The organism is Corynebacterium sp., assembly GCF_030532715.1.
Classification (GTDB): Bacteria; Actinomycetota; Actinomycetes; order Mycobacteriales; family Mycobacteriaceae; genus Corynebacterium.
The window spans coordinates 170,408-228,078 of record NZ_JAUNKO010000003.1 but is presented as its reverse complement, the minus strand read 5'-3'; the positions used below and the strand labels follow the sequence as shown (position 1 = coordinate 228,078).

General features: G+C 60.9%; 50 protein-coding genes and 1 riboswitch (2 of these 51 running past the window's edge). Of the genes, 22 read left to right on the top strand and 28 right to left on the bottom strand.

All coding sequences use genetic code 11. From position 1 onward, the window contains the following. The 9 genes in view from Q4D83_RS06275 to ftsH are tightly spaced (at most 14 nt apart) and all read right to left on the bottom strand, a layout consistent with a single transcriptional unit that may run on beyond the window. On the bottom strand, window positions 1-185 hold the 5' portion of the coding sequence (locus tag Q4D83_RS06275) for a pantoate--beta-alanine ligase (RefSeq protein WP_303173950.1). It extends 604 nt beyond the left edge of the window; the window shows 185 of its 789 coding nt (coding positions 1-185); its start codon is at window positions 183-185; its stop codon lies beyond the left edge, outside the window. Next, window positions 182-658, bottom strand: coding sequence for a hypothetical protein (locus Q4D83_RS06270; protein ID WP_303173949.1), 477 nt, complete (start codon window positions 656-658; stop codon window positions 182-184). The genes Q4D83_RS06275 and Q4D83_RS06270 overlap by 4 nt, the downstream gene beginning before the upstream one ends. Continuing rightward, window positions 655-1,830: a DUF6779 domain-containing protein gene (locus Q4D83_RS06265; RefSeq protein ID WP_303173947.1), complete on the bottom strand. Its 1,176-nt coding sequence runs from the start codon at window positions 1,828-1,830 to the stop codon at window positions 655-657. The genes Q4D83_RS06270 and Q4D83_RS06265 overlap by 4 nt, the downstream gene beginning before the upstream one ends. 11 nt (window positions 1,831-1,841) lie before the next feature. Next, window positions 1,842-2,309, bottom strand: coding sequence for a DUF3180 domain-containing protein (locus tag Q4D83_RS06260; RefSeq protein WP_303173945.1), 468 nt, complete (start codon window positions 2,307-2,309; stop codon window positions 1,842-1,844). Continuing rightward, window positions 2,306-2,791, bottom strand: coding sequence for a 2-amino-4-hydroxy-6-hydroxymethyldihydropteridine diphosphokinase (gene folK, locus Q4D83_RS06255; RefSeq protein ID WP_303173943.1), 486 nt, complete (start codon window positions 2,789-2,791; stop codon window positions 2,306-2,308). Before folK ends, Q4D83_RS06260 begins: the two co-directional genes overlap by 4 nt. Continuing rightward, window positions 2,791-3,138 (bottom strand): dihydroneopterin aldolase, encoded by a 348-nt coding sequence (folB, locus tag Q4D83_RS06250; protein ID WP_303173941.1) that lies wholly within the window; start codon window positions 3,136-3,138, stop codon window positions 2,791-2,793. The genes folK and folB overlap by 1 nt, the downstream gene beginning before the upstream one ends. After that, the gene (folP, locus tag Q4D83_RS06245; protein ID WP_303173939.1) at window positions 3,131-3,889 is read right to left on the bottom strand and encodes a dihydropteroate synthase; all 759 of its coding nucleotides are present in this window, start codon (window positions 3,887-3,889) and stop codon (window positions 3,131-3,133) included. Before folP ends, folB begins: the two co-directional genes overlap by 8 nt. Before the next feature lie 14 nt (window positions 3,890-3,903). Then, complete coding sequence (gene folE / locus Q4D83_RS06240; RefSeq protein WP_303173937.1) at window positions 3,904-4,482, bottom strand: GTP cyclohydrolase I FolE; 579 nt, start codon at window positions 4,480-4,482, stop codon at window positions 3,904-3,906. Then, a complete protein-coding gene (ftsH, locus tag Q4D83_RS06235; protein ID WP_303173934.1) occupies window positions 4,483-6,864 on the bottom strand; it encodes an ATP-dependent zinc metalloprotease FtsH in 2,382 nt (793 codons plus the stop codon). A 225-nt stretch (window positions 6,865-7,089) separates the two neighbouring features. Here ftsH and Q4D83_RS06230 point away from each other — a divergent pair, with 225 nt between their 5' ends. Together Q4D83_RS06230 and Q4D83_RS06225 are read left to right on the top strand one after the other, a co-directional pair. After that, a complete protein-coding gene (locus Q4D83_RS06230; protein WP_303173931.1) occupies window positions 7,090-8,487 on the top strand; it encodes a DHA2 family efflux MFS transporter permease subunit in 1,398 nt (465 codons plus the stop codon). A 50-nt stretch (window positions 8,488-8,537) separates the two neighbouring features. Further along, window positions 8,538-9,443 carry a pirin family protein gene (locus Q4D83_RS06225; RefSeq protein WP_303173929.1) on the top strand — a complete coding sequence of 302 codons (906 nt, stop codon included), beginning with the start codon at window positions 8,538-8,540 and terminating at the stop codon, window positions 9,441-9,443. A gap of 17 nt (window positions 9,444-9,460) precedes the next feature. Here Q4D83_RS06225 and hpt read toward each other — a convergent pair whose 3' ends face one another. From hpt to dacB, 3 genes are read right to left on the bottom strand one after another with little or no spacing between them, the layout of a single operon-like run. After that, window positions 9,461-10,048, bottom strand: coding sequence for a hypoxanthine phosphoribosyltransferase (gene hpt / locus Q4D83_RS06220; RefSeq protein ID WP_303173927.1), 588 nt, complete (start codon window positions 10,046-10,048; stop codon window positions 9,461-9,463). A 26-nt stretch (window positions 10,049-10,074) separates the two neighbouring features. Then, window positions 10,075-10,995 carry a tRNA lysidine(34) synthetase TilS gene (gene tilS / locus Q4D83_RS06215; protein WP_303173924.1) on the bottom strand — a complete coding sequence of 307 codons (921 nt, stop codon included), beginning with the start codon at window positions 10,993-10,995 and terminating at the stop codon, window positions 10,075-10,077. After that, on the bottom strand, window positions 10,992-12,209 hold the full coding sequence (gene dacB, locus Q4D83_RS06210) for a D-alanyl-D-alanine carboxypeptidase/D-alanyl-D-alanine-endopeptidase (protein WP_303173921.1): 1,218 nt from the start codon (window positions 12,207-12,209) through the stop codon (window positions 10,992-10,994). Before dacB ends, tilS begins: the two co-directional genes overlap by 4 nt. A gap of 103 nt (window positions 12,210-12,312) precedes the next feature. On the opposite strand from dacB, the gene Q4D83_RS06205 reads away from it, so the two are divergent. From Q4D83_RS06205 to Q4D83_RS06190, 4 genes are all read left to right on the top strand, one after another. Continuing rightward, a complete protein-coding gene (locus Q4D83_RS06205) occupies window positions 12,313-12,789 on the top strand; it encodes an inorganic diphosphatase (protein ID WP_303173919.1) in 477 nt (158 codons plus the stop codon). Window positions 12,790-12,802: 13 nt separating this feature from the next. After that, window positions 12,803-13,090 carry a rhodanese-like domain-containing protein gene (locus Q4D83_RS06200; RefSeq protein WP_303173917.1) on the top strand — a complete coding sequence of 96 codons (288 nt, stop codon included), beginning with the start codon at window positions 12,803-12,805 and terminating at the stop codon, window positions 13,088-13,090. Window positions 13,091-13,255: 165 nt separating this feature from the next. Continuing rightward, window positions 13,256-13,705, top strand: a complete 450-nt coding sequence (locus tag Q4D83_RS06195; RefSeq protein ID WP_303173915.1) for a MarR family winged helix-turn-helix transcriptional regulator — start codon at window positions 13,256-13,258, stop codon at window positions 13,703-13,705. 7 nt (window positions 13,706-13,712) lie between these two features. After that, on the top strand, window positions 13,713-17,501 hold the full coding sequence (locus Q4D83_RS06190; protein ID WP_303173913.1) for a Pls/PosA family non-ribosomal peptide synthetase: 3,789 nt from the start codon (window positions 13,713-13,715) through the stop codon (window positions 17,499-17,501). A 909-nt stretch (window positions 17,502-18,410) separates the two neighbouring features. Here Q4D83_RS06190 and ppk2 read toward each other — a convergent pair. The 13 genes from ppk2 to Q4D83_RS06125 form a co-directional block, all read right to left on the bottom strand. Then, window positions 18,411-19,310: a polyphosphate kinase 2 gene (gene ppk2 / locus Q4D83_RS06185; protein WP_303173912.1), complete on the bottom strand. Its 900-nt coding sequence runs from the start codon at window positions 19,308-19,310 to the stop codon at window positions 18,411-18,413. A 143-nt stretch (window positions 19,311-19,453) separates the two neighbouring features. Then, window positions 19,454-19,576 (bottom strand): hypothetical protein, encoded by a 123-nt coding sequence (locus Q4D83_RS06180; protein ID WP_303173910.1) that lies wholly within the window; start codon window positions 19,574-19,576, stop codon window positions 19,454-19,456. Between the two features lie 49 nt (window positions 19,577-19,625). Continuing rightward, window positions 19,626-19,766 carry a hypothetical protein gene (locus Q4D83_RS06175; protein ID WP_303173909.1) on the bottom strand — a complete coding sequence of 47 codons (141 nt, stop codon included), beginning with the start codon at window positions 19,764-19,766 and terminating at the stop codon, window positions 19,626-19,628. A gap of 621 nt (window positions 19,767-20,387) precedes the next feature. Further along, the gene (groL, locus tag Q4D83_RS06170; protein WP_303173908.1) at window positions 20,388-22,028 is read right to left on the bottom strand and encodes a chaperonin GroEL; all 1,641 of its coding nucleotides are present in this window, start codon (window positions 22,026-22,028) and stop codon (window positions 20,388-20,390) included. A 177-nt stretch (window positions 22,029-22,205) separates the two neighbouring features. Further along, a complete protein-coding gene (locus Q4D83_RS06165; RefSeq protein ID WP_303173906.1) occupies window positions 22,206-22,496 on the bottom strand; it encodes a hypothetical protein in 291 nt (96 codons plus the stop codon). Window positions 22,497-22,566: 70 nt separating this feature from the next. Then, window positions 22,567-23,646, bottom strand: coding sequence for a hypothetical protein (locus Q4D83_RS06160; RefSeq protein ID WP_303173905.1), 1,080 nt, complete (start codon window positions 23,644-23,646; stop codon window positions 22,567-22,569). Further along, a complete protein-coding gene (locus Q4D83_RS06155; RefSeq protein ID WP_303173904.1) occupies window positions 23,647-24,579 on the bottom strand; it encodes a hypothetical protein in 933 nt (310 codons plus the stop codon). Beyond that, window positions 24,579-26,705, bottom strand: a complete 2,127-nt coding sequence (locus Q4D83_RS06150) for a hypothetical protein (protein ID WP_303173902.1) — start codon at window positions 26,703-26,705, stop codon at window positions 24,579-24,581. Before Q4D83_RS06150 ends, Q4D83_RS06155 begins: the two co-directional genes overlap by 1 nt. Further along, window positions 26,698-28,740 (bottom strand): hypothetical protein, encoded by a 2,043-nt coding sequence (locus Q4D83_RS06145; protein ID WP_303173901.1) that lies wholly within the window; start codon window positions 28,738-28,740, stop codon window positions 26,698-26,700. Before Q4D83_RS06145 ends, Q4D83_RS06150 begins: the two co-directional genes overlap by 8 nt. Further along, window positions 28,740-31,481: a hypothetical protein gene (locus tag Q4D83_RS06140; RefSeq protein WP_303173900.1), complete on the bottom strand. Its 2,742-nt coding sequence runs from the start codon at window positions 31,479-31,481 to the stop codon at window positions 28,740-28,742. Before Q4D83_RS06140 ends, Q4D83_RS06145 begins: the two co-directional genes overlap by 1 nt. Beyond that, a complete protein-coding gene (locus Q4D83_RS06135; protein ID WP_303173899.1) occupies window positions 31,481-35,077 on the bottom strand; it encodes a tubulin-like doman-containing protein in 3,597 nt (1,198 codons plus the stop codon). The genes Q4D83_RS06140 and Q4D83_RS06135 overlap by 1 nt, the downstream gene beginning before the upstream one ends. A gap of 27 nt (window positions 35,078-35,104) precedes the next feature. Continuing rightward, entirely contained in the window at window positions 35,105-37,708 is a 2,604-nt protein-coding gene (locus Q4D83_RS06130) for a vWA domain-containing protein (RefSeq protein WP_303173897.1), read from the bottom strand. Further along, a complete protein-coding gene (locus tag Q4D83_RS06125; RefSeq protein WP_303173895.1) occupies window positions 37,705-38,241 on the bottom strand; it encodes a hypothetical protein in 537 nt (178 codons plus the stop codon). Before Q4D83_RS06125 ends, Q4D83_RS06130 begins: the two co-directional genes overlap by 4 nt. Window positions 38,242-38,391: 150 nt before the next feature. Here Q4D83_RS06125 and Q4D83_RS06120 point away from each other — a divergent pair, with 150 nt between their 5' ends. The 8 genes from Q4D83_RS06120 (at window position 38,392) to mnhG (ending at window position 46,786) form a co-directional block, all read left to right on the top strand. Then, window positions 38,392-39,747, top strand: coding sequence for a M20/M25/M40 family metallo-hydrolase (locus Q4D83_RS06120; protein ID WP_303173893.1), 1,356 nt, complete (start codon window positions 38,392-38,394; stop codon window positions 39,745-39,747). A 259-nt stretch (window positions 39,748-40,006) separates the two neighbouring features. Then, window positions 40,007-40,582 carry an acetyl-CoA acetyltransferase gene (locus Q4D83_RS06115; protein ID WP_303173891.1) on the top strand — a complete coding sequence of 192 codons (576 nt, stop codon included), beginning with the start codon at window positions 40,007-40,009 and terminating at the stop codon, window positions 40,580-40,582. 122 nt (window positions 40,583-40,704) lie between these two features. Then, on the top strand, window positions 40,705-43,563 hold the full coding sequence (locus Q4D83_RS06110; protein WP_303173890.1) for a Na+/H+ antiporter subunit A: 2,859 nt from the start codon (window positions 40,705-40,707) through the stop codon (window positions 43,561-43,563). Window positions 43,564-43,569: 6 nt separating this feature from the next. Continuing rightward, window positions 43,570-44,052 (top strand): Na(+)/H(+) antiporter subunit C, encoded by a 483-nt coding sequence (locus Q4D83_RS06105; RefSeq protein WP_303173888.1) that lies wholly within the window; start codon window positions 43,570-43,572, stop codon window positions 44,050-44,052. Further along, window positions 44,049-45,656, top strand: coding sequence for a Na+/H+ antiporter subunit D (locus tag Q4D83_RS06100; protein ID WP_303173886.1), 1,608 nt, complete (start codon window positions 44,049-44,051; stop codon window positions 45,654-45,656). The genes Q4D83_RS06105 and Q4D83_RS06100 overlap by 4 nt, the downstream gene beginning before the upstream one ends. Further along, entirely contained in the window at window positions 45,653-46,147 is a 495-nt protein-coding gene (locus tag Q4D83_RS06095) for a Na+/H+ antiporter subunit E (RefSeq protein WP_303173884.1), read from the top strand. Before Q4D83_RS06100 ends, Q4D83_RS06095 begins: the two co-directional genes overlap by 4 nt. Window positions 46,148-46,151: 4 nt before the next feature. Next, complete coding sequence (locus tag Q4D83_RS06090) at window positions 46,152-46,424, top strand: monovalent cation/H+ antiporter complex subunit F (protein WP_303173881.1); 273 nt, start codon at window positions 46,152-46,154, stop codon at window positions 46,422-46,424. Further along, window positions 46,421-46,786: a monovalent cation/H(+) antiporter subunit G gene (gene mnhG, locus Q4D83_RS06085; protein WP_303173879.1), complete on the top strand. Its 366-nt coding sequence runs from the start codon at window positions 46,421-46,423 to the stop codon at window positions 46,784-46,786. The genes Q4D83_RS06090 and mnhG overlap by 4 nt, the downstream gene beginning before the upstream one ends. A 36-nt stretch (window positions 46,787-46,822) precedes the next feature. On the opposite strand, the gene Q4D83_RS06080 is transcribed toward mnhG, so the two are convergent. Continuing rightward, the gene (locus Q4D83_RS06080; protein ID WP_303173877.1) at window positions 46,823-47,944 is read right to left on the bottom strand and encodes a glutamate--cysteine ligase; all 1,122 of its coding nucleotides are present in this window, start codon (window positions 47,942-47,944) and stop codon (window positions 46,823-46,825) included. Beyond that, on the bottom strand, window positions 47,944-48,546 hold the full coding sequence (locus tag Q4D83_RS06075) for a LytR C-terminal domain-containing protein (RefSeq protein WP_303173875.1): 603 nt from the start codon (window positions 48,544-48,546) through the stop codon (window positions 47,944-47,946). The genes Q4D83_RS06080 and Q4D83_RS06075 overlap by 1 nt, the downstream gene beginning before the upstream one ends. Before the next feature lie 112 nt (window positions 48,547-48,658). Here Q4D83_RS06075 and Q4D83_RS06070 point away from each other — a divergent pair, with 112 nt between their 5' ends. The 5 genes from Q4D83_RS06070 (at window position 48,659) to Q4D83_RS06050 (ending at window position 53,050) form a co-directional block, all read left to right on the top strand. Further along, window positions 48,659-49,252 carry a peptide deformylase gene (locus Q4D83_RS06070; protein WP_303173873.1) on the top strand — a complete coding sequence of 198 codons (594 nt, stop codon included), beginning with the start codon at window positions 48,659-48,661 and terminating at the stop codon, window positions 49,250-49,252. Further along, window positions 49,245-50,213: a GNAT family N-acetyltransferase gene (locus Q4D83_RS06065; RefSeq protein ID WP_303173872.1), complete on the top strand. Its 969-nt coding sequence runs from the start codon at window positions 49,245-49,247 to the stop codon at window positions 50,211-50,213. Before Q4D83_RS06070 ends, Q4D83_RS06065 begins: the two co-directional genes overlap by 8 nt. Window positions 50,214-50,223: 10 nt before the next feature. Then, window positions 50,224-51,003: an exodeoxyribonuclease III gene (locus tag Q4D83_RS06060; RefSeq protein ID WP_303173870.1), complete on the top strand. Its 780-nt coding sequence runs from the start codon at window positions 50,224-50,226 to the stop codon at window positions 51,001-51,003. Next, a complete protein-coding gene (gene cls, locus Q4D83_RS06055) occupies window positions 51,000-52,466 on the top strand; it encodes a cardiolipin synthase (RefSeq protein WP_303173869.1) in 1,467 nt (488 codons plus the stop codon). Before Q4D83_RS06060 ends, cls begins: the two co-directional genes overlap by 4 nt. 107 nt (window positions 52,467-52,573) lie before the next feature. Further along, entirely contained in the window at window positions 52,574-53,050 is a 477-nt protein-coding gene (locus Q4D83_RS06050) for a MarR family winged helix-turn-helix transcriptional regulator (RefSeq protein ID WP_303173868.1), read from the top strand. Here Q4D83_RS06050 and Q4D83_RS06045 read toward each other — a convergent pair. Further along, window positions 53,047-54,306, bottom strand: a complete 1,260-nt coding sequence (locus Q4D83_RS06045) for a multidrug effflux MFS transporter (RefSeq protein ID WP_303173866.1) — start codon at window positions 54,304-54,306, stop codon at window positions 53,047-53,049. The two genes, Q4D83_RS06050 and Q4D83_RS06045, sit on opposite strands and share 4 nt — an antisense overlap. Before the next feature lie 42 nt (window positions 54,307-54,348). Beyond that, a riboswitch (TPP riboswitch) is annotated at window positions 54,349-54,470 on the top strand. Here Q4D83_RS06045 and thiC point away from each other — a divergent pair. From thiC to Q4D83_RS06030, 3 genes are all read left to right on the top strand, one after another. Beyond that, on the top strand, window positions 54,463-56,166 hold the full coding sequence (thiC, locus tag Q4D83_RS06040; protein WP_303173864.1) for a phosphomethylpyrimidine synthase ThiC: 1,704 nt from the start codon (window positions 54,463-54,465) through the stop codon (window positions 56,164-56,166). It overlaps the preceding riboswitch by 8 nt. A 129-nt stretch (window positions 56,167-56,295) precedes the next feature. After that, a complete protein-coding gene (locus tag Q4D83_RS06035) occupies window positions 56,296-57,492 on the top strand; it encodes a Na/Pi symporter (RefSeq protein ID WP_303173862.1) in 1,197 nt (398 codons plus the stop codon). Between the two features lie 12 nt (window positions 57,493-57,504). Then, window positions 57,505-57,671 carry the 5' portion of a hypothetical protein gene (locus Q4D83_RS06030; RefSeq protein WP_303173860.1) on the top strand. The gene runs 61 nt beyond the window's last position, so the window shows 167 of its 228 coding nt (coding positions 1-167); the start codon lies at window positions 57,505-57,507; its stop codon lies off the right edge, out of view.

Here is a 57,671-nt window from a genome sequence, read left to right as displayed (position 1 = left end):
GACACGACAGTGAGCGCACCGGGTACGCGTTGGGCTTGGCGCAAGCGGTACAAATCGGCGGCGTCGACACCCCCGTCGACGGGGACAAGGACCACGGGTTTGCCAAGCTTACGGAAGGCGCGCACCACGGGCCGCACAGAAGCGACCTCGCTGAAAACCGTTGCGCTGCGCGGGGTAAAAGTCATTGTTGGATACTCCGAACCAGGGACAACAAAACATCTTCGGGCAGCTCAGCGACCTGCAGCAACGCCTGATAGGCGGCAGCTAGGCGATCGCGGTATTCAGCGCCCACGAAAAGGTAGTGTAGTTCCCGGAACAAGAGTTCGCAGAGGGTGGCGCCCAGCTCATCGCTCACCGCGATTGCCCACACGTCCGCCCGGGGATGAATACGCGAAAACGCCACGCTGACCACGCCCGGAGCCGGCACCGGCGGCAGGCCCGGGCACGTATGAGCAAGTATTTTCCCGCGCAATTGAGGCAGCGTAGCCACCGCATCGAACACAGCAGTGTCGGTGGACTCGGCGATGAGCACCATGTCCACCTCGCGTGCATCCTCCCGAGCGTGCGTCACCCGGTGACCCGCCTCCCACAAGCGCGCCTCCAATTCACGGTCGGAACCAAGGACAAGGATGCGCATTCGCGGCGGGTGATGCGTCATTGTTTCAGGTTCTTCAACAAATCCGCCACGGACACGCCCTGCTGATGTTCATCACGCCGCCTGCGACCACCGCGAGCGCGGGGTTGCGCCGCCGCGTGCGACACCGGCTGCACCACCGGTTCCGGCGCGGGCCGCTTCGGTGGCTCTGGGGGTGCGCTGCGATGCGTGGCCGCCGCCGGGCGGGCCGGCTCGGGCTTCGGCTGCGGTTTCGGCGCGGCGGGAGCAGGGCGCGGGCTCGGCTTTTCCGGCTCCGGCCAAAAGGCCGAACGGCGCCTCGAACGCAACAATGAATCGTCTTCAGTGGGTACGGCAGCGGCAGCCGGTTGCGGCTGGGGCTTCGGCTTCGGTGCCTGCGGCGCCTGCGTGCGCATATCGGGGCGCACCTGCTGCACTCGCGGGGCCTGCGGTTGCGGGCGAGCCTGGGCCCCCGGCTCCGGACGGAACGGGGATTCCGTCGCGTGCCGCGCCTCCGGCTGCGGGGTGTTCTTTTCTATGCCACCCGCATCCCAACGGGTGGAAGAAAACGCCCCCGAGTTGAACCGCGGCGCTGCCGTAGCGCCCGAGGTGACTGTTGGGCCAGCGGCCGGCTTCGCAAAAGGTTGCGCCAAATATTCCGGCTTTTTGGCCAATGGTTCGCTAATAAACGAGTCCTCCACGTCCACTTCCACCGGTTCCGGAACCACCGGAATGAGCGCCTCGGCTTCTTTGGACAAACTCGCGCCACCCTGAGAACTCTCCAGCTCAATTGCAGACAACCTGCGCGCTTCCGCCTTTAACGCCGCTGGCTCGTACGCCAACATTGCGCCCGACAATTCCTCCAATTGATTACGCATTGCGTCCAATTGAGTGCGGATATTGTCGAGGGTTTCATCGCGCTGCTCATTGAGCTGACGCTGATAATCTTGCTGCGCTCTCAGCCGATCGGCATCGAGGCTGCGCTGGTTTTTTAATAGGTCTTCATCATATTGTTTGCGTTTGGTTGCAACAAGGAATCCTGCGACGACACAAGCCCACAATGCGATAAGCATGGCCAGTTTCAGGGCATTAGCGCTGCCCGAAAATAGCCCAATCACACCTGTGAGAAGGGCTAAGGCCACCATTGCGCCCATGAGTATTTGGCCGAGGTCGATTCCCCGCTTCGGCTTGGTCCCTGGTACGTCTCTGGTGCTCATGGGTACCAACTTTAGCCAATGGATTCCGCATCTGTGGGAGGTGGAAGAGTACAGGCGCGTTCCAAATACACGCCGGCTGCAGATAAACTTATGCCACCCAAAAGGCTAGCTAAGACGCCGGTGAGGTCCTCACTGGCCGCCAACAGCTGCCCCGCGTTCGGAACCACATAGCTAGCAAGACCGAAATAAGCGCCACCAACCACCGCGCCAGTCCACGCCGAGGCACGCCCAATGGCAAACCACATCGCCGCACGTAAAGGGTCCAATTGAGTGCTGCCAAAACCAATTGTGCCCCCCTGAATGTGGCCGCGAATCTTCCATGCCAACACCACGCAAAGAATCGTCATAAGCCAAAGGGTTATAGACACTGTGACGGGGATAGCAAACAGCTCATCGTAAAAGCGCCACGTTAAGATTCCGGCCACACCGGCCACAAAAAAACCGACGGCAAAAAGATGCGACACGCGTGTCTGTGTCATACCCACTCCTTAGCCACCATGGTGATCCCGGCGGTATCCACGGCGGCAACGAAGTCCGCCACTGAGTATCCACCCAACACGGCATCCGGCTCCACCGCAAGCCACGGCACTAACACAAACGCGCGCTCCGCGGCCCGCGGATGCGGCAGCATCAACTCCTCCGAATCCATACGCACCTCCGAACCATCCACCACGCAGGTGATCACGTCCACGTCGAGGGTGCGGGGACCCCAGCGGGTGTCGCGGCGTCGACAAGCGGCTGCCTCGAGCGCCTGGCCCGCGCGCAACAATTGCAAGGGTGTACGAGCGGTTTCCAACACGAGCACGGCGTTGAGGAAATCCTCCTGAACAACCCCACCCCACGGCGGCGTGGAATACAGCGGGGACACAGCCACCACCTCCTCGCCAAAACCGGCGACCACCCCGCGGAGATAGTCCGCGCGTTCGCCCAGGTTCGACCCTATAGAAAGCACAGCGCGCATTAGCTTCTCCTCGCGGTCACCGAGACGTCTGCAAACGTGTGCGGGATCGGCGCCTGCGGCTTATGCACCGTCACCTCCACGGCGAACACCGACCACCGCTCCCGCACCGTATCCGCGATTTCCGCGGCCACAGTTTCGATCAAATCACGCGGCGGGCCCGTCACCACGCCCACGGCGATATCCGCAATCTCGGCGTAATTCACCGTGCCAGCGAGGTCATCGGTCTCCGGAAACCGCACCCAGCACGTGACATCCACGACAAACAATTGTCCATCGCGCCGCTCGTGCGGCAACACCCCGTGGTAGCCGTACGCCTCGAGGCCCGTCAGCGTGATACGGTCAGCCACCGCCACCACCCCACTTCCACGCGACGTCCACGGCCGCACGGTTCGCGGGAATTTCATGCACGCGCACACCCCACGCTCCCGCTTGGGCCGCCAGCGCACTCACCGCGGCAGTTGCCGCATCCGAACCATCGAGAAAGCGTTTGCGCGACGCCCCCACCAACACCGGGTACCCCATCGCAACAATGTTCGGCAACGCCCGGAGTAGCGCCCAGTTATCCGCAGGTGTTTTCGCAAAACCCAGCCCCGGATCCAGCACCAGCTTATCGACGCCCGCCCCCACCGCGCGCCCCACCAACTCCGCCAGGTGGGCCATCACATCCGCCACCACATCACTGCCCTGGTGGGCGCTGCCGGCCGCATCCCCAAAACGCTCCGTAGACCAGTGCATCAAACACGCCGCAACCTGCGCATCCGCCATCACGCGCAGCATGTCCGGGTCGGCGAGGCCACCGGAAACGTCATTGATCATTTCGGCGCCGGCCGCCACTGCTGCCTCCGCCACGCTCGCCCGCATAGTATCCACGCTGGTAGGGATACCCTCCGCCGCCAACGCCCGAATCACCGGCACCACGCGCTGCTGCTCCAGCTCTGCCGGCACCCGGACCGCGCCCGGGCGGGTGGATTCCCCGCCCACATCAATCAAATCTGCGCCCTGGACCATCATCTCGCGGGCGTGCGCCACCGCAACTTCCGGATCTAGCCACCGGCCGCCATCCGAAAACGAATCGGCCGTGACATTGAGAATCCCCATCACCCGGCAGCGCATCATGCCCCCCGAATCAAACTCAACACCTCGGCGCGGGACGCGGCGTTCCGTTGAAACCCTCCACGCACCGCCGACGTGGTCGTGGTGGTGCCCGGTTTCCGAATGCCGCGCATCGCCATGCACAAGTGCTCGCACTCAATCACCACGATCACCGCTTGGGCACCGAGCTTATCCACCAGCGCGTCCGCAACCTGGGAAGTTAACCGCTCCTGCACCTGCGGACGTTTGGCAAACAAATCCACCAGACGGGCCAGCTTGGACAACCCAGTCACCTGGCCAGAAGGGCCCGGAATATAACCGATATGTGCCTTGCCGTAAAACGGCACGAGGTGGTGCTCACACGTGGAATAAATAGGTATATCGCGGACGAGGACAAGCTCCTGATGATTCTCCGAAAACGTCTTGTGGAGCACCTCGGCGGGGTCGCAACGCAAGCCCGCGAACATCTCTGCATAAGCCCGCGCCACCCGCGCCGGGGTTTCTTTCAACCCCTCCCGGTCCGGGTCCTCCCCGACCGCAAAGAGCAATTCCCGCACTGCGGCCTCGGCGCGTGCTTGGTCAAAACTAGCTTCGACCATTTACTTCTCGTCTTTCCGTTCGGGAGTCTCAGGGTGTTCCGGTTGCTCGTTTTCCGGCAGCCGGAACCCAATCTCCCCCTCCGGCTGCTGCGCCTGTGGAGGTTGCTGGGGATGCTGCGGAGCTGGCTGGTAGGACCCCAGAGAACCGGGGTGACGGCCCTCCGGTTGCTGTGGGTGCTGAGGTTGCTGCGGATGCGCGCCGTGAGCGGGTGGCCATCCGGGCACCACCCAATCCGACGGCGGCTGGCTGCCACCGTAGGTCCGCTGCTGTGGCGGCTGCTGTGGTTGACCGCCCTCGGCGTTGGGGTGCTGCGGCGGCAACGCCGGACCGATCGGAACGCGCGGATGCTGTTGAGTCTGATTTCGCTGCGCTAATTCCGCTTGGCGCTTTTCGCGGGCGGCCTTGCTGGCCTCCAAGATGCTGAACTTCTTGGGCGGTTCCTCACCGCGTTCAATGGCCAACTCCGTGGGAGTTTTCACCGGCTCGCGGTCCTTCTGGCCGGGGAACCATTCATTCTCACCAGGGAACACTTCCAAGCGTTCGCGCCGCTCGATGCCTTCAAACAGAGCCTCAAGGTCGGGGCGTCGTAAGGTTTCCTTTTCGAGCAACTTTTCGGCGAGTTTATCCAGCACGTCGCGGTTCGCGCGCAGGATGTCGTACGCCTCTTGGTGCGCGAGGGTGACCACGTGGCGGACCTGGTCATCGATCGATGCCGCGACCGTCTGGGAGTACTCGATGCGCTCGCCCATGCCCGGCATATGCCCAAACGGGCTACCTTGCTCCTCACCGTATTTCACGGTGCCGATGCTCGGCGACATACCGTATTCCGTCACCATGGCGCGGGCAATCTTGGTGGCCTGCTCAATGTCGTTGGAAGCACCGGTCGTCGGCTCGCCAAACACCAGTTCCTCCGCCGCGCGACCGCCCATGGCGAACACAATGCGAGCAAACAACTCCGCGCGGTTGTACATGCCCTTATCGTCTTCGTCCGCAGTCATGGCGAAACCACCGGTGCGGCCACGAGCAAGGATAGTCACCTTGTACACGCGCTCAATGTCTTTCATCGCCCACGCGGCAAGGGTATGCCCGCCCTCATGGTAGGCGGTAACCTTCTTTTCCTTCTCCGAAATTACCTTGCTGCTACGGCGCGGGCCGCCGATCACCCGGTCCGTCGCCTCTTCGAGCGCATCCGCCGTAATCACCGTGCCGCCAATACGTGCGGTAAGCAACGCGGCCTCATTCAGCACGTTCGCCAAATCTGCACCGGACATGCCCGCGGTGCGCTTCGCCAACGCGTGCAAATCAGCGTCCTTGGCAAACGGCTTACCCTTGGCGTGGACCTCCAGGATCTGCTCCCGCCCCTTCAAATCCGGGTTCGACACCGGAATCTGGCGGTCGAACCGGCCCGGGCGCAACAACGCCTGGTCGAGGATATCGGGACGGTTGGTGGCCGCAATCAAAATCACGCCTTGGCGGTCGCCGAAACCATCCATTTCCACAAGCAACTGGTTCAGGGTCTGCTCACGCTCATCGTGGCCGCCGCCCATCCCGGAGCCACGCTGGCGGCCGACCGCGTCAATCTCGTCCACGAAGATAATGCACGGGCTGTTTTCCTTCGCCTGTTTAAACAAATCACGCACACGGGAAGCGCCAACACCGACGAACATTTCCACGAAATCCGAACCGGAAATCGAATAGAACGGCACGCCCGCCTCGCCCGCGACAGCGCGCGCAAGCAACGTTTTACCGGTGCCAGGAGGTCCGTACAGCAACACGCCGCGCGGGATCTTCGCCCCGAGAGCTTCGTAGCGAGCTGGATCTTGCAAGAAATCCTTGATTTCGTGCAACTCATCGACGGCTTCGTCCGCGCCCGCGACATCCGCAAATGTATTCGTGGGCATGTCCTTGGTGAGTTCCTTGGCACGCGAACCTCCGAACCCAAACATGCTCATGCCGCCACCCTGAATACGGCTGAACACCCACATCATGAGCCCGAAAATAATAAGGATGGGCAGCATGGTGGTGATCAGCGTATAGAAGAACCCCTCCCGCGTCACCGAGGTGGTGTACTTGGTGGCGCCGGCAGCGGCGACCTTATCGAAAATAACGGGGGCGGTGCGCGCAGGATAATCCGCGATGATCTCTTTGACACCGTCGCGCTCATCGACCGTAATTTCCTTTTTCAGCTTTAATCGAAGCCGCTGTTCGCGATCCTCGATCTTAGCTTCCTCTACGTTTTTGATCTCCAGCTGCTGAATAGCAACGGAAGTATCCACGCGCAGGAAACTCCGCGAATCATCAGTAAGCACAGTAATTGCGAACAGGGTCATAAGGACCACGGCAGCGATACCGCCGTACTTCAGCAATTTCTTGTTATCCATAGGGCTGCCGCTCGGGGGCCTTTCTACTTAACACACGCATCATTTACTTTACGTAACGCGTTTCAAGCCTACTTCGTTCCTTCACACACCGTGCAGCACGGTACTTGCATTGTGGGCTGCATTGTGGGCTGCTGGTTTTAAGGCTGGAGGCTGTGGGACTAGACTCTGATCACTTCACTGTAACAACACGAGCCTAAAGAGAAAGCCGCCGCTACCTTGATTCCATTGACCCAAAAGCTCTTGTTGTGGATCCTCGTGGTCTCCACCATGATCATGATCCTCAACGAAACGCTGCTCGGTGTAGCACTACCGACGATTTCCGCGGATTTCGGGGTTCCCGCCGCCACCGTACAATGGCTTGCCACCGGTTTCCTGCTGGTGATGGCGATCGTGATCCCCATGACGGGATACTTGTTGCAGCGATTTTCCACCCGCGTGATTTTCGTAGCGGCGCTGGCGCTGTTTATGGTTGGCACCACCATCGCCGCACTCGCACCTACGTTCCTCGTGCTACTCATCGCACGTGCGATTCAAGCGATTGGCACGGCGATTATCATTCCGCTCCTAATGACAGTGGCGCTCACCATCGTTCCTCCGGAGCGGCGCGGCGCCACCATGGGCCTGATCGGCGTGGTGATTTCGGTGGCTCCTGCGCTCGGGCCGACGGTGTCCGGCATCATCCTCAGCCGGTTCAGCTGGCACTGGCTGTTTTGGTTTATCTTGCCAATCATTCTCGTGTGCCTCGTTGTTGGTGTGCGTTTTATCCGCAACGTGTCCAGCGGGGAAGCCACCAAATTGGATGTAGTGTCCATTCCACTTTCCGCACTGGGGTTCGGCGGGATTGTATACGGCCTGTCCCAGCTTGCCGACGCCGTGGAACACCACAACCCAGTTCCGCCCACCGTTCTTGCCCTCGGCATCATGTTCGTGGCGGCTTTTACCTACCGGCAAATCGTGTTGGGCAGGCAACATCGGGCGTTGTTAAATTTGCAGCCGTTTACCTTCCCCGCATTCCGCATATCCGTTCTGGTGTGTTTTCTGGGCATGGGTGTGTTGTTAGGCACTGCGGTGGTGTTGCCGTTCTTCGTGCAAAATGCCCTCGGTGCTTCCGCGCTCACCACCGGGTTGCTGCTACTCCCTGGGGGTTTGTTGCAAGGGCTGGCAAGCCCCTGGGTCGGCAGACTGTATGACCGTTTCGGACCGCGGCCGCTGGCCATCCCTGGCACGATCGGTTTGGTCACCGGACAAATCGGCCTATCGTTACTCGGCACGGGCACTCCACTGGCCGCGGTGTTGGGGTTACACATGCTGTCTACCCTGAGCTTTGCCTTCATTATGACTCCGCTCATGACTGACGGCCTCTCTACCCTCCCGCAGCCGCTGTATGGCCACGGCTCCGCGATCCTCAATACCCTGCAACAGCTTGGTGCCGCGGCAGGGACGGCTGCATTAGTGGCCACCATGACCATCGCCGGCAATATCGCAACAAGCGACGGGGCTGCTCACGATGTCGCCGCCGCTGCCGGCGCATCCACCGCGTTTATCCTTGGCGCTAGCCTCGCCGCGATCACTTTCGTGGCCACACTGTTTATCACACCGCGGAGCGCCAAGCCGGGAATGTAGGCATTTGGCGCGATGTTGTAGCTAGCAACGTACAGTACCTAGGAGCTACGATGCCCATCCTTGAAGCTCGCCCCGTGCCGCTTGGCGGTATTCGCGCGATTGAAGTTCGCCGCACGCTGCCCCATCGGGAGCGCACGACCGTAGGCCCGTGGATTTTTTGCGATCATTACGGTCCAACGAACACCCCAATGGATGTTCCTCCCCACCCACATACCGGCCTTGCTACTGTTTCCTGGTTATTTTCCGGGGAAATTCGCCACGATGATACGGCGGGGAATCATGCCCAAGTCTTACCGGGCGAACTCAACATGATGACTGCCGGCGACGGGATCGCCCACACCGAAGTATCACAATCGGAGTGGATCCATGGTGTCCAGCTTTGGCTGGCGTATCCGAAGGCGCAGCGCGGCCTCGCTCGTCGGCTGCAGCACTATGCCCCCGAGCCGGTGTGCATCGGTGCCGCGACCGTGCTGCTCTTTCTCGGATCATTGCATGGTGCGCCGTCCTCGCCGGTAGACGCCCCGAAACGCGCACTTGGTGCGGAGATCCGACTACCAAAGAGCGAAAATGTTGCGCTTCCACTGGATTCGACGCTTGAGTACGCGGTGTTAGCCGACACGGAGCCGCTTGAGGTAAACGGCGAGAGAGTGGAGCCGGGCAACCTGTGGTACGCAGATGCTGGCTTGGAGCACCTTCAGATAACGAACCTCGGGGCAGATACGCGCTGCATTATCCTTGGCGGCGAGCCCTTCGGCGAATCAGTGGTGATGTTCTGGAATTTCGTTGGAACGGATCACGCTGAGGTTGCCCAACAGCGCGCCGATTGGGAAGACCCCGCTGCCCGGGCTGTTCGCTTCGGCAACGTTGCGGGATACCCCGGCGCGGGGAAACGCATCCCGGCCCCGCCGCTGCCAGGAGTGTTACTGCGCCCGCGCGCTAACAGAAGGAAGCGTTAACGCGGGCGATCAACAGGTTATTCGCCAACGTATACCCGTGGGTGAAGTGTGCCCACGAACGGCAGGTCACGGTAGCGTTCGGCATAGTCGAGGCCATAGCCAATAACGAATTCGTTGGGAATGTCGAAGCCGATATCAAAGAGTTCCACTTTGGTTTTCACGGCTTCGGGTTTGCGCAGCAAGGCAACGACTTCGAGGGATTTCGGCCCGCGGTGGCGGAGGTTCTTCACCAACCACGACAGGGTTAAGCCGGAGTCAATGATGTCTTCCACGATCAGGATGTTTTTGCCACGGATGTCGCGGTCGAGGTCTTTGAGGATGCGCACCACGCCGGAGGAAGTGCAGGAGTTGCCGTAGGAGGACACTGCCATGAATTCCATCTGGCTGGGAATGCTCAACGCCCGCGCGAAGTCGGTGATAAAGAACACTGCGCCTTTGAGCACGCACACCAAAATGAGGTCGTCTGGTTCGTCGCGGTAGTGTTCGGATACTCGGTCTGCGAGTTCCTGGATGCGCTGCTTCAGTTCTTGCTCACTGATCAGCACTGATTCGATGTCGTTACCGTAACGCTCGGTGGGTACGTTGAAGTCTTTTGCGTCGTGCATGGTGTGGTGTGGCACCCTTCAGGAAATCAGCGGTCACGCGTTGAATGAGACACTGAAAGAATGCCACCTCTTCGCCGAACAGCCAAGCCTTGTGCACCAACTAACACCTCACCTTGACCATGCCAATGGGTGACCAAACGTTCGATAGCGGAGATGGTAGCACCGGTGACCTGCGCGTTATGGTGCTGCAACCACGTCGCGATGATTTGGCGGCGGCGCGCCGGATGGACTTCCAGCTCCGCTATGTCAAGGGTGTCCCCAACCTGAATTCCGTCGCGCAGGTAGGCGTGGGCGCCGGCAACGTCCGCGCCGGCCTGGGCGAGGGCGGGAACGCAATCACCGCCGAGGATATCGCTAAGCAACGGCAGGACCTGGGTACGCACGGCCACTCTGCGGAATCGGGTGTCTTCGTTGTGCGGATCACGCCAATAATCGAATCCGAGTTCGTCGCAAGCGGCGATGGTATCGGCACGCCGGACCTGCAATAACGGGCGGACAATAGCGCCGCGACGGGGCTGCATGCCGGTGGCCCGCCCGCGCAGCGCGCCAAGGAGCAGCGTTTCGGCTTGATCGTCCATGGTGTGCCCCACCCAGATGTCGCGCCCTGCGGCTGCCTGTTCCAACGCCTCGTAGCGAGCGCGGCGGGCGGCGGCTTCGATGGATTCGCCGGTAGTCGGGACGTCGATACGCACGATGGTGGCGGAGGCTCCGCAGCGGTGCACACATTCAGCGGCACGGGCAGCCACGTCGGCGCTGTGTGGTTGCAGGGCATGATCGACGATGACGGCGTGGGCGGCTACCCCCTCCGCGCGGGCGGCGGCGATAAGCGCGAGTGAATCGGGCCCGCCGGAGACACCAACGATGACGGGGCCTGCGGCGAATTCACGGACGGCGACGCGCACCCGCAAAAACGCGGGGCTGACGCGCGGCCAAAACGGGGCGGTCATCGCAGGGCGGTAGTCAGGGCGTCGAGCGCGGCGCGGGCGGCGAGGACGTCCGATTCGTTGGAGATCAGCGCAAACGTGTACACCACGCCTTCTTTGGAGGTAACGGTTCCGGCTAACGACGACGTGTCCGTCAACGTCCCCGTTTTCGCCCGCACCCAGCCCTCACCGTCCGTATCGTTGAAGCGGGTTTTCAACGTCCCGGTTCCGCCGGCAACCGGCAGCGTGTACAGCAGGTCCCGCAACTGGTCGCTAGTAACGGCCTTCACCATAATATTGTCGAGGATTTTGGCGGTGAGCAGGTTATCCGTGGACAACCCGGAGCAATCCTCCACCTTCGCCCCGCTTAAGTCGATGCCGTGCTCTTTGAGTACCTTGGTCACAGCCTCCGGCGGGGTGGTGCCGCCGGAACTATCCACGGCGAGGGCTACTTCGCGGCCGATTGCCTCGGCCACCACGTTGTCGCTTTCCAGCATCATGTGGTGCAGCCGGTCGAACAATGGTTTGGAATCGATGCTTGTGAGTTCCTTCCCGTCAGATTCGGTGGTGTACCCGAAGCTCGTCGCCCCGATCCGGTCCGCCACCGCCTTGGCCACGTCCAGCCCCGGCGTCGCCGAACGCGGGCTTTGCTCCAGCATCACCGGCTCCATGGGGGCGATAAACCCTTCCCCAATGTCCGCGGGGTCCCAGGAGGGGTGCATGGGTTCCCATTTCCACGCGCTGGTATCCACCAACACCTGGTCCGCCTTGCCCGCGGCTTCCGCGAGTTTGTCTAGGTCTTCCTCATCGAGCTGCACATCCCCGCCGCCCTGAATCACCACGGTCTGATCGTTTTGTTGCACGAGTTTGGTGGTCACTTTGTGGTCGTGCGGCAATTTCAGCAACGCGGCCGCCGCGGTAAGCACTTTCATAGTGGACGCCGGCCGGGCCGGGGCATTGTCTTCCTTGCTCCACACGGTTTCCCCGGTGGAGGCGTTGGTGATGCGCCCCACGAAATTCCCCAGAGCGGGATCCGCCAACAGCGCGTCTAAGTCGGTGGGTTGCTCCCCGGTATTGTCGGCCTTCTGCACCACTTGTTGTACGACGGGGATCGCCACTGGCGGGTCGTGGTCGATCGCTTTTTGTTCGGCGGCTTTAAATCCGGCGTACCCGGCGACCGAGCCTACACCGAGCACCGCTACGACGATCGTTGCCGCCCACCATTTTGATCCTGCCATGCCAGCTTTCTCCAATCGGTCCCAACGTTTCCACCCAGGGTAGACAGCGCTAGGATAGTCGGGAAACCAAAACCTTTCTGATATATGTGAGGACGTATGCCATATGAGCATTGAAGTCACCATTGAAATCCCTAAGGGATCTCGCAATAAGTACGAGGTAGACCACGAAACCGGGAAAGTGTACCTCGACCGCTACCTGTTTACCCCTATGGCATACCCACTCGACTACGGTTTCATTGATCACACCCTCGGCGAGGACGGGGACCCGTTGGATGCGCTTGTCATCCTCCCAGAACCGGTATTTCCCGGCGTGATTGTCAAGGCCCGCCCGGTGGGTGTGTTCAAGATGACAGACGAAGCTGGCGGCGACGACAAACTGTTGTGCGTGCTGGACGACCCCCGCTGGGACCATTTCCAAGACATCAATGACGTTTCCGAGTTCCTCCGCGACGAGATCGAGCATTTCTTCGTCCACTACAAGGATTTGGAGCCGAATAAGGAAGTCACCGGCTCCGGCTGGTCTGATAAAGCTGAGGCGGAACGCATTTACAGCGAGGCCGTCACCCGCTACGGAAAGTAAGGATTACCGCACAATGCGTTCAGTTTCCGTCACTGAGGTTCCCACCGGCGCGCAGCTTATCGACGTCCGCGAACCCGACGAATTCGCCTCCGGCCACGCCGCCGGTGCGAAAAACATTCCTATGTCCGAATTTCCCACCCGTGTCGCCGAAGTTGACGCTGAGCAGGACATTTACGTGATCTGCCAGGCCGGAGGCCGCTCCGCCAAGGTTTGCGAATACCTGATTGCTCGCGGGGTGGATCCCATCAACGTTACTGGCGGCACCGGCGCCTGGATTGACGCCGGCCTGCCCACGGAGTAATCACCGCAGCCCGACCGACTCCCCTGCCCCGCCGCGCGGCGTGTGCGAGCCGCCCGCGGGGCGAAGCTTCACCCGATTACCGGACCTATGGTGCGGTGATTGAATTATTCGTGGGTACACTCCATTATTTCCTCGGCCCCGCTATTCGTGGCTACGATGGATCCCATGAGCTCGCACGCGCTTGATATTCCCGCAGATTTGCTGGCCTCACCTTCCTTTCAGCTGGAGCGGTTGCGGCGGCGCACGCGCGACCGGGTGGAGGCCGTACTCGCCGCTGAGAACACCACGCTACGCAGCTATTGGGTGCTTACATGTTTAACAGCCGATGATGCGTCCAGTCAGGCCACGTTGTGCAGCATCCTCGGCATGGATGCCTCCGATATGGTCCGGCTTCTCGACACCCTAGAGGACCAAGGTTGGGCGAAACGCACCCGCGATCCGAAGGACCGGCGCCGCCAAATCGTGGCGGCCACCAAAAAGGGTCGTAACGCGCAAAAACGCCTATCTGCGTTGGTGAGCCAGGCGGAAGATACGGCACTGGAGGAATCCACCCCGAAGCAATTAAAGCACCTGCGTAAGCTCGCCCAGGCCATTTTCGCCGCCGAGGAGGCCTAAGCACCCCATGGGATTGTCGCGGATTCCGTCACAGTTTTTGCGTTCCGCCGAGGCCGCGGAAAACAGCACGCTCGTAGATATTCTGCGACACACCGCCACTACGCACCCGCAGGCGCCCGCCATCGACGATGGCGACATTCTCACCTACGCCGAATTATGGGACGCGGTCACCGAACAGGCCTCCCAACTGCACGAAGCGGGCATTCGGCGGGGTGACCGCATTGGCATCCGGATGCCGTCTGGCTCCAAAGACCTCTACGTTGCCATCTTGGCCACGCTGGTGGCGGGCGCCGCCTATGTGCCGGTGGATGTGGATGACCCCGCAGAGCGCGCCGAATTGGTGTTCTCGGAGGCGCGCGTCAACGCCGTAATTGGCGCTGCGGGCACCGAAGTGTTACACACCACCGCCGGAGGCGACACTCGGCACCCGCGCCCCAGCGACGACGCCTGGATCATCTTCACCTCCGGTTCCACTGGCACCCCGAAGGGGGTGGCCGTGTCCCACCGCAGCGCCGCCGCCTTCGTGGAAGCGGAGCGTCGGTTGTTCCTCCGGCACGCGCCACTGAACACGGAAGATCGCGTGCTGGCTGGCCTTTCAGTTGCCTTCGACGCCTCCTGCGAGGAAATGTGGCTGGCGTGGGCAAACGGCGCCTGCCTCGTCCCCGCGCCGCGTTCGTTGGTGCGCTCCGGCATGGACCTCGGCCCGTGGCTGATTCGCCGCAACATCACCGTAGTGTCCACCGTGCCGACGCTGGCCGGGCTGTGGCCAGCCGAGGCGCTCGACGCGGTCCGGCTGCTGATTTTCGGCGGCGAAGCCTGCCCCGCCGAACTCGTGGATCGGGTAGCTACGCCAGACCGGGAAGTTTGGAACACCTACGGCCCCACTGAGGCGACCGTAGTGGCGTGCGCGGCGCGCGTCCACGCCGGGCAACCGGTGTCCATTGGTCTGCCGCTGCAAGGGTGGGATCTCGCGGTCGTCGATACGCAGGGGGAACCGGTGGCGGTGGGCGAAACCGGGGAACTCGTCATCGGCGGCGTTGGCCTCGCACGCTACCTCGACGACGCCAAAAACAAGGAACGCTTCGCCCCCTTGCGCTCCGTGGGCTGGGCGCGCGCCTACCGTTCCGGCGACCACGTCCGCCTCGAAGAAGACGGCCTGTACTTTGTTGGGCGCGTGGACGATCAGGTGAAAATCGGCGGGCGGCGCATCGAACTCGGCGAAGTGGAAACCCACGTCTCTGCGCTATCCAACGTCCGCAGCGCCTCCGTGGTTGCGCAATCCAACGCCGGCGGCAACACCATGCTCGTCGGCTACCTCTCTTTGGAACGCCCCGAGGATGGGTTTGACGCTGACGAAGCACACGCGGAACTCGCCGCAGCCATGCCCGCCGCGCTCGTACCCCGCCTGCACGTCATGGACGAACTCCCCGTCACCACGGCCGGAAAAGTGGACAAACGGGCGCTGCCCTGGCCCCTGCCCAGCGCCGAGGTCAGCGCCACGGGTTTGAACGAAACCCAGCAGTGGCTTGCGGAAATTTGGGTATCCGTGCTCGGAGTTGCCGTCACGGATATCAACGCGGATTTCTTCTCCCTCGGCGGCACCTCGCTCGCCGCAGCTACGGCAGTGGCGCACATCCGGCAACGCTACCCCAGCATCTCCGTGCGCGACCTCTACGACCACCCGCGGCTGGAAGCCCTGGCGGAACGCATCTCCCAAGAAACCACCGCACACGTCACGGAACGCACCGTGGCGCCAGTGCCGGCGCAGGCGCGACTCGTGCAGGGGCTTGTACAGCTCGGGGCCATGACCTGGTCGGGGGCGATATGGGTCACGTGGATCATGCTGGCTGCGGCGATTCTCGGGCACGGGCCCGAGTGGACCGTCGTTGCCGCCGCCGTCCTCGTATTCCTCACGCCACTCGGGCGGCTGGCGCTCGCAGCCGTGGCCATCCGGGCGCTCATGCACAACATCACCCCCGGCGACTATCCCCGTGGCGGCAACGTACACCTACGCATCTGGGCGGCGGAACGAGTAGCCGACGTCTCCGGGGTGCGCGCCACATCACTGTCCACGCTCATGCCGCTATTCGGTCGGCTGACCGGGTGCCATATAGGCCGCGGCGTAGACCTGCACAGCGCGCCGCCCGTGACCGGCATGCTCTTCCTGGACAATTATTGCGCCATCGAACCCGAGGTGGACCTGTCCGGGTATTGGATCGACGGCGACATTGTGCACGTGGGCGCCATCCGGGTGGGTACCAGTGCCCGCGTAGGCACCCGCACCGTACTCATGCCAGGCACCGTGGTGGGCGCCAACGCCCAAGTGGAACCCGGGTCCACGGTCCAAGGCACGTTGAAAGCCGGCACGCGGTGGGCGGGCAGCCCCGCCGTAAAAATCGGGCGCACCAATTCCCGTTTCCCAGACGCCGTGCCGCCGCGCAAACCCATTTGGGCGGCTTGGTATACGGTGTCCTCGCTGGTCATCGGCCTGCTTCCCATCAGCGCGCTGGCGGGCGGAATGTGGGCTGCCTATTGGGCCACCGGATCGTTGCTTGCCACCGGCGCGCTCGGGGCGCTCATCGCCTTCGCCTGCTACGCGGCGGCGGTACTCCTCCTCGTGCGCGTGCTCAGTATTCGGCTCACGCCCGGCGTGCAAGCCGTACGGTCTTTCCAAGGCTGGCGCGTGTGGAGCATTGTCAGACTCATGGACGACGCCCGCCACCACCTGTTTCCCCTCTATGCCTCGCAGCTCACCCCCTGGTGGTTCCGCCTGTTGGGGGCGCGCATCGGCGCCGACGCGGAACTATCCACCGCGCTGGCCATCCCCGCGCTGTTGGAAGTGCGGGACGGGGCGTTCCTCGCCGACGACACCCTCGTCGGCGGCTATTCCCTCGGCCACGGCTGGCTATTTACCGCGCCAACACGGGTAGGCAAACGCAGCTTCCTTGGCAATTCCGGGGTCCTCGTCCCAGGGCGGAAGCTAGGGAAAGAATCCCTGATCGCCGTGTTGTCGCTCACGCCAAAACGCGCCAAAGCGCGCAGCAACTGGTGGGGTAGCCCGCCGGAACGACTCCGCCGCGTGGCAACGTGCGACCCCGGCGAAGCACGCACCTACGCGCCGGGGTTTGGGGTAAAGGTGGCGCGGGCGAGCGTCGAAACGCTGCGGCTGTTAGCTCCGGCGGCGTCCGGCACGCTCGCCGTGGGCGTCACGGCGGCAATGTACTGGGTGGTGCAACACTACGGCTGGCTCGCCGCATACCTCGCGAGCGGTCTTATCCTCATCGCGGCGGGCGCTCTCGCGGCCGGAATCACCATCTGCGTCAAATGGTGCTGCGTGGGACGCATTCAGGCGGGCGAGCACCCCCTGTGGAGCAGATTCGTATGGCTCAACGAACTGCAAGACTCCTTCGTCGAAGGCCTCGCCGCGCCCTGGTTCAGCAACCACAACTTAGGCACCGGCGCACTCAATTGGTTCCTGCGCGGCCTCGGCGCTCGCATCGGGGCTGGTGCCTGGGTGCAAAGCTACTGGCTGCCCGAAGCAGACCTGTGCACCATTGCCGACGCCGCGACCGTCGGCCCCGGCTGCGTGGTACAAACGCACCTGTTCCAAGATCGCGTCATGAGCCTCGACACCGTCACCCTCGCCCAGGGGGCAACACTCGGGCCGCACTCGGTAGCGCTACCCGCCTCCGAAATTGGGCAAGCCGCAACTATTGGCCCGCGGTCACTTGTCATGCGGGGCGACCGAGTGCCCCAATACTCCGCGTGGCTGGGTAACCCAATCGAACCAACATGATGTTTGGGTCCGACGACCACCAACTGAAGCTGAGAAAAAGCTTTAAACGCTAGCGGCGGCGTTTGCCGGTGGCACACAAGGGCAAGAAACAGCGAAAAGCGCCCGTTGGATCGTCACCCAACACGCGCTCTTCTTGTATAGATCTATACCGCGGTTATCACCCGAGGGTGAAGGCATTCCTCATACGAGGAAATGTGCTTTAGATAGCAAAGAACCACCAGGGGAGCCAGCCCCAGCCGAAGGAACCGAGATCCCAAGCGATTGCAAAAGCTGCCCAGTCAAGCCACAGCGACATAATAATCGTGCCTTTCGTTAGTCCCGCGCCTCGTGCTGCGGGTAACGTTTATATTCACAGAATTCAGGAAACTCTGCAACAATACATACCCCCGTTATAAGGTAAGAACCTTCAGCAATAAGAAAAGCCCCGTTCAGTTAGCTTGAACGAGGCCCGTTATATAACCGAGGATCGGTGGTTTATATCACCACCAGCACCACCAGTCACCCCACCAGTAGCTGTCGCTCAGGCCCCAGGAGCCAAAGACCCAGGAGAAGGGGTAATAGAAGCAGTCATACCACATGACATGTTCCTTTCTAGTTACTGACTCTCGCCTTCGACAAGGCGCTTAATTCCATATTCACGCGTTTTTCAGATCTGTGCAAGGCCCCAGAATCGTATTTACCTATCTGTTATCACATTTGCCACCTTCTGGGGGTATGTCCAGGTTTTCCCGCCCCCGGTTTTAGGGTCATCGGATGTTCTAGTTTTCCGAAAAATCACGATTACGTAGCACACAAGATGCGGACGGTGTGTCGTGGCGGCGTGAGCGCAGCGGCGGTATATAGGGGCTTACATGCGACAACGTCCTCCCCGTAATATTTCGGGGAGGACGCTAGAAAATGGCGCGCTTTTTAGTCGCCGATTTGATCGCGGCCGCGAAGTACGATCTTAGGATCCGGCTCACCCACCAGCTCGTGATCCTTACCGGTGTACTCGAACTTGCTCAGCACGAACCGCATAGCATTAATGCGCGCGCGCTTTTTGTCGTTGGATTTGATGGTAATCCACGGGGATTCATCAGTATCCGTGTAGCGGAATTGTTCTTCTTTGGCCCGGGTGTAATCGTCCCATTTATCCAGTGACGCCAAATCCATCGGAGAAAGCTTCCATTGACGAACCGGATCCACTTGGCGAATAGCAAATCGGGTGCGCTGTTCTTTCTGAGTTACCGAAAACCAGAACTTTGTCAGGGAGATATTCGATCCCATAATCATGTTTTCCAGCATGGGCACTTCGCGCAAAAACTCCGCATGTTGCGATTCCGTACAGAAGCCCATGACGCGCTCCACTCCCGAACGGTTGTACCAAGATCTGTCAAAGAACACGATCTCACCGGCACACGGGAAGTGCTCAATGTAACGCTGGAAATACCAAGACGTGGATTCGCGTGGTGATGGCTTCTCCAAGGCGACAGTTCGCGCACCACGTGGATTCAGGTGCTCATTGAACCGCTTGATCGTGCCGCCCTTCCCGGCGGCGTCCCGCCCTTCAAACAAGATTATGTGGCGCTGACCAGTATCTTTGGTCCAGTTTTGCCATTTCAGCAGCTCAATCTGAAGGGCACGCTTGGTGCGTTCGTACTCGGAACGCGACATCCGGGCCTGATACGGATAGTTCTCACGCCATGTTTCTACCGGCGTACCATCGGGTTGAATCAGTACAGGATCGTCTTCATCAGAGTCATCGACGATGTATCCCTGGGTTGCAGCCAAGTCAACGACAGGAAGCTCAGTCTCGGTATTGTCGGCCATATTTGTGATTCTACTCTGTGGGAACTTTCATCGGGCTGCTTTCCAATGCCAAACCCCACACCGAACCAATGCTTACTCACGCACAAGTAACCCCGCAGGGATTTCACCCTGCGGGGTTACAAACGCTCAGACGAACGGCGTTATTACTTTACCAGGCCGATGAGCTTGGAAACGTGGCCAGCCAGCTTGCCAATGTGCTCGATGGACTGGAAGAAGTAGTTGATGAAAGAGTTGTCAAGAGACAGCACTACGTAATCAGAAAACATATTTTGCTCCTTGTTTAAATTCTGGTGATCGTTCGTTCAGCGTAGCGGCTTAGAGGGAGCCGTAGGACAGCACGAAGGAAAGGTCAACGGCCTCAACGTACGCCGGGATGAGGTTCTTGAAAAAGCCGTTGACGTTTTCGACCAGGGTGGAGAAATCGCCGAGAGCGTCGCCAATACCTTTAAGATCCATGTTCATATCTCCTAGAGAGGGACCAGCAATGTGGATGCTGGTGAGTTTCCAGTTGCTGACGCCCTCAGGACGTCTGCCAATAATCTAAGCGGCTCTCAGCGTCAACGTCAACCTCCACGGAGACAATTCGGCGACTGCAAAAATGTAACTCGAATCACTTTGTGCACAAAACTCACGCCGAGATCAAATTTCTTGACCTGCGCGTTTTCGCCGCTAGTAGCCCTTAACGCCAAACTTGACAAGATTTTCATCACGCCCCAGTAACGCATCCGGAAACAGATCCGATATCGGCCCGGCGAGCAAAACTTCAACCCGATTTCCTGAGATCAGCCATAAAATTCAAGCCAAATCACCCCCGAAATAGGGCATGCTGCCTTACCGGGCGCGGCCCACCACAATCCAAATCACGCGCCTTCTCCGTAGTACATCACCCTCCACGCGAGCCCTGGAAGCCACCTAATAACACCACACAGCTCAAATCCTGTATGGGGTCTGTCTTCTATATTGCTGCAAACAATGCATCTGTTCAAGATATAAACGCAAAGAAAACCCCTTAGGGTCGCCTTACAGGGCATGTAAAGCGACCCGAGGGGTCTCTGTCTGGGTACGGCGTTATCGGGCCTAGAATCCGCCCATACCGGCCATTTCGTCGGCGCCCGGCGCGGCACCAGCGGGCTGCGGCTTGTCAGCAACGACAACCTCGGTGGTGAGGAACAACGCTGCAATGGACGCGGCGTTTTGAAGCGCGGAACGGGTAACCTTCACGGGGTCGTTAATACCGGCAGCCATCAGGTCCACGTACTCGCCAGTTGCGGCGTTCAGGCCCTCGCCCGCGGGCAAGGAAGCAACCTTATCGGCAACCACGCCAGCCTCGTAGCCGGCGTTCACGGCAATCTGCTTCAGCGGAGCGGACAACGCGGTGCGTACGATCTTCACACCGGTTGCTTCGTCACCGTGGAACCCAAGGTCATCATCAAGGACGTGTGCAGCCTGCAGCAGGGCGACGCCGCCACCGGCAACGATGCCTTCCTCCACCGCGGCCTTGGCGTTGCGCACGGCATCTTCAATGCGGTGCTTACGCTCCTTAAGCTCAACCTCAGTGGCGGCACCAACCTTGATCACTGCCACGCCACCGGCCAGCTTGGCCAAGCGCTCTTGCAGCTTCTCGCGGTCGTACTCGGAGTCCGAGTTTTCAATCTCGGCGCGGATCTGGTTCACGCGGCCTTCGATCTGCTTGGTGTCGCCAGCGCCTTCAACGATGGTGGTTTCATCCTTGGTGATCACAACCTTGCGGGCGCGACCCAGCAATGGCAGGTCAGCTGTCTCCAGCGACAGACCAACCTCCTCGGAAATCACCTGTCCACCGGTGAGGATCGCCATGTCCTGCAGCTGTGCCTTGCGGCGGTCGCCAAAGCCGGGCGCCTTCACAGCCACGGACTTGAACGTACCGCGGATCTTGTTCACCACGAGGGTGGACAGGGCCTCACCCTCCACATCCTCGGCGATAATCAGCAGCGGCTTACCGGTCTGCATGACCTTTTCCAACAGCGGCAGCAGCTCTTTAATGTTGGAAATCTTGGAGGAGACCAGCAGCACGTACGGATCTTCCAGCACTGCTTCCTGGCGCTCCATATCGGTGGCGAAGTAGCCGGAGATGTAGCCCTTATCAAAGCGCATACCCTCGGTGACTTCCAGCTCCACACCAAAGGTGTTGGATTCCTCGACGGTAATTACTGATTCTTTGTTCAGCTTGCCGCCGCCCACGGCGTACATCGCCTCGGCGATCTTCGCGCCGATGGCGGGGTCACCCGCGGAAATGCCTGCGGTAGCGGCGATTTCCTCTTCGGTTTCAATCTCCTTTGCGGAGTTCAGCAGCTGGTCGGTCACCTTCGCCACGGCCTTTTCAATACCGCGTTTGATGCCCATGGGGTTGGAGCCAGCGGCAACGTTGCGCAGCCCTTCCCGGACGAGCGCCTGCGCCAGGACGGTGGCGGTGGTGGTGCCGTCGCCTGCAACATCGTCTGTTTTCTTCGCTACTTCTTTGACCAGCTCAGCGCCGATCTTCTCGTACGGATCCTCGAGCTCGATCTCGCGAGCGATAGAGACGCCGTCGTTGGTGATGGTTGGGGCGCCCCAGGACTTTTCCAGGACAACGTTGCGGCCCTTCGGACCAAGCGTGACCTTGACGGCGTCGGCCAAGGTGTTCAGGCCTTTTTCAAGGCCCCGGCGTGCTTCCTCATCGAATGCGATGATCTTTGCCATATCTGTTTGTGCTCCTTGTTATATTAGGACGACACTCACGTCTTCTGAGGCGGGCGCCCGCGACGGCAGAGGTGGCGTGTGAGTGAAGTACCACCCTCACCCGCTTCAACGTTTGATTGGCACTCAGATCTAGCGAGTGCTAAATCCGTTCTAGCAGTCACCGTGCCCGAGTGCAAGCTACATCGCGGACTTCAAGTATTGCTGTAGCGCCGGATCCTCGAACAACGACAGGAAGAAGCCGCTCGACCACGCGTAGATCATCAGCACGAGAATCACGACAATCACCATGATCGCCGTCGCCCCACCGAGCACCACTCCACCCACGCGCTGAAGGCCGCTGCGCTGCTGCTCGGCGCGCGCGTCCTCGAGCCGCCTGATGTCCGTTTTCGGCGCCGTCGGCTCCGGCTGCTGCCAGGCCTGCTGGGGCTGCCGGAAGGGACCTTGCGCCCCGAAAGGATGTTCGCTCATTGTTCGCTCCTGCCGTCTGTATCTATACCCGCTTCTCGACGCCCCGCCCGCCCACACTCGCACGCAAACTTCATCGCTGAGCCCCGTTCATCAGGGAAAATCTGGCAAAGAGTTCCCGTAGGGGGTCGAGGCACCTAAAGGGGGCGATGCCGCTGCGGTTGACCTGCCCGCCATCCGGTGGCGCCCCGAGCGCGGACACCGCGAAGCACTGGAAACGGTATGTGTCCGTACCAAAGAGAGGCTGGCGCAATTGGTTCATCAATTCGGTGGCTCCCAGGCAATCCAGCAAACTCAGCACTTCGAAGTGCAACAGCTGGCTGTTCTCCATGTCAAAGGGGTCTTCCATGCGCGAGTTTTCGCGCCGGAAACCCGCACCGAAGTTGTTCATCACCCGCTGCCAATTCACGCTACCCGTGTAGTAACTGTTGCTTTCATTGACGTTGGCAAGGCATTGCATGGTGTCAAACTTGGAAAGCACCAACGCAATGCCCGGACGATAATCAGCTCCGAGGACACGCAGCACATTTTGCAGGACCGCGATTGGGCGGTCGTCGCCAACCTCGTGGCGGGGCACCGCGCCGGAAAGCAGGTGCTGGATGCGCGGTACCGCCATGGGGTCAAACAGAAAGATAATGCGATCTGCGTAGCGGAAGAACTCGAGTTGTTGTTCACGCTCCACGAAGTTTTCTTCCCTGAGATCTTCACCCGCGACGTCGCGGAAGACAATAAAGATTTTCTGCGCACCATCGGCGCGCGGGTGGGTACCAACGTCGAAAATGAGTGGGCGGCGTTGGTGCGCGTCCGCAGACTGCGCCGACGGCGTCGACGGCAGCAAACCCATCTGTTCGAACAAGGGGCGTTCGTACTTTTCGGTATACGTCTGGCGAGTGTGCTCATCTGCAGGGCGGAAGGTGCCCCCATTGGCGATCGCCAATTGGCGGAGCAATTTCACCACCACGGCGATGTACAAGCTCTTACCGGAGGCACGCGCACCGGCCATGGCAATGGTAATCGTGCCGGATCCCTGCCACCCTTCCGGCAGGGGAAAATCCTCAGGGTTCGGTACGTACGGGGAATGCGTCGCCTCGGGGTCCATATCCCGGAAGGTGTAGGGGCATTTGGTTGGTATCTTCCCTGTATACGGCGACATCTATTTGCCTCCAGTCAGCGTATTCAACATGATCTCGGTGTGCTGAGCGATGGTGTCGGCGCGGGACTGCCACACCGCATCAACGAAATTCCGGTCGACCAGCGTGTACGTACATCCCCCAGTAGACAGCGGGGGCCGCGGGGTGAGCACATGCGTATACCGACGGTTCATTACCGCGGCGGGGATCCCATCCGAAATGACCACCACCGCCTCATGCTCTGGGATGCGGCTGATATCAAAACCCCAGCCCGCCTCGTGGAATTGCAGGCTGCGCTCCGGCAGGGCGGCAATCTCACTGCCTGGGACCACCACGGGGTTACTGCCGGCGCTGCTGGTACACCACCTGATTGTGTGCCTCTCGGCGGCCAGCGCAAGTACACCGCTGGCAAAGTGGCACATGGCGTGGAACTGCTCCGCGCTTAAAGAACGCTGCATGGATGCGCTGACATCGACGATGACCACCACGTCGCGCTTGCGCAATTCTGGGAGGGCATCGACGCCAACGGTGGAACGGGCCACGGAACGAATTTCACTGGAGGTACCGTCGAGGCCGTCGTCAGCGACGAGGTCGGCCGCCTCGATGACCAGCCCACGGGGGCCGATGCTCAGGGCGCCGATACTGAAGCTCGTTAAGTTCGCCACGTCAAAGGGCGGGAAGTCGATCTCAATTTCGTCCTCGCGCCGGTCGGCCAACAGGATGAGCGAAACAAACACGGTGGTCCGCGACGGGAACGCCCGATCCATGGGCCGCAAAATGATTTCCGTGCGTTCAGTGAGATTGCGCACGGCGATGTTGTTGCCGAGGCGTCGAGAATCAACGTTGGGAATATCCACATGGAAATCCACGTCGTTGTTCGTGCTCACCGTCAATTTGGCGTTGAGTTCGGCCACGCCTGCAACCGTGAAACTTTGGCCGGGCAAGAGTTTTTTCATCACCACGGTGCGTCTCCTTGAGTATGAACAATGCGGGTGGCCACGGAAGCTACCGCATCACGCACCCGCGGCGTGTGCGATAACGGGAACAACGGGGAGTCTGCAAGCTGAGCCAGATTGGATAACACCACGTCGGCGCTCGCGGGATCCACGGACGCGAGCGCGTAATCCTGCCGTGCAACGCGCGCAACGCGCTGCACTTCGGTGTCAGACGCGGCGTCGTCAGGCCAGGCCACGCCGGACACCAGGGCGTGGACCAACAGCCGGCACGTCTCCGCCTCCGTCGCAGCATGGGCACTAAACAACGGCGCAACCTGGGCAAACGGCAACAATACGGTAACCAAACGCAACAACGTTTCGCGCGCTTGAGGGTTGTGCTTCAACGTCGGTGGGAAATCCGCCAGCAGGCCGCGCACCCAAGGGTCTAAGAGCGCGGGCACCACGTCGTACATCGGCCCAGACAGCACCCGCAACAACTCATCACAATCGGAGCGAGCCAACCACTCCTGATACCCAGTCTCCCGCAAGCCGGCACCAACCTTCGCCCACAGCTCGGAGAGTTGGTCGCCACCGCAGGGAATGCGGTACCCCGCAGCCTGCTGCATGGCCATCATCCCCCGGAACAATGTGGCGTACTCGGCGGGCGTGGCGGCGCCCAACCCGTTGGTGGCCACGCGCGCCGCAATGTCTGTGAGCCGCAACTGCTGCTCGGACGCCTGTGCGAACCCCAACTGGGCGGCAACCTGAGGGTGAATCGTACCGCCGGGGGCACGCAACCATTCGCTGCCGTGCGGGCCCTGCGGGTGAAACCTGCTCTGCCACGCCGCGCGCAACAGGGACGCGCACCGGAAATTCCGCAGGTTTGCAGGTCCGCGCAACCAACCAAACAGCGCGTCGGCGGCGGCAACTGTAGCAATAACCGGATCCGAGCCGTCAAATGCATTTACTATCCCGGCGCGGACCCCGTACTCCAACCAGCGGGCGTACAACTCGCCGCGATACACCTCAGCCAGCGGCAGATTCAAGACCGTTCCAAGGGTCACACGGAAGCGCTCCGCATCACCGGGCTGCACGGAGATATCGGTGGGGAACTGCCCTAACAAGCCCAGCGGATTATCAAACACGCTGGCCTGCTTGACGCTGGTCACGCCGCCCATAGACGCGGCGAGCTGTCGCGCCTCGGGCCCGTAATCTGCCGGCGACTCCAACACCAGCGCCGCGAGACCAACGCCAAGTTGCGCGCCGTGCGCATCGGTGCGGCGTAAGGCGGCGCGGATAGCGGCGGCGTCGCAACCGGGAGTAAACACAGCTTCGGTCAACTGATTCCACGGAGTTTCCGGAGGCACAAACGTTGCGGAATCGTTGACGTCCACGATCGGGCATGCCGCGCGCAGCCGTGCGCGATCCTGCACCGGCACGCAGCTAATGCAATGATCCCGCAGCATGAGCGTTTCCGCCCGCTCAAATGTGGAAAACGCCACGCGGCGCGCCTCCGTCGGTGACATTGTCAACGACAGCGCGTATAACCACATCGCTGCTTCTTTCGTATTCTGCGTCAGCAGAATCACCGGCCCCTTTTCGACGCCGCGTTGTAGGGCATACAGCGCGCCGATCCGGTTTCCCAGCATCGTGTCCACCATCATCCATGCCATCGCGCTATCAAGTTGGGTGGAGCTAAACTCGCCGTGCTGGGGCAGCACCACCGCGTTCACTGCGTTCGGGCGAAACGGGGTAGCCCACTCCTGCGCTTCATACAATTCGATGGGATAGGCGAAACCGCGGGGGGCGCTTGGTTCGCGATCGAACAAGGCATGGCTAAACACGTTTCCGGGGCGGCCGGTGGCGTCCTTTCCAGCTGGCACGGAATACAAAAACGCATCCGCGCCCGCCACTGCGGCGGGGGCATACTCGAACCGCCGGGGCAGTTGGTCGACAGCATCCTGACCAATGAAATCATCCACCGCCTCGATCGGTTCAAGGCGAGTGGGTGCCTGCCCTTGCAGCCACGCAAGTTCCGCCGCGGAAGCGTCAACCGTGGGGCCGATGCGCCAACCGCCACTACCACCACCCGAACTGCGAAACGACGCGTAGGTCGCTTGCGCCCATCGTTGCGCCTGCTTATCCACTGTCCGGATGCCCCCCTTCCGGGGCCGACGATTGCAAAGCGCTCTGCAGGTTGACCACCTGCAACAACTTCGCGTTTGGATCTTGCAGGCTGATCGCCGTGCCGTCTGGGCCGTATTGATCGTAACTAAACAGGCGAAGAAAGCCTCCGTGTCGGGTGGCGAAAAACTCCGGATCAATCTCCCAGTAATCCACCGGATTCTCACTATTCAGCCGGGTTACATTCACGCCCGGAAGATACTCTGTCACGGGTTTCCCTTCACTGATGAGGCGGGTTCGTACCTCTTCGCCATCCCCGAGCTCCAACGGCAGGCGATTCCACTGCCAACGCAGCGTAAACGAACGAGGCTCCGCCTCTTCATGTTCCGCATACAACGCGAGCAGCACGCGGCCACGGTGCACGGCAACCTGGTAGGCCAGTTTCGTCACACCGACATACTGCAACTTCGTTTCCTCCCCGAGGGCAAGCTCGCCGCAATGATGCACGGAAGGCACAAGGAAGATATCGCCGGGTGACGGCAATTGCAGGCGCATACCCCCCTGATCCTCGTACGTTTGTTTATCAATCGCGGCCAGCAATACGCGGTCCTGCCCTTCCCCCAGGTACGCCGTTACCTCGTGCGCATTGCGGGGCCAACCGAAGGTCACCAACTGGTCGACGACACGTTCGCGGATGAACTCATTGGTCACCCTCCCAACGCGCGCCTGCGAATAGGAACTGCCCACCATACACTTCTCCCCCACCACCGATACCGGGGTGAGATAAATGGTGAACCAATCGGACGGCCACGCCACATTACAGTGCGATTCGCCGCGCTCGAGGTCGTTCGCCCAGTCGCGTTGAGCGAGCCCGAAGTCCTCGAGGTCCGCGACGTCGATAATCTTGCCGGTCAACCCATCCTCAGGTGCTTCCTGCGTGCGGTACAGCCGAACCTCGCCAGCATTCGGGTTATCCCACGACACGTCAAAGTACACGTCCCGCCCGTGATCCCGGCGCTCCACGGCGATAGCCACCTGCGACACCTCAGCAGGAACGTCAACAATGCGCTCCGGCGACGGGCTCGAAGAATGCACCATGCCGCGCAACTTCACCTGCCGCAGCACCACAAACTTATACTTCCATCCGCGCTGCTCCGGGGAAACTCGGAAACCCTGCAAATTCGCCTTCGAACGCTCAATCTCGTTCTTAGGCTTCACTGTCACCCGATCCCGCTCAGTAGCGCAATACACGGCCACGCGGTACGTTCCCTCTTTCCGGTCCCACTGGCCGTAAATCTCGCCGCCGGACACCGAAAGCTCCACATCATCGACCGGGGCGATAACATGATCCTCCCCCACAAATTCCGGTTCGGACTGCAACGCCAACAACTCGGTGGGGCCAGTGTGCATCCACACCTGGTACAACCGCATCGCAGACGTCATGGGATCAACGTCACACCACCGAGACGCCACCGTCACGCAGCGCTGCTCGCCAAGCTCGGGGTCGAGTTCGAACTCTTCTTCGTCACTAACCACGCGGAACAATCGAACCTGGTCAGACGGCAAATCCGGCGCCGACCACTCCAGCACAATCTCACTATTGGAGCGAAATGCCTTCACCGTGCCCAGTGCCTTCGGTTCTGCAAATCCGTCCAGCCTGCGGAAATCAGTACTCACATAGCCGCGAAGCTCGCTCTGCGGCTCAGGCTCGGGTTGCGGTTCGGGCTCGGGTACCGGAACTGACGGAGATTGAACAGCCGCAGGTTCGCTGCTGTCGGGCCAGCGGCCCTGTTCCAAACTCGGCGTAAACATGATGGTTTCGGGAAGATTTTCAAGCCCGTGCGTGTTGTCGGTATCGACGAGCGCGCGGATCAACGTCAGCGGTTTACTCCACACATTGATGATTGGCGCGGCGTTTTCCTTACGCAACAGTGTGGTGTCTAGCGCAATCTCAACAAGCTGATCCAGGGTGGGAAGTTGTTCGGCGGGGAACCGCCGGGCGGCCTGCTCCCGCCACTTCTCGTACAGTTCATATGCAACTTCGGCTCGTGTTGCCATTAGAACTCTCCTTCCCCGGGCATACCCTGAGGCCACACCGTAGGCGCTTGGCCCAACGGTGGCATACCCCAATCTTGTTCCCCGCTCGGCGGCGCGGGCGGAGCCTGCGTCGAGGTTTCCGGTTCGCTAACGCGAATGTCCTCAGCGCGGGCGGGGTAGCTTACCTGCACAAGTACCTCACTCACGCCGATGGCATCGAGCTCGGAATCCGCCTGGTGAAAATAGGCGTGGTTGACTAAGTTCACGGAGTTCACACGGCCGGCGTCGGTAATAAACTCGGCGTTAAACGAACCCGCTTTCTGAATACTTTGCAGCGGCTGCAAACTCGGCGCGTTCATTTTCTGCCCACCGCGGGTAATCCGCATGGGCTGCAAAATGGTGGTCCGCTCGCGGCGCACCGCATCATTGAGCGCGGTGGTAATGTCGCTCCACTCGTCAAGGCTACGATCTTCAGCGTTGTACTCCGCACTTGCCATGAGCTGCCCCATCCGGTCCAACGCGGTACCGGTGCCGCGCCCAGTCAACGCGTGCATGTTGTCGGTGCGCACGGGGATCCCAGCCTGTTTTTCCAACTGCGCGGTGGCCACTGCGCGCGCTTCGACGACGTGATTGTCCATCCAACCTTGGTGGTATAGCCGGGAGCGGAACTGCCGCGCCAAGTTCTCGATCACAGCTTCGTCGGGCGCTGCCTCCGCAAGCAATACGGAATCGGGCATATCGTTGGCAGGGGTAATGTTATCCACTCGGTACTGCTGCACCTTACCGAACGGCCGCTCGAGGACGGCACCGAGTTGGTGATTCAGCGCCACGAACTGCTGGTAGCCAATGTCGAGTTTCTCCCGCGCCTCCAAGCAGGCGATGTAATTTCGATCGGCAGCCTCGATATCGTCGATCAGGGTTCGGCGACGGTTCAGCACTCTGATTTCGTCCCTGGTTTCCAAGGCGACTTGAACTATGAAGCACAGCAGCCACAACACGAACCACACCCCGAGGAATGTTGCCTTGGTGGACGTTGCGGACATTTCGAACGCCCGCACCCACTGGTAGACGGGCAGCCCTTGGGGGTTAAGGTCGGTGCGGTAAACCGTCCACAATCCCAAAAACAGCGCCCACGACCAGAAAGTGACGTAGCCCAACCACCGTAACGCCAGGATCAACCGCGCCGCAGTGCTCGGGGCAGCTTCTTTCTGGTTACGCAGTTTCATGGAACGCGCCTGCCACTTAGCTGCCTCCTGCTCCAATTCCCGCGCGATCGTGTTGAGCCGCTGGCCGATGATCGCAGCGAAGCTACCCGAATGTTCATCGCGCCAGCGTCCGAACTCGCCGATAATGCGCCCGACGTCTCGATGTTGGCGTTCCGCCTGTTGCGACAAGGTCCTTTCGTAACGTTCCGCCTCGATGAGGTCGTAGGACGCGATGGAATCCATGCCGAGCATGCTTTTCAGCTGTGGCGGCAGCTCGTTGCCAAAGCGCACGCTGGGGCCGGGGATAACCACCCTGCTGGATGGCGCCACGTACACCGGCGCGGTTTCGTGAGCTGCTACTGCGGTGGGGAACCTCGGCACGTTGCTGCTGCCGAAGGGACGTGGTTGCGCGTCCACCATGGTCAGGACTAAATTTTCGTAGCTTTCCCACAGCGGGGCGTACTCCCGTGCCACCTGCTCACGATTGGTGCGTTCTGCCACGATGTGTTTCGGGTTTTCGTACCCGACATGGGGCACAGCGCCGACTTGGACCCGGGAGTCCGTACCGTACAGCGAGCTTTGCAGCGCTTGGCTGGTAAGCCCGCTGAGCTCGTCACTGCTGTTACGAAACCAGCGCACGGGCGCGGTGACAAAGTTTTTGGCAAAGGTGCGCAGGTATTCCCCCGCCGCGCCGGTATTGCTCTGATGCCGGGTACCTTCGGCGACACTCCGGCTACGCTCCCCTTTCAGCAGCGGAAGGTAATCCTGGATCAACTGTTCGGCGCATTGTTCATTGAATTGGCGGTATTCGGTCGCATAGTGTGCGGTGGTTTTGTCACCGCGGCCTACCAGTAGTGGCAGCGGGTTGGTTTCGGTGTGAAAGATCCGCTCTCTGAGCTTTTGTTGCACCTCCTGGCCATCGATGCGCCGATAGAACGTGCGTACAAGGCGAAAGGTATTGCCGTGAGCGGGTTCCATTTGCAGCACGGGCGCGTTTTCGTGCCCCTCCCAGAGACCGAACAGACTAGCTATTCCAGCGGCGCAGTGCAGTACGTACCGCCCGCCAACATTGCCGTCCACATACGAGACCGGCGTGACTTCTGGGCCGATACTGTCTTCGGGAGCAAGCATGACGTTGTTGTACCCGCTGAGGAGCGGCAACGGAGCAGCAGTCCGCGTGCCGACGGCCGCGAGGAGCAGATTCGTGCGCCGCGCACCGTGGCCGATTCCCACGGCGTCGATAGCGTCGATGAGGGGGCCAAGCTGCTGGCTGGTCATCGCTCCTGCCGGGTTAGTGAGGTCGTTGATCACACCGATATTGATGCTGGCAGCGCGAGTGCGAGTCAAAGCTTGGTTGAAGGGCAAAAACTCCACCTTGGTGCTGCCGTCCGCCACCGGCGACACACAACTAGTCACCGACGTTGAGGATTCAAAGGTGTCTGCATCCACCCACAGGTAACCCACCACGAGCTTTAACGCAGCCAAATCTTCGAGGGCTTGCTGAATTGCCACCGACAGTGGGCCGCGGCCCACAAACACCGTTAGCCGATTTCCCATCAAAATTCTCCTTGACCCGGCATGTCCAAATCCTCACCCACATGCCGTGATGGTGCGAAAAAGTCCGCGGATTGCGCGGTGCGTGGCGGCCCTGCGGCGTACGCCTTATCCAAGAGTCCCGCCAGTTCGGCCGTCACCTTCACCACGTCGGGGGCGATATCGTGATACACCGGCACTCGGGAAGCGAGCTGGCGGTCCTTGATGTCGCCGAACTTGCGGTCCATATTGACGTGCAATTGCCCCGCCCCCAAGGTGCTGGTGGGGACGAACGCCTGCGCGTTGTTGCCCTGTTGCTGCAACCATTGCTTGGCTGCCGCGAGGCGCTCCTCGGGCGTGCGGTCGGCTTCAGTACCCGCCACCACGTGAATGTCTCCAGACTTCCGCTCGCCGCTAAACAACCATTCCTGCAACAGGCGCTGTGCCCGCAACGTGCGGTTTTCGTTCGACGGTGTGGGTTCCGAATCGTAGAGTTGGCGCAACAACATGTACGGGCGCACGGATTCAAACAGCGGGTAATCGCCCACGCGCGCCCACGCCAACGAGACGGACTCTAAGAGGTTCGGCAACCAATCCAGGGTGGAGCGGAAACGCGACACCGGCGTAAGCATCGGCGTGGCAAAGTTCACCCACGTGCCCGCAGCATGGTCATACACCTGCACCGGCTCGTCGTCGCGCGCATCCAACGTGCCTGGGCAATACACCGTGCCGGTGAGCCGGCCAATATACCAGCCCGCGACCATGGCGTGGCGTTCCTTCGTGGACATGGGGAGCGCCGCGGGAAGCGGCCGAGAACGCCGCGCCGACCAAAACTCCGCCCGGCTGCCCACGGCTTTGTCCCACTGCTCCGCAATGGGCGGCAGCAAAGATTCGAACACTACCGGAAGGTAGTTCGGGTAGCTGCCAAAAATATCAATGGACCGCTCCTCGCCCTGGTTTTGCATCGCTTTGCCGAACGGGTCCTTCAATTCGCTGAACGAAACGTTCGGGTATTCCACCAGTGCCTTTTCGAGCATGCCGGATACCTCGTCGCCGCCCAGCGGGATGCGTGAGAACACGAACTGATAGCTGATCGCCTTACCGTAGATTGCTTGCACCAGTTGGGCGTTGATCTGGGCGAGTGGCAACGCGTTGGTCATTGCTTCTGTGAACCGGCTGACAATCTGCTGGCGCCGCTGTTGCCGCTCGTGTTCCGGGATCCCAGGGCTGGTCACGTATTCCCGCAGCGAAGTGGAAATGAAGTGCTGGAAGGAAAACCCGGGGCGACGAATGTACTGTCGGGACCGCTCCAACACCACCGCTGGGGAGATACGGAATTCAAAGCGAGCGGGCCGGGGATCCCGGAAGTTCGATTGTTCCCCCGGCACGGTGGTGAGGTCACGCGCGATCCAAGTTTCCCGCAATACGAGGAGATCACGCGGGGCCTGTTCAGCACCGGTGGTGGACTCCCATTCGGCGCTGACCACGCGCTGTGCGGAGATTTGCAGGGCACGGTGGAAGTCGATCCTGTCGGATCCGGAGTCTTTCGCGGATTCGATAATGTCGTGCTGGAATTGCCGTGGGAAGGTTTCCACATCGGTGAGGAACACCTCGTTTGCCGCCTGGCTGAACCGGTCCGGTACCGCCGCCTGCGATTCATCCGGCCACAACCTCGGCACATTGGTTTTCAACTGCGCGACGCCCAGGTTGGGGTCGTTGTTTACTTGTTCTGCAACTTCCAGCTCGCGGTGCTCCGCACGCATGGTGCTGTCGAGCGGCCCGATAAAGTTTTTCAGGAAGTCTTCTAACACGGGCGTGAGCAGCCGGGCGATGAATACCACCGCGCTGCGCCGCAATTGCGGGACCGACGATTCCACAATGTTGCGAATGTAGGCGTTATCGTCTGTGATTTTTCCGCGAGCGTTTGCCAGGCTGGACCGCATTTCCGGCGACAGCGTCACATCTACCTGCGTGTTAGCCACCTCGCGCACTTCGCGGATCATGGTGTCTTCCAGGTAGCGGCGGATCGTCGCCAACACCGTGTTGCCGTAGGGCACACCATATTTACCTATTTCAGTGCGGATGATGTCCAGCAGTTTTTCTTGAACCACGGCGCCGCTGGCCCAGTGATACACCGCCGCGTAAAGCAACCCATCAACGTCGTTTTTGGCGTCGTGGTTGATGGATTGCAGCGCCTGCTCCACGGTGGGCAACCAGTCCCGTCCGCGCTGGCCCGCGGAACTTGGAATGCGGGATTCCATGCGGCTAGCAATCCGATTGGCCCACTGTTTAATCTCGTCTTCGAAGGTGTACATGATCCAATTGCCGGCATTGTTCGGCGGCGGCAAAATTTGGGCGATGCGGTCATGCAAACCGTTGAGATTGTTGTTGAGTTTTTCCTCAATTTGGGCATCCCCCGACGCCAAACTCATCGGGTCCGCGTGCCCGCGGAGCAATTTCTCCACCGCAGAGTTGGCCAAGCGTTGCGCCGCGTATTCGCCGTAGCGGTCGCGCCCCATGGAAAGCTGCGCGTAACCGTAAGAACCCCAGGGGATGTCTTTGGTGTCAGTGACGCCCCAACCGAATTTACTGTGGTCGGCGGATAATCCGCCGCGGTTCCCTAGGGTGAAGGAACGGAAATTGTCCATGGAGATCCGGTCCATCATGAGCGCGGCAAGACCACGGCCCAAGGCACGGTAGACGGTCTTCGGTTGTCCGTCGCCCAAGCGGGCACCGACTTCCCCGGAGCGGATACCCACGGGGAATACCCGCCCAATCGGCAAGCCTTCCGCATTGTAGCTAGGCAGGCCGAGCGCACGCAGGGTACGCACATCCTCTTCGTTTGCGGTGCCGAACTGGGCCGCCACCAATTCCGCAAACATGGACAGCGCGTTGGGGTTGGTGCCCGCAACAGAGTCTTCGGATAGCGCGGAGAAAATGTCCGGGGTGACCAAGAACAAGGATGTTAAGGAAGGCGTGAGGCCATCCAATCCGGTGAGCAGGCGGCACACGTCGATGGCCATGGATGCCCCAGCGCCGCCGGCCATGGAGGACACCACGAACACCACCGGCATTTCCCCGCTAATGGTTCCGGATGTTTGCGCACTGCCGTACAGCTCGGCGCGTAAGTCGTTGAGTTCACGGTTAGTTTCCGCTTGGAAGAGCACATCCCAGGCTTTGGCAAGCTCGGAATGCACCTCCTTAAGTTTGCTCAAGATCAGCATGCGTCCGATGGCGCGGTATTGGCCGGCACCCGCGCCCACCACCGTGGTTTCCGACGTGGGATTGGGGTGCGCCCAACTGGCGATGGTGCCCAGCGAACCGGTGGTAGCGAGGCGTTGGGAGACCGCGGCGTCGACAGTGGCGTAGCGGTCGCTGCTGCCGCAGGAAATGTAGTGGCCACCCGCCTCGGATACGTTGGGCAGGTTTGTGCCGGCGGATTCGGGCACAACAGGCACGTCCACGCTGACAAATTGCCAGGCTGCCGGGAGCACCACATCTTTCGGTGTGGGGTAGCGGTGAGGCAGGCGTTCCGCAAGCATGGTTTTCAGTTGGTCCATCATGTACGCCAGCGTTTGCGCACCGGAACCACCACAACCAACGACAAAGACTTTCTGCATGGTGTGTTGTTCTCCTAGTTGATCTTGTTAGTTCCACTTAGGCCCGTCGCCCCAGGATGGTGGGGTGCCCCACGAATCCTGGCTGCCCCACGAATCCTGCGAGCCCCAACCCTGATCCTGCGAGGATTGTTGCGGCTGTTGGGGTTTTGGCGTGGAATCCCAGGTTTCCGCGGGCGCCGGGGCGGGCTGTTGCACGATTTGCTGTTGGATGCGTTCCGCCAATTCGGGTGCGCGGTCCGCGATGTCCTTGGCCATGCGGTGCGCTGCTTCGTGGGTGATTGGCAAGCGTGGCAGCACGATAAGTTCGAGGTTTCCGCCCACCGCTGCGATAAACCAGTGGCCCTGCACCACCAATGGCAGCACAGCCTGGTTGGCGCGCTGGTGGCCGGTGTCGCTCACCGAGGGGGTGGTCTCCACGAGCACGGATGGCGCTGCCAACGGGTTGAGTTGGAAACTGCGTACCCGCAGCCGGTGGCCGAGGACGTCGGCTGAACGGCCGTCGTGAAGCACTTCGTTGCGGGACGCCTCGTCGAGGTCAATGACGGGGCTGCTGCTGCCGTTGAAGCGCAAGGTGGTGCCATCGAAACGCAGGGGGATGCGCTGCGCGCCGAAGTACTGCCGCGGAATGCGGGCAGTGAGGTAACGCACAAGGTAGAGCAACCCCAGGGGAATGAGCAAGCCCAGCAGCACGGCCCCAACTACGGCGAAGGTGAACTTGGTGGCGTCCAACGGCACGCTCAAACTACCGTTCGCCACCACCGCAACACCGGTGTCTTGGGTGCCGTCCGCGCGGGCGACCACCACGGGAATCGTGCCGGACACAAGACCATCACGCAATTGCGCAACGCTTACCGTAATCGGCAACGCTCCTTCCTCATCCTCACCTAACTCGAGGGCGGAATTGACGTCCGCGTGGGCGCTGGAGATGTTGATGGCCTCGATGCCCTCCGGCAGGGTTTCAGTTTCCAATGTGCTGCCCGCGGGAATCCAAACCTTTCCGGGGCCTTTCACCGGGATATTCATGGTAATTTCGGGCGCTTCCATGGTGAAGTTCACGGCACCCGGGACCTCGGGCATGTCGGAGCGGGATACCGCCATGGGGACTTCCGCGGTGATGGGCTCCAGCTCCGTTCCAGCTGCGGGCGGGGCGGGCGCGGTAACGATGCGTACGCTTGCGCCCAAGTTGCCGGTGGCGGGCAGGTGCCGCAGCGAATCCAGCGGCAGTTTCAGGGGTTGACCGGCGCTGATATCAGCATTGGAGAGGAGCTCGGTTCGCCCGCCTTCCCCGGTGGGAAGGAACCCAACGTCAACCGTGGCGGTGCCGTCGAGTGCGCGGGGTTTGCCGTGACGATCCACGAGCTGCACGGCAAGGTCGTCGTTGCTGCGCACGTTGAGGCTGCTGCTCACTGGGCCATCGGGGCCGATGAATTGCACCTGCAGGTCTGGTTGAATCTTCACCGAGTGAAACACGCGGTGGTCGGTACGGTCCGCGGCGTAGTCGGTGAATTGCAGGCTCCAGCGGCCAGCCCAGCTTTGCCCGCTAGCAAGCTTCATCTCACCCTCGGCTTTTTGCACAGGGTCTGCGGTGGCCGTCCAGCGTATCGACGCCCCACCTACCGTGCCGTCGCCGTCGCCCTCCAGTGGCAGCAACGAACCGTCAGGCGCCCGTAGTTCCAGTTTCGCGTTGGGGCCGAGGTCGTCCTTGGCCACCGCCGTAAACCGCACGGAATCAATCGAATCATCCAAAACAAACTCGAACGGTTCGTCAGCGGTGGTTTCCGTCGAGTATTCGCCGCCCGTGCTCAACGCTTGGTGGAAGCTGGCAAACAAACTCCCCACACTGTCCGCGGGGAAAAACGCGCCGTTGGGTTCCAACGCGCCGCAGGGCGTGCCGCCACCTTCTGTGATGCCTTCGAAGAGACCGAAATCTGAGGGGTTTTTCGGGTCGGACAAGCCGATGCCAACATTGGTAATGTTTGCCGCACGGAACTTATCAGTAATCCCGTTGTCCCGGCAGATCGCCTCCTGGGCGGCGGGGACGCCCTCTTGCGCGGTAAGCGCCCCATCGGTGAAGGTCACCAACATTTTGCAGCTGTCTTCCGAACCGGAACGGGGGAAATCCTGGTAAGCGCCCTCGAAAGCGTTGGCGTAGTTGGTGTACTGCTCACCGGTGCGGTCCGCGAAACCCGCGATGGTGTTTTTCACGCCTTTAATGCTGCTATCGTCCAATTGCACCCACTCGCCGTAGGCGGGATCCGTGGCGCCGCTTTTGTATTCCTGCCCGAAACCGGCGACACGCAACCGCACATCCACGCCCTCGTCGTTGTGCTTGACCAGCAGCTGATTCACAAAGCTTTGAGCGGCGGGCACACGGTTATGCTCGGCGTCCGCGCCGGGGATGTTCGCGTCGATGCTGCCGTCCTTGACCTGGTGAATCAACGACTCAGTTTCATCCATGAGCAGGATGACGTCCAACTTGCCCTTCGTGGACACACAGGACCCCAACTCCGCCAACGCGCGGGAGCTGGAATGTTCTTGGGCGTGCGCAGTGGTGGCCATGAGTGCGGACGCCGCGCACGCCATCACGAACGCCGCACCAGCCGCCGCCATTTTTCGCACAAACGTGCTCATAGTTTGCCCACCCACTGTCCAATCTCAACTGCCGACCACAAAATACCCACAAGCAACGCCCCCACCGTGACCCAATACAGAGTGACTTTCCACCCGATCACGGAGTAAAAACCCTTCGCCCGCCGCCGATTATCCTCGTTAAAATACAATCCCAGCAGCGTGATACCGAAGATGCCTGCGGCGAGCCACGCCACTACGGAAAGCACGCGGAACATAAATTCGGTGGGCGTAAACGAGCCCAGGGTGATCGTGGCGGAAAGCACGAGGCTTAGCGCCGCCATGACCATACTAGGAGCGAGGGCCAGCATGGGCGCCGAGGTGGCGCTGACCGCTTGGGCGGGGCCGTCCACCTGCCATGCAGGCGCGGACCGGCCCGGAGGTTCGGTACCGAATTGCGGTTGTGGCTGGGGTCCGAATCCGCTTGCAAACGGGCTGGGGGTTCCACCCGCGCCGTCGCCAAACGCAGGCCTGGAACCTGCATTCGAGGCCGGGGTTTCTTCGAAACCACCAAACGGTGAATGTTGTTGGGGCATGCACTACTCCTCATCATCTCCCCGCCGCTCGTTTCCACGTGCGGGTACTCACGTGCAATGCAGCGAAAATTGAACCTCAGTGTAGTCGGGTTTTCCCGAGCGTGAGACCGGCGATTCTATAGGGTATAAGTTTGGTTACAATGGGCTTACATGAAGGCTCAACTAGGTGCGGCGGCGGTGCGCGCGGCCGTCGAAAAGCAACGACAAAACATCCACGACGACCTTGCCGAGCTCGTCTCGTTCAACTCCGTCGCCCAGGCGCCCGAATGCGCTGCCGAACACGCCGCGGCGCGGGAATGGGTAGTCGCAGCGTTGCAGAAGCTGGGGCTGGACGTCGCGGTGTATGACACCGCTGATGATGCGCCCACGATCATCGCCGACCGCCCCGGAACCACCACCGTCCTGCTGTATTCGCACTACGATGTGGTGCGCGCTGGCGACCCCGCCGATTGGCTCTCCGACCCGTTCACCCTCACCGAACGTGATGGTCGCTGGTACGCCCGCGGCGCGGCCGACTGCAAAGGCAACTTGGTGATGCATCTCGCGGCGCTACGGGCGGTAGCGGAACTCGGCGGCACTGACCTTGGTATTCGCGTGGTCATCGAAGGCTCCGAGGAATGCGGCGGCGAAGGGCTGGACAAGCTCATCGCGGAACGCCCAGAACTGTTCGAGGCGGACGTGATCCTGATCGCCGATACCGGCAACGTGGCGCTGGGCACGCCGACGCTCACCACGTCCCTTCGGGGCGGCGCGCAGATCGACGTCCAACTTGATACGCTGCGGGCGCCGGTGCACTCCGGCGGCTTTGGCGGCGCCGCACCGGACGCCACCGCACTGCTCATCCGCCTGTTGAACACATTGTTCGACGAGTACGGCCGCACGAGCATCGAGGGGATCGACTGCACCGCAACCTGGGATGGGGAACAATACCCCGTCGCAGCCTTCCGCGCCGACGCCGGCGTGCTCGACGGCGTGCAGCTCATGGGTGGCCCGGACGACACCCCGGCTGACCTGGTATGGATGCGTCCCGCGATCATCGTCACGGGCTTTACCTCCACCCCCGTCGAGGAGGCCGTCAACGCCGTGCCTAATACCGCCACCGCTCGCCTCAATGTTCGCATTCCCCCTGGACTACGCACCACGGACGTCGTCGCGGCGGTGTGCGCGCAGCTCGAACGCAACACCCCGTTTGGTGCGCAGCTCACCACGTCAATCAAAGAAGTATTCGACCCGTTTACCGCCAACACTGAGGGTCCCGCCGTCCAAGCGCTCATCAGCGCCCTCTCCGCCGCCTACGACAACAAACCCACCGCAACCGTAGGCACCGGCGGCTCCATCCCGCTCTGCACCACGCTCACCAATGCGTTCCCGAATGCTGAACTCGCGCTGTTCGGGGTAGAGGAACCGCTAACTACGATTCACTCCCCCAATGAATCCGTTTCCGAGGAAGAAATCATCAGCATCGCCGTGGCGGAGGCGCTGTTCCTGCTGAATTACGGCAGGTAGGGAGCGTGCGGATGTGGGGTTGGCACCCCCACATCTCCCCCCAGGTTTTTGCGCAGTGGTGTGACCCTGGTTACCATGCCCGATGTGACTTACATCATTGAAGCGCCGCGACTTAGGCGAGTAGCCAAGGCTACGCACCCCAGTGAAGGATAGGACTGACCCCTTCACTTTGGGGAAGTAGTCGTTAGTAACCCAGCATCCGAGTCGGTCCCCCCTTGAAAAAATCAAACCAGTTTGAAGCATCCACGCAAGGACCGAAATGTTTACTACCACCGCTACTCGCCCACACCGTTCCACCCAATCGATCCGTTCCACTACGGTCGAATACCACCGCGACACGCAGCGTAGCCCCGTTGGCTCCCCGATCCGCACCACCACCCGGTTCTTCGCCGACGATCCGTTCCGTGCCCGCTTCGGCCATCAATTGCCGCGCGGGTTGCGGGAGGAAGCTCGCGGCATGGAGTGGCGCACCTTTGCCGCCACCTACGCCCCAGCAAGCCAGCTGCGTATTCACCACATTGAATCCACAAAGTTGCGCGGCTCCACCTCCCGCTTCGAGGCAACGTTGACGGATTCCCGCAACGGCGCCCGCACCACCACGCACCGCGAGATTCGCGCTACCGGCCCGGTTTCCGCGTGCACCAACTTGCTTGCCGACGCCGGCCGCCGCGTGGAAATCCTCGAATTCCACCAATTCGAAATCTTCGAAGCAACCGTCACGTTCATCTACACGTGCAATAACAATAAGCGCGCTTGGGCCATGGGGTTTGGCGCCAACTGCGAACTGTCTGCGGCTGCCGCACTGAGCTCCGCCGCGCATCGCCTGCACGGCTAACGGCGCACCGCGCCACTAAGCCAAGGCTGGGCTAGCTGGCTGTTCAGCACTCGTTCTCACTGAATGTACACTGGACTCCAGCTGTTCATCGCCCAAGACTCGAGAATCTAAAGAACCCCCACGTGCTCACGCTCCTCACCGCCCTCGCTGTCAGTTCCTGTCTCGCCCCGATCTTGGTGCTACGCATGGGCAACCGTGCATTCGGGCTCCTTGCATTAGTTCCGGCAGCGGGCGCGATCTGGATTGTTTCCCTGTTTGCGCAGGGATTCACCCCATTGACGTTCCGCGCCGAATGGGTGCCCGCCGCAAACCTCACGTTGGACTTGCGCATGGATGCGCTGTCCGCCCTGTTCTGCCTAATCATTTTGGGCATCGGGTCGTTGGTGTTGGTCTATTGCTGGGGATACTTCGAGGTAAACCGGCGTCGATTGGCGGTATTTGCCTCCCAAATGGTGGCCTTCGCCCTCGCCATGGTGGGCCTGGTAGTTTCCGATAGCCTGCTGTTGATGTACGTGTTTTGGGAATGCACGTCCATCCTGTCGTACCTGCTCGTCGGCTACTACGGTGAGCGCGCGTCGTCCCGCCGGGCCGCCAGCCAAGCCTTGATGGTCACCACGCTCGGCGGCCTGGCCATGCTCATGGGCATTGTCATGCTCGGCCAACAAACCGGCGCGTGGACCCTCTCCGAACTGGCGTCCTACAAAAACCTGTACAGCACACCGTACGTGCGGTTCGCGGTCGTGCTGCTCCTGGCAGGAGCACTGTCCAAGTCCGCCATCGCCCCCGCCCATTTCTGGCTGCCCGGGGCGATGGCGGCGCCGACGCCGGTGAGCGCCTACCTGCACTCCGCGGCAATGGTGAAAGCCGGCATCTATCTGGTAGCCCGGCTATCGCCAAGTTTTTCGGTGATCCCGGCGTGGCACTTGGTAGTGATCCCGTGCGGGCTCTTCACCATGATTATGGCGGGGTGGATGGCCCTGCGGCAGAAGGACCTCAAACTGATCCTCGCGTATGGAACCGTCTCCCAGCTTGGATTTTTGGTGGCAATCGTAGGCATCGGTTCCCGCGCCGCCATGCTCGCGGGCCTCGCCATCACCGTGGCACACGCGTGCTTTAAGGCGTGCTTGTTTATGGTGGTTGGCGCTATCGACCACGCCACCGGCACCCGCGACGTGCGCAAACTTGATGGGCTGGGCGCCAAACAACCGGGTCTGGCCGCGCTCGCTATCGTCGCGGCGCTTTCCATGGCGGGCGCTCCCCCTACCTTAGGCTTCGTAGCCAAGGAACAGGTGCTCACCGTGTTGATCTACGAACAAGCCTTAACTGGCATGCCGGCGAAGTTGACGCTCGCTGGCGCCGTGATCGGGTCGATGCTCACGGTTGCCTATAGTTTGTACTTCCTTTACGGGGCGTTCGCCACCAAACGGGCCACCAGCCCGGCGGTGGAGTCAATGCACCGCATCATCCCGGGGTTGTGGATCCCGCCGCTCGTGCTGGCCGTGGCTTCAGTAGCGCTGGGCGTGGTGCCGCAACCGGTGGATACGGTGATCGCTACGCACATCACGGGGCGGTTCGGGGCGTCGGCAAGCGACCATCACCTGGCGCTGTGGCACGGCTTCACCCCGGTACTTGCGCTCACCTGTGCGATTCTGGCGATTGGTTCTGTGTTGCACTGGCAGCGCGCCACGGTGGCGAAGCTCCACTTCCAACAGCCGGCCTTGGGCAGCGCGAACGCCGCATACGACCGCGTGGTGCAGACCCTGCAACGAGTGTCGTTGCGCATGACCGCCACCACGCAGCGCGGTTCGCTCCCGCTCAACCAAGCCATCATTATGGGAACACTAGTACTATTCCCGGTGATTGTGCTGATCAACGGCAAGCGGAACCCCATCCGCATGGAGTTATGGGGGACACCGGTGCAGGCGTTCGTGGCAGTACTCATCATGATCGCCGCGATCGCCGCCACGGTGCTGCGAAACCGGTTGTCGGCGCTCATCATGGTAGGGCTCACCGGCTACGGAATTTCCGTTATCTTCGCGCTCTACGGCGCCCCGGACTTGGCGCTCACGCAGATGCTGGTGGAAACCATCTCCGTGGTGGTGTTCGTGCTGGTGTTGCGCAAGCTTCCCAGCAGCGCACCCCAACCGCAAGGCTACTTGCGGGTGCGTGCGTGGTTGGCAATCGCGGTGGGACTCACGGTGATCATCCTCGGAGCCTTTGCCATTAGTGCCCGCACCGCCACGCCAATTTCGGACGTTATTCCGCGCCTGGCTAAGGATATCGGCCACGGTGCCAACGCCGTCAACGTGCTGCTTGTGGATATCCGCGCCTGGGACACCTTCGGCGAGATTTCCGTCCTGGTGATCGTGGCTACGGGCGTGGCCTCGCTGGTGTACCGCACCCGGAGTTTCAGCAGGTCATCGCGCCGGCCCGTGTTGCGTCTGGGCGGCAGCCCCTGGCTGGCCACCAACGCGCCGGGGGCGAGCGTAGACCGGAACCGTTCGCTGATGGTCGAGGTAAGCACGCGCGTGCTGTTCCACAGCATGATGTTGTTGAGCGCGTACTTCTTCTTCGCTGGGCACAACGCCCCTGGCGGTGGTTTCGCTGGCGGTTTGGTGGCGGCGTTAGCGGTGACGCTGCGCTACCTGGCGGGCGGCCGGTTCGAGCTCGACGAGGCAATACCTATCGACGCCGGGCGCATCCTCGGCGTCGGATTGCTCACCTCCGCGGCGTCGGTGGTGGTGCCATTGGCCTTGGGATATCCGCCACTGACAAGCGCCGCTTGGGATGTTCCGTTGCCGCTCATCGGTGAGGTTCACATCGTATCCGCCGTATTTTTCGACGCCGGCGTGTACCTCATTGTGATCGGCCTTGTGCTGCATATTCTGCGGAGTTTGGGGGCGCAATTAGACATGGACCAAGATTTGCGCAAGCAGCGCGCCCGGGATCGCGCGCGCCGACTCGCCCGAAAGGAGCGCTAGGAACACGTGGTAGCTAATTTCTTTCTCCTGCTCACCTGCGGAGTGCTCGTGGCGTGCGGCGCGTACCTGCTGCTTGATCGCGCCATGACCCGCATGCTGTTGGGCTTGTTGCTCATGGGCAACGGCATCAACCTGCTGATGTTAATCGCGGGCGGCGGCGCTGGTGCCCCGCCGATCCAGGGCCGCAATTCGACGTTGAATGCGAGCGATTCAGACCCGCTGGCTCAGGGCATGATCCTGACCGCGATCGTGATTTCGATGGCGATGACGGCGTTTCTGTTGGCGCTAGCGTACCGGCAGTACCGCTACCGCACCGCCGACCTCATTGATAATGACTCTGAAGACACCGCAGTGGCGTCCCGCACAACTGCCACCGCGCCGGACCGGGATGCCTCCGACGATCCGTTAACCGGCCGCCCCACGGCAAGCGGCGACAAATTCGGCCCCGCGTTTTTCGAGGCCCCGATCGAAGCGCAGGACGACCAGTGAACTACCTCATTCCGCTGCCCGTAATCCTGCCCGCTGTCGGCGCCGCCCTCACGTTGCTCACCCCGAATCGCCGCTGGCAGCGCGCCATTTCCCTCCTCACACTGACCGCGCTCATTGTGCTCACCGTAGCCTTGGTCATGCTTGTCGACGCCCACGGCATACAGGTCGTGCAAATCGGCGGCTGGGACGCGGGCGTGGGCATTACTTTGGTGGCGGATCGCCTGTCCACCATGATGCTGGCGGTCAGCGCGCTCGTGCTCTTTACGGTGATTTTGTACGCCATCGCCCAGGGCGTACGCGACGGCAGCAAGGACGAACCGGTGGCCGTGTTTTTGCCGGCGTATCTGCTGCTCAGCATGGGTGTGAACATGTCGTTTCTCGCCGGGGACCTGTTTAACCTGTATGTGGGTTTTGAGGTGTTCCTCGTCGCCTCCTATGTGCTGCTCACCCTCGGCGCCTCCCCCGGCCGGGTGCGTGCCGGCGTGTCCTATGTGATGGTCTCGATGCTGAGTTCGCTGGTGTTTCTGCTGGCGTTGGCGTTGATTTACGCAGCGGTAGGCACCATGAATATGGCGCAGATTTCGGTGCGTCTTGAAGAAATTCCGGCCGGTACTCGCGGCGCATTGTTCGCCGTACTGTTGGTGGCGTTCGGGATTAAGGCAGCGGTGTTTCCGCTGTACTCCTGGCTTCCGGACTCGTACCCCACCGCGCCCGCCCTGGTCACCGCCGTGTTCGCTGGCTTGCTCACCAAGGTGGGCGTGTATTCCATCATTCGCCTGCGCTCCGCAGTATTTACGGATGGCCGCCTCGACACGTGGCTCATGTGGGCGGCGCTCGCCACCATGATTGTGGGCATCCTCGGCGCGATGGCGCAAAACGACATTAAGCGCCTGCTTTCGTTTACCCTGGTCAGCCACATTGGCTACATGATTATGGGCATTTCGCTAGGTTCCGCGTTAGGGCTGTCCGGGGCAATCTTCTATGCCGTGCACCATATTCTCGTACAAACCGCGTTATTCCTCGTGGTCGGCCTCATCGAACGGCAGGCGGGTTCGTCTTCATTACGACGCCTCGGCTCCCTCGCCTACACCTCGCCCCTCCTAGCCGTGCTGTACCTGCTGCCCGCCCTGAACCTCGGGGGCATCCCGCCGCTGTCTGGGTTTTTGGGCAAACTTCTCCTGTTGGAGGCCGCCGCTGAAATCGGTGGGTTTATGCCCTGGCTGCTCATCGGCGGCGCGGTGGTCACCTCGCTGCTCACCCTGTACACCATGACCATTGTGTGGTCGAAGGCGTTCTGGCGGGACCGGTCCGACGCGCCCGACGGGGCCATGGCGTTTGCCACACCCCGGCCGCTGACCGAAAGCATGAACATGGTGCCAATCGCCGAGCGCCCGGACGTCGGCCGCATGCCGTGGGGCATGGTGCTGCCCACGGGCCTGCTGGTCGCGGCGTCGTTAGCCGTCACCCTCCTCGCGGGGCCAATCTCCGGCGTCACCGGCCGCTCCGCAGAATCCGCGCAAGACGTCAACCACTACCGCAACGCCGTACTCGGCACCACCGCCGAAAACCCTGGGCGCACCCTCCCCGGCAAGGAGACACCATGAGCAGGTTCCGGCCCCTCGCAATCGTTTGGCTGACCGCCATGTGGATTCTCATGTGGGGCGAATTCTCCATCGGCAACTTCGTCGCCGGACTCGCCCTCGCGCTGCTCATCACCCTCGGCCTGCCACTGCCAAAACTCCCGGTGGCGGCGAAAACCATCCGGTGGCTGCCACTCCTGCGGCTGCTGACCAATTTCAGCTGGCAGCTCGTCGTCTCCTCCTGCAACGTGGCGTGGATCGCGCTACGGCGCACCGAACAACCCCCAGCGGCGCTCGTGCGGGTGCCCATGCGCGTAGCCGATGACCTCGTATTTTCCTTCGCCATCGGGCTGCTCAACCTGCAGCCGGGCGGCACGGTCAGTGACTTCGACCTAGACAAACGGGAGCTCACCGTGCACCTGTTGGACGGGTCGTCCCACGCGGCCATCGAGCGCGAAATCAACAACATCAACCAGCTGGAAACCCGGCTCAACGACATCTTTGTAACGAGGTGACCACATGGACTACTACACCATCGGATTATCCCTGGCCACCGGCGTGTTCATGCTGTCATTCCTGATCACCGGGTATCGGCTCCTCGTCGGGCCGAACTCGCTCGACCGGCTGGTGGCGCTGGATGCCACCGCCGCAATGATCCAATGCGCGCTCGCCGTATACATCTGCTGGACCATCGACACCACCGTGTCTAACGCCATGATGGTGGTGGCGCTGCTCGGGTTCATCGGCACCGTGGCGCTCACCCGATTCCGAAAGCGAGACGATGCCGCATGATGAACGTTTTGAGCCTCTTCTTTTTGCTCTGCGGGGCGCTGCTCGCGCTCTCCGCAGCCATCGGATTGGTGCGCTTCCGAGACACCATGTCCAGGCTGCACGCCGTAACCAAACCCCAAACACTCGGGCTGATCTGCACCATCACGGGAACCATCCTGCACGTGCTCAACTCTGAACACTTGGGCCCTGGGGAACTCGGCGACATGGGCGTGCTCTTCCTAATCATCCTGTTCGCACTACTCACCGCGCCGGTAGTGGCGCAACGAGTCGGTCGCATCGCCCGAAAAGAAGGACTGTATGACGAAAACCTGCTGTCCAGGGACGATACCGAGGGTAAGAAAATTGCCCGCAAGCACGTGTAGGTAACCTACGGCGCGGCGGGCGGGGCGTCGGCAAGCTTAGGTGAGGCTTTCAACCTCGTCGCAGGTCGCATCGACCACGGCTTCCCACGAACCCGTCGCTTCATACAACTCACGTTGACGCTGGTAGGCGGCACCATCGCGGAGAATCTCCGGAATCAGCGCAAGCTCCTTTTCGCAACCCAACTCCTGGGCGAGCGGAGTAAGCAAGCGCGCCATCCGCAGCAGGTCATCCCGCACGAGCACCTCATCAGTTTGGCGGCTGACAATAATCTCCGCGTCCAGCCCGTACCGCGCGGCCCGCCACTTGTTTTCGGCCAAGTGCCACGGCTGCAAGGACGGCAACTTCTCCCCGGTGTCGTACAACCGGTCGTAATACACAACGAGGCAATGCGTGAGCGCAACCACGGCGGACAATTCGCGCAGCGTTGTCGTAGCGTCGGCGACGCGAACCTCAATGGTGCCCCATTTGCCAGCCGGGCGGATATCAAAATGCATCGCGCCCGTGTGGTTAATCACGCCGGAAATCGCCTGATCGGACATATATTCGGACCACTGTTCCCAGTCCACAAAGCCGAACGGCATGCCGGCGGTGGGCAACTGCTGGTACAACATGGTGCGGTTCGAGGCATACCCGGTATCCAGACTGTTCCAAGCGGGCGAACTCGCCGACAATACCAACAAGTGCGGATAGTGCGTCATCAGCGCATTAATGATCGGCCACACGCGATCAGCGTCGGAAATACCCACGTGCACATGAATGCCCCAAATGAGCATCTGCCGGCCCCAATACTGGGTGCGTTGAATAATCTCCTGGTAGATACCCTTGTCGGAGACGGGCTGAGTGCGCCAATCGCTAAACGGGTGGCTCCCGGAAGACCACACGCGCACCCCCTCAGCGTGGGCAGCCTCCACAACGGCGGCTAACCCTTCGCGCAATTCCGCAACCGCGTCGGGCACTTTCGTGTGCACCCCGGTCACCAATTCCACGGTGTTTTGGAGAAATTCACGTTCGAGGTGGATGTTTGGGTGGGCGCGTTGGACGCGTTCGATCACAGCCGCAGCGCGCGGCGTGAGGTCGCGGGTGACAGGGTCAACCAGCGCCACCTCCCATTCCACGCCCAGGGTTGGTTTCCGTGATCCTTGGAAGGGCTGAAGCATTAGCGTTGCAGATCCTGTGTAATAACGAGGACGACACCGGCGGGCATACGCTCCGCTTGGGCGTCACGGGGGGCGGCGGAAATTCCGAGCGAGTCGGCGAGGGCGCGAGCAGTTTTCTCCTCATCACCCTTCCCGGGAGTGTAATACACAACCGACTGAGCGAATGTAGTTTCGGAGAAGTTCCCCACCTCGGAAACCTCGAAATCGCTGTCACGCACATCGTCGGCGACGCGCTGCGCAAGCCCCTGAACAGTGGAGTTATTCAGCACCCGCACCGGCACCTTGCCGCCTTGGGCACCCGCATCCGAGTTCGCCGAAGAGCTGGTGGCGTGCTCCTGTGTGGTTTCGCTGCTCGCCACCGCCGAGTTATCGCCGCCCGCCGCCGTAGTTGTTTCCTGCGCCCCCTGGCTGGCCTGCGTCGCAACGGGCGCCGAGGTGGACGTGGTGGCGTCTTGGGCGGCCCCTTCGGAGGTGCCCGTATCGCGGAACAGCATAAACACACCCCAGGCGATAAAGAGGACACCAATCGCCATGAGGATCATCGCAAGTCCGCGTAACGGCAAGCGTGGCTCGGCAGTAGGTTTCTGCTCTGGCTTACTCATGGCTTAAATCTTAGCGGCAGTGAACCACTCAGCGTGGTTAACACCAACGCAACGGAGTGTAAAAATTGTGCACGGCTGATGGGCGGGTCGCGGCACAGAGTAGTGTGTAGACATGACAATTAGGCCCATCGTTATCCACGGCGACCCTGTCCTGCATAACCCCACCGAACCAGTGACGGAACCCATCGCGGAGCTCCAGGAACTTATTGCAGACATGTACGAAACCATGGACCGCGCCCACGGGGTCGGGCTGGCCGCCAACCAAATTGGCGTAAGCAAACGATTGTTCGTGTATAACTGCCCCGACGATAGCGGCGAATACCACCGCGGCTGCGTCATTAACCCGGTGTTGGAAACCTCCGAAATACCCACCACCATGCCCCGCGACGACGGCGAGGAAGAGGAAGGCTGCCTGTCTGTGCCGGGAGAGTCCTTCCCCACCGGCCGCGCCGATTGGGCGCGCGTCACCGGCCTTGATGAACACGGCAACCCCACCACCGTAGAAGGCACCGGATTCTTGGCACGGTGCCTGCAACACGAAGTGGGCCACCTGGATGGTTTCGTGTACACGGACACGCTTCTTGGCCGCTGGAAGCGGCAAGCGAAGAAAACGATCAAGCGAAATGGATGGACCGTGCCCGGCCTGACCTGGCTGCCCGGCGTCGACCCAGACCCATTCGGACACGACGAGGATGCTCATGCATAAGCCCCCGAAGATCGGCGACCGCGTGATTGTGCGCCGCCGCCTTCCGGGCACACCGGGGCACGTTTCAGACATCATCGGGCACGTGCTGGAGCTAGACCCATTCACGGTGCGGCCGCAAGCGGTCGGCGGTTTACCTTCCCAAAAGGAAGCGGTGGTTATTCCCACGCAGCTGGTGGAAGTGTGTAAAGTGCTGCCTCCGCGCACCGTCCGCAATTCAGACATTCGTGCGGTTGAGCAAGCGACAGCCGCAGCGTTCCCAGGCATTAAGCACATTTGGCACAATGGATGGTTGTTACGTGCCGGCGATGGCATTACGGAGCGCTCAAACTCAGCCGCCCCGTTGGGCGGCTCCGCGGGCCTTACACCAGTGCCTTTGGATGAAATTCGCGAGTTCTATCGCCAACAAAATTTGCCCACGCGCATCCTCCTTCCAGACCGCATCGCGCGTTCCGCCGAGCGGGCGTGCGCCACATGGAAACGCGGCGCGGACATTGTGGTCATGACTCGTTCGTTGGCAACGCTGAATCCCATTGACCTGCCGAAAGGTTTCGCTTTCCGCGTTGACGACCAGCCGGATGAGGCGTGGCTAAACATGTACCACTTCCGGGGCAAGCCGCTGCCGGCACACGCCCTGAATCTACTGCGCTCCACCATCGACGGACACATGAGCTTCGGCAGACTGACCTGCGGTGATGAGACCGTGGCCATTACTCGAGGCACGGTGACCTCCTCGGAGGACGGCCGCATGTGGTTGGGGTATTCCGCCGTTGAGGTCGTCCCCGCGTATCGACGCCGCGGCTTAGGCACCGCGCTCGGCAACGCCATGTTGCATTGGGGTCAATCTTGCGGCGCATCATCGGCGTATTTGCAAGTCATTGCTGCAAATACGGCGGGGATCGGACTCTACAACACACTTGGCTTTATTGAGCACCACCGGCACCGCTATGCGGAGGAAGGATAATCTGGAACACATGCGAATTGTCAATTGGAACGTGAACTCGATTCGCACCCGTGCGGATCGAGTCTTTGAGTTCTTACAGCGCCACGACGTGGACGTCCTCGCCATGCAGGAAACCAAATGCAAGGACGAACAATTCCCATATTTAATGTTCCAGAATGCGGGCTATGAGGTTGCGCACGTGGGTTACAACCAGTGGAATGGTGTGGCCATTCTCTCCCGCGTGGGCTTAACGGATATTGAGGATCACTTTTCCGGCCAACCCGGTTTTGCAAAGGACCCAGCCAAGCCGCAGCCGGTGGAAGCCCGCGCGGTAGGCGCGACGTGTGGTGGGGTGCGCGTCTGGAGCTTGTATGTGCCCAATGGCCGCGAGATTGCGGACCGCCACTACGACTACAAGTTGCGGTGGTTGGATGCGTTGCGCCGTCACGCCTTGCGTGCCCCTGAGCTCGCGGTCTACTTGGGCGACATGAACATCGCGCCGCTGGATTCGGACGTGTGGGACATTCACGCCTTTGTGGGGGCAACGCATGTGACAGAACCTGAGCGCATTGCGTTTGCCGCCCTGCAGGAAGCTGGGCTGGTAGAAACCACTCGGCGTTTCGACGATGGCTACACCTACTGGGACTACAAGGGTGCGAGGTTTCAGCGGGGCGAGGGCATGAAGATTGATTTCCAATTGGCCACGCCAGCGTTGGCGGGGAGCGCAACCGGCGGTTTTATTGATGTTGACGAGCGGTCCGGTAAGGGCGCTTCCGACCATGCCCCCGTGATCGTGGACTACGATGTGTGATGCTCAACATCAACTTGGAGTGGTGGCAAACCGCTGGCCTGATCCTTGATTACACCATCAAGATCATGGCCATCGGCACGGTGCCGGAGGGCCGCAAGCCCGGCTCGTCAAATGCCTGGTTGCTCGCCATCTTGGTGCTGCCGTTTGTTGGGCTGCCGCTGTTCCTCCTGATGGGCAGCCCGTACATTAATCGCCGGCGCCACCAGGTGCAGCAGGACGCCACCGCAATGACCGGCGACGTCCACGCGGACCTTCCGGATCTGCCCGCCGGGGAAGACGTGGGCTCCGAGTTAACCTCCATGGTGAAACTGAATCGGCGGCTGACGGGCATGCCGGCGTTGCCGGGCAAGATCGTGGATTTGCATACCGATTACCAGACTTCCTTTCACCGCATGGCGGACGCGATTGACCAAGCCAAGGAGTATGTGCACGTGGAGGTGTACATCACGGCGTGGGACGCGAGTACGGACGTGTTTTTCGCCGCCTTGGAACGCGCCACTGCCCGCGGCGTCAAGGTACGCCTGTTGTTTGACCACGTAGGTTCTTGGAAGTATCCGGGGTATTTGTCCTTGGGGCGCCGGTTAACGGACATTGGGGTGGATTGGCATTTGATGTTGCCGCTGCAACCATGGCGTTGGCGGTTCCGCCGTCCGGACCTGCGCAATCACCGAAAACTCGTGATTATCGACGGCCGCGTGGGCTTCATGGGCTCACAAAACCTTATCGCCGACACTTACCTTCTGCGGCGCAACATCAAACAAAACCGACACTGGATCGACATTATGGTCGAACTCACCGGGCCAATCGTTGCCTCAATGGAAATGGTGTTCGCAGTGGATTGGTACCAGGAATCTGGGGAAAACGTCGCCATCGAGGCTCCCATAATCGGGGACGCTTCCGCGGAAAATATCCTGCAATTAGTCCCCTCCGGGCCGGGGTATACCACGGAGCCAAACCTGCGCATATTCAACACGGTGGTGCATCACGCAAAGGAGCGAATTATCCTATGTTCCCCGTATTTCATCCCGGATGAGTCCCTCCTCGAGGCGATCACCACGGCCTGCTATCGGGGCGTGCAGGTTGACCTGCTGGTCAATGAAAAATCAGACCAATTTATGGTGGGACACGCGCAGTCCAGCTATTACCAGGGCTTGCTCGAGGCGGGGGTGAACATCCACTTATATCGCGCCCCAGCCGTGCTGCACTCGAAGTTTATGGTGGCTGACCCGCACGATGACGCGGTGGCGATCATGGGCTCCTCCAACATGGACATGCGAAGCTTCGGCCTGAACTACGAAGTGTCGCTCATGACTGCACGAGGAGTCTTGATAGATCAACTTACAGATTTGACCGAGGTGTACATCAAAGCCTCCCGGCCCCTCCCCCTTTCGGAGTGGTCCGAAAGAGGGTTCTGGAGGCGCTACATTGATAACGCCATGCGTCTGACCTCGGCTTTACAGTGACAGGACACCAAAACGGGGGGATACACGGCAACCACTGATTAGGTCGCCAAAAACCTGAGCCATAAAGTTAATATTATCGTAATCTTATGTCTTACAGGAGCCCACTCATGGTCGAGCGACCCCCACTCAATGAAGCCCACTTGCACGATTTGGCGCGGTCGTTGTACGGAACAATTGCGTCATTGCGCAGACTCGCCGAACGAGCCAATAGTGATCTAGACCTCACCCAATCTGAGGTGGAGATTCTCTACTACGTGAAGCGTCACCCCGGTTGCAGCATCAGCGAGATCGCCCGCGTGCGCCAGCTCCGCACGCCGAACGTTAGCTCAACCGTTCGGCTGCTCAGTAAGCAGGGTTTCATTCGGCGGGCGGATAGCATCACGGACCGGCGATGCCAGCAACTTTTCCTCACCGAGGATGGCACGGATTGCATCTCCCGCATCTTTGATCAATGGACCGAAGTGGTCGGCGCGATAGTCGAACGTATGCGCCCGGAGGACGTTCAAGCATTACGGGGATACACTCAAACGTTCGAAGATCTTCAGGTGGCGGCGCATGATCTTGCCTCCGAGATCAACAGCTAGCCCCGCCGCACACTACCCAAACCCACAAGCCCAAGGCCCAAACAGGTAGCCATACCGATGCCCATCGCCAACGCCGGGTTGCTGCCAGCGCCCATGGAAGCGCTCACGCACCCGGCGGTGACGAATTGGGCGAACCCCATCATCGCGGAGCCCGCGCCGGCCCGCTCGCGAACAATACCCGTCCCCAACGCCGTAGCGTTTCCCAAAATCGGCCCCAAGTTCAGCAACGCAAGGAACAGCAACGGGGCGGTGACGTACAGGTGGGGGCCGAGCAGGGCGTCGATAAGCACGCCGACGGCGCACGCGAACATCACCAGCATCGCAGTACGCACCAGCACGTGGGGGTCGCTGCGATCCACCAAGCGGGAATTGATCAAGCTGCCCAACATAATCCCCAGCGAATTCAACGCAAACAACGCCGAAAACCCCAGCTCCGTCACGCCTAGCTGCTGTTGAAACACAAACGGGGACGCCGAAATGTAAGAAAACAACCCGCCGAACCCCAACGCGTAGGCCACCATATATCCCCGGAAACCGCGGTTTGCCAGCACAAACGCAATACCAGCAAAGAACTCACGCAGGCTGGCAGAGGTGCGGCGCTCCTGCGGGTGGCTTTCCGGCACCACCAACAGCGCAACGACCAGCTGCAGCACCGCAATACCAGCCAAGATCACAAAGAGGCCGCGCCAGCCCAGCGGTTGCGCCAACAAGCCGCCCACCACGGGAGCCACCACCGGCGCTAGGCCCTGAATGGTCATCATGAGGGAAAACGCTTTGGCGGCTGCGGCACCCGTGGCGAGGTCCGCGATCACCGTGCGGGACAACACCACGCACGCCCCCGAACCGATGCCCAACACGAGGCGCGCCCCAACAAGCACCATAATATTCGGGGCGAACGCGCACACTAGGGAGGCTATCGACGCCACCGCCGCACCAGCAATCAGCAACCCACGGCGCCCCCACGAATCCGACATCGGCCCGATAGCAACCTGCCCCAACGCCATGCCAAACATAAAGCCACTCAAGGTGAGCTGCACCGCGGCACCCGAGGTGTGCAAATCTTGTGCAATATTCGGCAGGGTGGGCAGGTACATATCAATTGCAAACGGCCCGCCCGCCGCCAACAACGCCAGCGCTACTAGCAACTTAGGATTCAAACGTTCATTTGCCACGCGTTCGATCTTTGCCGATCCCACCCCAAACAGTAAAACGGCCAACCGCGGCACCGTGCCATCGCCCGCAGCACGCAGCAGCAAACCGCAGGCGCCTCAGCGCAGCTTCCGTTACAGTAAAAAGGTCTTTGTATCCGCGGGAGTGTGGCCGAACATCACCACGCTGAGAGGGCGCTAAACAGCGGGGCGCCGACCGTATTCGAACCTGTCCGGATCATGCCGGCGTAGGGAGGAGTTGTTGTGAATCAACGTGTCCACGCAAAGAAACTCAAAAGTGAGCCGCCGAAAGCGGGGCAGGTCACCACGGGGCCGATTTACCGCAGCCATAAAGTGTACCGGCCAGTGGAGTATCAAGGGGTGACCCTGCGCATTCCCGCCCGTCGCATCGAACTCACCAACGACACTACTTTTGATGTGTACGACACCTCCGGGGTGTACACGGAGCACAATCCGCAGCTGGACCTGCAACAAGGCCTGGCCAAAACCCGTAACCAATGGCCCAAGCACGCACCCGTACCAGCCTCACAGGAACACCCGGAACTGTTGGTGCAAACGCAACTAGCGTGGGCGCGAGCGGGCGTGATCACGCCTGAGATGGTGTTTTGCGCCGAGCGGGAAGGCTTCACGGCGGAGGAGGTCCGGGCGGAAGTTGCGGCTGGGCGCGCAGTAATCTGCGCAAACCGGAACCACCCGGAAATTGAACCCATGATTATCGGGCGGAAATTCGCCGTAAAAATCAACGCAAATATGGGCAACTCGGCGGTAACCTCCTCCATTGCGGAAGAGGTGGAGAAAATGGTGTGGGCCACACGCTGGGGTGCGGACACCATCATGGATCTTTCTACCGGCAAGGATATCCACGAAACCCGCGAGTGGATTCTGCGGAATTCGCCGGTGCCGGTGGGCACGGTGCCGATTTACCAGGCGTTAGAAAAGGTGGGCGGGGATCCCACCAAACTGACATGGGAAATTTACCGCGATACCATCATCGAGCAGTGCGAACAGGGCGTCGACTACATGACTGTGCATGCGGGCGTGCTGCTGCGCTACGTGCCGCTCGCCGCCAACCGCGTCACCGGAATCGTGTCCCGCGGCGGCTCCATTATGGCGGCGTGGTGTTTGCATCGCCACCAGGAATCCTTCCTATACACGCACTTCGCGGAGCTCTGCGATATCCTCGCCGCCTATGACGTGACGTTTTCGCTTGGGGATGGCCTGCGCCCCGGCTCAATCGCAGACGCCAATGATGAGGCGCAACTCGCCGAGCTGAAAACACTCGGTGAGCTCACGCTCATCGCCCGCTCCCGCGGCTGCCAAGTAATGATCGAGGGCCCCGGCCACGTGCCCATGCATAAGATCGCCGTGAACGTGGAGTGGGAGGAACAGTGGTGTCACGGGGCGCCGTTTTATACGCTGGGCCCGCTGGCCACCGATATCGCCCCCGGCTATGATCACATCACTTCCGCGATTGGGGCGGCGATCATCGGCCAGGCAGGTACCGCAATGCTGTGCTACGTCACTCCCAAGGAGCACCTCGGGTTGCCAAACCGCGACGATGTAAAGACCGGGGTAATTACCTACAAGATCGCGGCCCACGCTGCGGACTTGGGGAAAGGGCACCCGCGCGCCCAGGAACGGGACGATGAACTGTCAAAGGCGCGTTTCGAATTCCGGTGGCACGACCAGTTTGCCCTCGCGTTGGACCCAGACACCGCACTGGAGTTCCACGATGAGACGCTGCCCGCGGAACCCGCGAAAACCGCCCACTTTTGTTCCATGTGCGGACCGAAGTTCTGCTCGATGCGGATTTCGCAGGATGTTCGCGATTACGCGGCCGCCAACGGATTGGATTCGGTAGCGGCGATCGAGGCTGGAATGCGGGAGAAATCAGCGGAGTTTCGGGCTGCCGGAGACCGCGTGTACCTGCCGATTACCACCGAATAGCCACAGCCGTACCAAGGTTGTTCGGGAAAGTTCACCCAGTGTTCACCTTCCGTAGGCCTTTTCGTAGTGCGAGGGGTGTTGAGTAAGAAGTGTCAACGCACGTTCTTTACACCCCGGAGGCTGTCCATCGTGACGCAGAACATCGCCACCACACCCACCACCGCCGTGGCGGCACCGACGGAAACTTCCCGCCGTCGGTTGCCTCATTGGCTTTTGTGGCTTGGCGCCCTGGCCACCCTGTACATGCTGATTGTTGCCATCGGCATCATTGGCGATGGTTTTAAAGGATTAGGCAGCGACACTGCGCAAAGTTTGTTCGACTTTGCCACGAACCCGTTTATTGGTTTGTTCGTGGGCATTTTAGCCACAGCGATCATTCAGTCTTCCTCCACCACGACCACCCTGGTGGTGACCGCCGTTGGTGCTGGCGCACTGCCGGTGGAAGTTGCCGTGCCAATGATTATGGGCGCAAATATCGGCACGTCTGTGACCAATACGCTGGCCTCGCTTGGGCACATCGGACATAAGGACGAATTCCGCCGCGCATTCGCAGCGTCCACAGTGCACGACTTCTTTAACTTAGCCGCCGTGATTTTGTTGCTGCCGCTGGAGCTCATGTTCCACCCCATTCAGCACTCCGCACAGTGGTTGTCGTCGCACCTGTACGGCACCGTGCTTCCGGAGCCCGGAAGTGCCGACGTCGTGGGCATGCTCACCAAACCAGTGGTCAGCGCCATCGGCATGAATGGTGCCTTAGGCAGCATTGACGGCGGCGTAGTGTCGGCATCAATCACCATCCTCGCGGGCATTGCAGCGATCTTCCTAGCGGTACATTGGTTGGGCAAGATTCTGCAGGTGCTCATGGTGGGTCGAGCGAAGCACATCTTGGAAAAGTCCGTGGGTGGCAACCCGCTCACCGCGCTGGCGGCGGGCGCTGGTGTGACGGCGCTGGTACAGTCCTCCTCGGTCACCACATCGGTGATGGTGCCCTTCGCAGGTTCCGGCGCGCTGACCACCAAACAGATTTACCCATTAACGTTGGGCGCAAACATTGGCACCACGATTACCGCAATGATTGCGGCAATGGCGGTAACCGGCCAAGGTGCCGAGCTGGCGTTGCAAATCGCCTTGGTGCACTTCCTGTTCAACGTGTACGGCGTGGTACTTATCTACGTGCTTCCGTTCTTGCGTCCCATTCCGGTGTTGTGCGCGGAATTTTTGGCTCAAGTAGCCACGGAACGCAAGGCTCTCGCGCTAGCTTGGATCGTAACCGTATTCCTTGCTATCCCTGCGCTGGCGATTGTGATTCAGACGCAGCTCACATGATTTGGGGCCCTCATGAACGATGCCGAACACGAAAAGCTTCACGCTGCGGGAATCGACGAGTTGGAACGCATGCTCGCCGAAGCTGAGGAAGAACTCAAGATCATCCGGGCGGAACTTTCAGAGCGTCGACGTGAACAACGACACTTGCAAATGCAGGCGTTACCCGATGACCTCTCCAA

What these genes read in the sequence shown, in the direction of transcription:
- Q4D83_RS06270 (WP_303173949.1), bottom strand. Translation starts at nt 658, where the DNA reads ATGACGCATCACCCGCCGCGAATGCGCATCCTTGTCCTTGGTTCCGAC.
- Q4D83_RS06265 (WP_303173947.1), bottom strand. Translation starts at nt 1,830, where the DNA reads ATGAGCACCAGAGACGTACCAGGGACCAAGCCGAAGCGGGGAATCGAC.
- Q4D83_RS06260 (WP_303173945.1), bottom strand. Translation starts at nt 2,309, where the DNA reads ATGACACAGACACGCGTGTCGCATCTTTTTGCCGTCGGTTTTTTTGTG.
- folK (WP_303173943.1), bottom strand. Translation starts at nt 2,791, where the DNA reads ATGCGCGCTGTGCTTTCTATAGGGTCGAACCTGGGCGAACGCGCGGAC.
- folP (WP_303173939.1), bottom strand. Translation starts at nt 3,889, where the DNA reads ATGGGGATTCTCAATGTCACGGCCGATTCGTTTTCGGATGGCGGCCGG.
- folE (WP_303173937.1), bottom strand. Translation starts at nt 4,482, where the DNA reads ATGGTCGAAGCTAGTTTTGACCAAGCACGCGCCGAGGCCGCAGTGCGG.
- ftsH (WP_303173934.1), bottom strand. Translation starts at nt 6,864, where the DNA reads ATGGATAACAAGAAATTGCTGAAGTACGGCGGTATCGCTGCCGTGGTC.
- Q4D83_RS06225 (WP_303173929.1), top strand. Translation starts at nt 8,538, where the DNA reads ATGCCCATCCTTGAAGCTCGCCCCGTGCCGCTTGGCGGTATTCGCGCG.
- hpt (WP_303173927.1), bottom strand. Translation starts at nt 10,048, where the DNA reads ATGCACGACGCAAAAGACTTCAACGTACCCACCGAGCGTTACGGTAAC.
- tilS (WP_303173924.1), bottom strand. Translation starts at nt 10,995, where the DNA reads ATGACCGCCCCGTTTTGGCCGCGCGTCAGCCCCGCGTTTTTGCGGGTG.
- dacB (WP_303173921.1), bottom strand. Translation starts at nt 12,209, where the DNA reads ATGGCAGGATCAAAATGGTGGGCGGCAACGATCGTCGTAGCGGTGCTC.
- Q4D83_RS06205 (WP_303173919.1), top strand. Translation starts at nt 12,313, where the DNA reads ATGAGCATTGAAGTCACCATTGAAATCCCTAAGGGATCTCGCAATAAG.
- Q4D83_RS06200 (WP_303173917.1), top strand. Translation starts at nt 12,803, where the DNA reads ATGCGTTCAGTTTCCGTCACTGAGGTTCCCACCGGCGCGCAGCTTATC.
- Q4D83_RS06195 (WP_303173915.1), top strand. Translation starts at nt 13,256, where the DNA reads ATGAGCTCGCACGCGCTTGATATTCCCGCAGATTTGCTGGCCTCACCT.
- Q4D83_RS06190 (WP_303173913.1), top strand. Translation starts at nt 13,713, where the DNA reads ATGGGATTGTCGCGGATTCCGTCACAGTTTTTGCGTTCCGCCGAGGCC.
- ppk2 (WP_303173912.1), bottom strand. Translation starts at nt 19,310, where the DNA reads ATGGCCGACAATACCGAGACTGAGCTTCCTGTCGTTGACTTGGCTGCA.
- Q4D83_RS06180 (WP_303173910.1), bottom strand. Translation starts at nt 19,576, where the DNA reads ATGTTTTCTGATTACGTAGTGCTGTCTCTTGACAACTCTTTCATCAAC.
- Q4D83_RS06175 (WP_303173909.1), bottom strand. Translation starts at nt 19,766, where the DNA reads ATGGATCTTAAAGGTATTGGCGACGCTCTCGGCGATTTCTCCACCCTG.
- groL (WP_303173908.1), bottom strand. Translation starts at nt 22,028, where the DNA reads ATGGCAAAGATCATCGCATTCGATGAGGAAGCACGCCGGGGCCTTGAA.
- Q4D83_RS06165 (WP_303173906.1), bottom strand. Translation starts at nt 22,496, where the DNA reads ATGAGCGAACATCCTTTCGGGGCGCAAGGTCCCTTCCGGCAGCCCCAG.
- Q4D83_RS06160 (WP_303173905.1), bottom strand. Translation starts at nt 23,646, where the DNA reads ATGTCGCCGTATACAGGGAAGATACCAACCAAATGCCCCTACACCTTC.
- Q4D83_RS06155 (WP_303173904.1), bottom strand. Translation starts at nt 24,579, where the DNA reads ATGAAAAAACTCTTGCCCGGCCAAAGTTTCACGGTTGCAGGCGTGGCC.
- Q4D83_RS06145 (WP_303173901.1), bottom strand. Translation starts at nt 28,740, where the DNA reads ATGGCAACACGAGCCGAAGTTGCATATGAACTGTACGAGAAGTGGCGG.
- Q4D83_RS06140 (WP_303173900.1), bottom strand. Translation starts at nt 31,481, where the DNA reads ATGGGAAATCGGCTAACGGTGTTTGTGGGCCGCGGCCCACTGTCGGTG.
- Q4D83_RS06135 (WP_303173899.1), bottom strand. Translation starts at nt 35,077, where the DNA reads ATGCAGAAAGTCTTTGTCGTTGGTTGTGGTGGTTCCGGTGCGCAAACG.
- Q4D83_RS06130 (WP_303173897.1), bottom strand. Translation starts at nt 37,708, where the DNA reads ATGAGCACGTTTGTGCGAAAAATGGCGGCGGCTGGTGCGGCGTTCGTG.
- Q4D83_RS06125 (WP_303173895.1), bottom strand. Translation starts at nt 38,241, where the DNA reads ATGCCCCAACAACATTCACCGTTTGGTGGTTTCGAAGAAACCCCGGCC.
- Q4D83_RS06120 (WP_303173893.1), top strand. Translation starts at nt 38,392, where the DNA reads ATGAAGGCTCAACTAGGTGCGGCGGCGGTGCGCGCGGCCGTCGAAAAG.
- Q4D83_RS06115 (WP_303173891.1), top strand. Translation starts at nt 40,007, where the DNA reads ATGTTTACTACCACCGCTACTCGCCCACACCGTTCCACCCAATCGATC.
- Q4D83_RS06095 (WP_303173884.1), top strand. Translation starts at nt 45,653, where the DNA reads ATGAGCAGGTTCCGGCCCCTCGCAATCGTTTGGCTGACCGCCATGTGG.
- Q4D83_RS06090 (WP_303173881.1), top strand. Translation starts at nt 46,152, where the DNA reads ATGGACTACTACACCATCGGATTATCCCTGGCCACCGGCGTGTTCATG.
- mnhG (WP_303173879.1), top strand. Translation starts at nt 46,421, where the DNA reads ATGATGAACGTTTTGAGCCTCTTCTTTTTGCTCTGCGGGGCGCTGCTC.
- Q4D83_RS06080 (WP_303173877.1), bottom strand. Translation starts at nt 47,944, where the DNA reads ATGCTTCAGCCCTTCCAAGGATCACGGAAACCAACCCTGGGCGTGGAA.
- Q4D83_RS06075 (WP_303173875.1), bottom strand. Translation starts at nt 48,546, where the DNA reads ATGAGTAAGCCAGAGCAGAAACCTACTGCCGAGCCACGCTTGCCGTTA.
- Q4D83_RS06070 (WP_303173873.1), top strand. Translation starts at nt 48,659, where the DNA reads ATGACAATTAGGCCCATCGTTATCCACGGCGACCCTGTCCTGCATAAC.
- Q4D83_RS06065 (WP_303173872.1), top strand. Translation starts at nt 49,245, where the DNA reads ATGCATAAGCCCCCGAAGATCGGCGACCGCGTGATTGTGCGCCGCCGC.
- Q4D83_RS06060 (WP_303173870.1), top strand. Translation starts at nt 50,224, where the DNA reads ATGCGAATTGTCAATTGGAACGTGAACTCGATTCGCACCCGTGCGGAT.
- Q4D83_RS06050 (WP_303173868.1), top strand. Translation starts at nt 52,574, where the DNA reads ATGGTCGAGCGACCCCCACTCAATGAAGCCCACTTGCACGATTTGGCG.